General features: G+C 46.0%; 37 protein-coding genes and 1 tRNA gene. 17 read left to right on the top strand and 21 right to left on the bottom strand.

Translation table 11 applies throughout. The features are described from left to right. Positions 1–79: 79 nt before the first annotated feature. Entirely contained in the window at positions 80–1,621 is a 1,542-nt protein-coding gene (locus tag AAAT87_RS07615; RefSeq protein WP_349226095.1) for an oligosaccharide flippase family protein, read from the bottom strand. A 3-nt stretch (positions 1,622–1,624) separates the two neighbouring features. Next, the gene (locus AAAT87_RS07620) at positions 1,625–2,677 is read right to left on the bottom strand and encodes a chain-length determining protein (RefSeq protein WP_349226096.1); all 1,053 of its coding nucleotides are present in this window, start codon (positions 2,675–2,677) and stop codon (positions 1,625–1,627) included. Positions 2,678–2,882: 205 nt separating this feature from the next. Here AAAT87_RS07620 and AAAT87_RS07625 point away from each other — a divergent pair, with 205 nt between their 5' ends. Beyond that, a complete protein-coding gene (locus AAAT87_RS07625) occupies positions 2,883–4,466 on the top strand; it encodes a capsule assembly Wzi family protein (RefSeq protein ID WP_349226097.1) in 1,584 nt (527 codons plus the stop codon). Positions 4,467–4,487: 21 nt separating this feature from the next. Continuing rightward, entirely contained in the window at positions 4,488–4,955 is a 468-nt protein-coding gene (locus AAAT87_RS07630) for a lipocalin-like domain-containing protein (RefSeq protein ID WP_349226098.1), read from the top strand. Between the two features lie 289 nt (positions 4,956–5,244). On the opposite strand, the gene AAAT87_RS07635 is transcribed toward AAAT87_RS07630, so the two are convergent. Then, positions 5,245–5,724 (bottom strand): hypothetical protein, encoded by a 480-nt coding sequence (locus AAAT87_RS07635; protein WP_349226099.1) that lies wholly within the window; start codon positions 5,722–5,724, stop codon positions 5,245–5,247. A gap of 155 nt (positions 5,725–5,879) precedes the next feature. Here AAAT87_RS07635 and AAAT87_RS07640 point away from each other — a divergent pair, with 155 nt between their 5' ends. Continuing rightward, positions 5,880–6,059 carry a hypothetical protein gene (locus AAAT87_RS07640; protein WP_119249099.1) on the top strand — a complete coding sequence of 60 codons (180 nt, stop codon included), beginning with the start codon at positions 5,880–5,882 and terminating at the stop codon, positions 6,057–6,059. A 58-nt stretch (positions 6,060–6,117) separates the two neighbouring features. Further along, positions 6,118–6,255 carry a hypothetical protein gene (locus AAAT87_RS07645; protein ID WP_287593056.1) on the top strand — a complete coding sequence of 46 codons (138 nt, stop codon included), beginning with the start codon at positions 6,118–6,120 and terminating at the stop codon, positions 6,253–6,255. A 91-nt stretch (positions 6,256–6,346) separates the two neighbouring features. Here the strand turns inward: AAAT87_RS07645 and AAAT87_RS07650 are convergent, their stop codons facing one another. The 3 genes from AAAT87_RS07650 to fucO all read right to left on the bottom strand — a co-directional run bounded on the left by AAAT87_RS07650 (position 6,347) and on the right by fucO (position 14,778). Further along, positions 6,347–9,589 (bottom strand): Eco57I restriction-modification methylase domain-containing protein, encoded by a 3,243-nt coding sequence (locus tag AAAT87_RS07650; protein ID WP_349226100.1) that lies wholly within the window; start codon positions 9,587–9,589, stop codon positions 6,347–6,349. A gap of 11 nt (positions 9,590–9,600) precedes the next feature. After that, a complete protein-coding gene (locus AAAT87_RS07655; protein ID WP_349226101.1) occupies positions 9,601–12,987 on the bottom strand; it encodes a helicase-related protein in 3,387 nt (1,128 codons plus the stop codon). Between the two features lie 636 nt (positions 12,988–13,623). After that, complete coding sequence (fucO, locus tag AAAT87_RS07660) at positions 13,624–14,778, bottom strand: lactaldehyde reductase (protein WP_296973231.1); 1,155 nt, start codon at positions 14,776–14,778, stop codon at positions 13,624–13,626. A gap of 268 nt (positions 14,779–15,046) precedes the next feature. Here fucO and AAAT87_RS07665 point away from each other — a divergent pair, with 268 nt between their 5' ends. Together AAAT87_RS07665 and AAAT87_RS07670 are read left to right on the top strand one after the other, a co-directional pair. After that, positions 15,047–18,961 carry a glycoside hydrolase family 2 TIM barrel-domain containing protein gene (locus tag AAAT87_RS07665; protein WP_349226102.1) on the top strand — a complete coding sequence of 1,305 codons (3,915 nt, stop codon included), beginning with the start codon at positions 15,047–15,049 and terminating at the stop codon, positions 18,959–18,961. A gap of 192 nt (positions 18,962–19,153) precedes the next feature. Further along, positions 19,154–19,228, top strand: a tRNA-Arg gene (locus AAAT87_RS07670). 340 nt (positions 19,229–19,568) lie between these two features. Here the strand turns inward: AAAT87_RS07670 and AAAT87_RS07675 are convergent. From AAAT87_RS07675 to dnaN, 6 genes are all read right to left on the bottom strand, one after another. After that, positions 19,569–21,218 (bottom strand): tetratricopeptide repeat protein, encoded by a 1,650-nt coding sequence (locus AAAT87_RS07675; protein ID WP_349226103.1) that lies wholly within the window; start codon positions 21,216–21,218, stop codon positions 19,569–19,571. Beyond that, on the bottom strand, positions 21,215–22,873 hold the full coding sequence (recN, locus tag AAAT87_RS07680) for a DNA repair protein RecN (RefSeq protein WP_349226104.1): 1,659 nt from the start codon (positions 22,871–22,873) through the stop codon (positions 21,215–21,217). The genes AAAT87_RS07675 and recN overlap by 4 nt, the downstream gene beginning before the upstream one ends. Before the next feature lie 107 nt (positions 22,874–22,980). Further along, positions 22,981–23,946: a type IX secretion system protein PorD gene (porD, locus tag AAAT87_RS07685; protein ID WP_487250785.1), complete on the bottom strand. Its 966-nt coding sequence runs from the start codon at positions 23,944–23,946 to the stop codon at positions 22,981–22,983. Continuing rightward, positions 23,882–25,126, bottom strand: a complete 1,245-nt coding sequence (coaBC, locus tag AAAT87_RS07690; protein WP_349226105.1) for a bifunctional phosphopantothenoylcysteine decarboxylase/phosphopantothenate--cysteine ligase CoaBC — start codon at positions 25,124–25,126, stop codon at positions 23,882–23,884. Before coaBC ends, porD begins: the two co-directional genes overlap by 65 nt. A 1-nt stretch (position 25,127) precedes the next feature. Continuing rightward, positions 25,128–25,991 (bottom strand): 3'-5' exonuclease, encoded by an 864-nt coding sequence (locus tag AAAT87_RS07695; RefSeq protein ID WP_293465189.1) that lies wholly within the window; start codon positions 25,989–25,991, stop codon positions 25,128–25,130. A gap of 64 nt (positions 25,992–26,055) precedes the next feature. Continuing rightward, positions 26,056–27,177, bottom strand: a complete 1,122-nt coding sequence (dnaN, locus tag AAAT87_RS07700) for a DNA polymerase III subunit beta (protein ID WP_089542583.1) — start codon at positions 27,175–27,177, stop codon at positions 26,056–26,058. A gap of 376 nt (positions 27,178–27,553) precedes the next feature. On the opposite strand from dnaN, the gene AAAT87_RS07705 reads away from it, so the two are divergent. Next, complete coding sequence (locus tag AAAT87_RS07705) at positions 27,554–27,997, top strand: DUF3127 domain-containing protein (protein ID WP_119249079.1); 444 nt, start codon at positions 27,554–27,556, stop codon at positions 27,995–27,997. Between the two features lie 263 nt (positions 27,998–28,260). Here the strand turns inward: AAAT87_RS07705 and AAAT87_RS07710 are convergent, their stop codons facing one another. From AAAT87_RS07710 to AAAT87_RS07720, 3 genes are all read right to left on the bottom strand, one after another. After that, the gene (locus AAAT87_RS07710) at positions 28,261–29,439 is read right to left on the bottom strand and encodes an MFS transporter (protein WP_349226106.1); all 1,179 of its coding nucleotides are present in this window, start codon (positions 29,437–29,439) and stop codon (positions 28,261–28,263) included. A gap of 80 nt (positions 29,440–29,519) precedes the next feature. Beyond that, positions 29,520–30,296: an NAD(+) diphosphatase gene (gene nudC, locus AAAT87_RS07715; protein ID WP_295023707.1), complete on the bottom strand. Its 777-nt coding sequence runs from the start codon at positions 30,294–30,296 to the stop codon at positions 29,520–29,522. 3 nt (positions 30,297–30,299) lie between these two features. After that, a complete protein-coding gene (locus tag AAAT87_RS07720; protein WP_298530312.1) occupies positions 30,300–32,063 on the bottom strand; it encodes a bifunctional metallophosphatase/5'-nucleotidase in 1,764 nt (587 codons plus the stop codon). A gap of 113 nt (positions 32,064–32,176) precedes the next feature. Here AAAT87_RS07720 and AAAT87_RS07725 point away from each other — a divergent pair, with 113 nt between their 5' ends. Continuing rightward, a complete protein-coding gene (locus tag AAAT87_RS07725) occupies positions 32,177–32,956 on the top strand; it encodes a DnaJ domain-containing protein (RefSeq protein WP_295023695.1) in 780 nt (259 codons plus the stop codon). A gap of 51 nt (positions 32,957–33,007) precedes the next feature. On the opposite strand, the gene AAAT87_RS07730 is transcribed toward AAAT87_RS07725, so the two are convergent. From AAAT87_RS07730 to AAAT87_RS07750, 5 genes are all read right to left on the bottom strand, one after another. Further along, a complete protein-coding gene (locus tag AAAT87_RS07730; protein ID WP_296973247.1) occupies positions 33,008–34,285 on the bottom strand; it encodes a zinc ribbon domain-containing protein in 1,278 nt (425 codons plus the stop codon). Positions 34,286–34,406: 121 nt separating this feature from the next. Further along, positions 34,407–35,093: a glycoside hydrolase family 25 protein gene (locus AAAT87_RS07735; protein WP_349226107.1), complete on the bottom strand. Its 687-nt coding sequence runs from the start codon at positions 35,091–35,093 to the stop codon at positions 34,407–34,409. A 67-nt stretch (positions 35,094–35,160) separates the two neighbouring features. Continuing rightward, complete coding sequence (locus AAAT87_RS07740; protein ID WP_264965525.1) at positions 35,161–35,856, bottom strand: hypothetical protein; 696 nt, start codon at positions 35,854–35,856, stop codon at positions 35,161–35,163. A gap of 48 nt (positions 35,857–35,904) precedes the next feature. Then, on the bottom strand, positions 35,905–37,215 hold the full coding sequence (locus AAAT87_RS07745) for a Na+/H+ antiporter NhaC family protein (RefSeq protein ID WP_295023698.1): 1,311 nt from the start codon (positions 37,213–37,215) through the stop codon (positions 35,905–35,907). Positions 37,216–37,294: 79 nt separating this feature from the next. After that, a complete protein-coding gene (locus tag AAAT87_RS07750; RefSeq protein WP_295023699.1) occupies positions 37,295–38,359 on the bottom strand; it encodes a LacI family DNA-binding transcriptional regulator in 1,065 nt (354 codons plus the stop codon). A gap of 388 nt (positions 38,360–38,747) precedes the next feature. On the opposite strand from AAAT87_RS07750, the gene AAAT87_RS07755 reads away from it, so the two are divergent. Genes AAAT87_RS07755 through AAAT87_RS07775 form a run of 5 tightly spaced genes read left to right on the top strand, consistent with a single transcriptional unit; the run spans position 38,748 to position 45,311 of the window. Continuing rightward, a complete protein-coding gene (locus tag AAAT87_RS07755; RefSeq protein WP_349226108.1) occupies positions 38,748–39,770 on the top strand; it encodes a PfkB family carbohydrate kinase in 1,023 nt (340 codons plus the stop codon). Between the two features lie 22 nt (positions 39,771–39,792). Further along, the gene (locus tag AAAT87_RS07760; protein WP_089542570.1) at positions 39,793–40,464 is read left to right on the top strand and encodes a bifunctional 4-hydroxy-2-oxoglutarate aldolase/2-dehydro-3-deoxy-phosphogluconate aldolase; all 672 of its coding nucleotides are present in this window, start codon (positions 39,793–39,795) and stop codon (positions 40,462–40,464) included. A 5-nt stretch (positions 40,465–40,469) separates the two neighbouring features. Then, the gene (locus AAAT87_RS07765) at positions 40,470–44,000 is read left to right on the top strand and encodes a sensor histidine kinase (RefSeq protein ID WP_349226109.1); all 3,531 of its coding nucleotides are present in this window, start codon (positions 40,470–40,472) and stop codon (positions 43,998–44,000) included. Further along, positions 43,997–44,722 (top strand): DUF5932 domain-containing protein, encoded by a 726-nt coding sequence (locus AAAT87_RS07770; protein ID WP_089542569.1) that lies wholly within the window; start codon positions 43,997–43,999, stop codon positions 44,720–44,722. The genes AAAT87_RS07765 and AAAT87_RS07770 overlap by 4 nt, the downstream gene beginning before the upstream one ends. Next, positions 44,712–45,311, top strand: coding sequence for an AbgT family transporter (locus AAAT87_RS07775; RefSeq protein ID WP_349226110.1), 600 nt, complete (start codon positions 44,712–44,714; stop codon positions 45,309–45,311). Before AAAT87_RS07770 ends, AAAT87_RS07775 begins: the two co-directional genes overlap by 11 nt. Positions 45,312–45,420: 109 nt before the next feature. Here the strand turns inward: AAAT87_RS07775 and AAAT87_RS07780 are convergent, their stop codons facing one another. Beyond that, positions 45,421–46,365 carry a hypothetical protein gene (locus AAAT87_RS07780; protein ID WP_349226111.1) on the bottom strand — a complete coding sequence of 315 codons (945 nt, stop codon included), beginning with the start codon at positions 46,363–46,365 and terminating at the stop codon, positions 45,421–45,423. A 258-nt stretch (positions 46,366–46,623) separates the two neighbouring features. Between AAAT87_RS07780 and AAAT87_RS07785 the strand changes: the two genes are divergently transcribed. From AAAT87_RS07785 to AAAT87_RS07800, 4 genes are all read left to right on the top strand, one after another. After that, a complete protein-coding gene (locus AAAT87_RS07785) occupies positions 46,624–48,066 on the top strand; it encodes an alanine/glycine:cation symporter family protein (RefSeq protein ID WP_153091385.1) in 1,443 nt (480 codons plus the stop codon). Positions 48,067–48,354: 288 nt separating this feature from the next. Beyond that, complete coding sequence (locus tag AAAT87_RS07790; RefSeq protein WP_349226112.1) at positions 48,355–49,452, top strand: efflux RND transporter periplasmic adaptor subunit; 1,098 nt, start codon at positions 48,355–48,357, stop codon at positions 49,450–49,452. 18 nt (positions 49,453–49,470) lie between these two features. Further along, entirely contained in the window at positions 49,471–52,689 is a 3,219-nt protein-coding gene (locus AAAT87_RS07795; protein WP_349226113.1) for an efflux RND transporter permease subunit, read from the top strand. A 799-nt stretch (positions 52,690–53,488) separates the two neighbouring features. Then, a partial coding sequence (locus AAAT87_RS07800; RefSeq protein WP_349226114.1) for a BT4734/BF3469 family protein occupies positions 53,489–53,832 on the top strand: 344 nt, incomplete at its 3' end.

Genomic DNA, 53,832 nt, shown 5'->3' on the forward strand with positions numbered 1-53,832 from the left:
GGAATATGTACAATAAAAGAATTTTGGTCGTTTTACAAGTAAATTCTCACGAAACCCTATAGGTTGCGGATTTGAGGCTTTATAATTTTATTCTTCTATAGACAAACTCTCTAATCAGATTCCTTTCCTTTTTAGAAACACCAAATACATATAATAGGATAGATGTACTTACTGCGGAAACCAGAAACGACAAGATGAGTCTGATCAACTTATTTATATCCAGAAACTCTACCCCATATACCATCAGGACTGTCATTCCTAAGATGATGATACCAGGAAAAGCCAATCTCGCAAGATAAGTCTTAAACGTAAAGGATGGAACGCATGATCTCAACATGAACAATCTGATGATGTGAGCCAAAATGCAGAGACCTATCATGGTGAAAAACAGAAAATAGGGCGGAAAACCCAACAAGAAGAGACACCAGTTGAAGGGTAAGCACAAGATAGTTATGCTTTCTACATACATAGTGTATTTACGGATATTACCGGTTGCCTGTATAATAGTAGTGATAGGATTATGCAATGCCAGAAACAGGGTGTAAACCGCATAGAGTCGGGCATACAAAATCATCGTAGCAGTACAGTTCCCCAACCAGAGAGTAAGTAAAGTCTCAGCCTCAAAGATGAAGGGAATGATAACCATCGCCAGCAAATAGAGTATCGCCTTGCTGTTTGCATAGAATAGCTGATCTAGATATCCATTTTCCTGTGACGAATATGATTTGATCATGGCAGGCCGAAATGCAACCACAATACAATTCGTCAGCGTATTGATAGCATTGTATATTTGATTGGCAATACCAAAGGCTGCATTGATTAACGGACCGAAGAATACGTTAAGGATAACAGAACTACCCTGTGTCATACCTACACCTGCCAATGCACCATAAAAAGACCAGCCCGAAAATGAAAAGAGTTCTTTATAAAGCACTTTTTCCCTTACAATGGCATATTGGCATTCAGCATATTTTCTCCTTGCTATTGTCATATAGATAATCATCACGACAAGTGACTCTATCATCAATGCTGCTCCATAATATACTAGATTATCATTACCGGTTCTCCCCAAGCCATAAGCTATGAGAAGTTTTACGATACAATCGAAGGTTGATACCAAAGCATAATAGCCCATATTTTCATGGGCAAAGATGGCTCCGATGAATGGTATCTGGAGTAGTGTGAATATGAAGGAGAATAAGGAAAACTGCAAGAGTAGCAGTGCAGCTTCCATACGACTCTGTGGAATGGTGAGTAGAGTAGAAACCAGCCATGGTCCCACTATCTCAAAGAGAAGAATGAAGCAGACTGACATCAAGAGGCAGATATTCAGGCTCACCGAGAAAATCTCTTGCAACCGTTCCGTTTCTCTTTTGCCTATGGCATAAGAATAGAAGCGTTGGGTTGACAGTGCAAGAACGCTACTGATACAGGTACTTGCCGTTACAACTCCTGCGATGGCATTGAATATACCATAGTCTTCTGTTCCCAATCCTGCCAATACGAGACGAACAGTATAGAGATTGACAAAGGTGAGCACAAGCATTCTAGCGAATAGAACCAGAGTGTTGGTGGCTATTCGCTTAGAATTGTTGGATATGTCTTTGTGTCTTTCTGACATGATTTATTCCATTTCTCCAAAAATAATCTTTCTTGTTGAATAAATTGAGATAATTAAGAAAACCAAAACGGTCATTCCGAGAACAAACAGCATTCTCTTAGGTCCTGCCGGCTTCAATGGCACAGATGCACTCTGCAGGGTAGTAAAGGCTGGAGTCTGCATCAGAAGTTTTGCCTGAGCCTGCTGCACCTGAGCCTGAAGACTCGTGTATGTGTTGTAAAGCAACTGCATCTCATTCTCCATATCGTTGGCTTTCAGGCGGTAACTTTCCAATACCACATCCTGGTTGGCATCTGAATAACTGCCATATTGCTGTCTGATGCGCTCATATTTTGACTTGGCATCACTGCTCAACTTCTTGTAGTACTCTAAGTCTTTCTTTGCTTTCTTTGTACGATAGTCGGTGATGAAATCCTGAAGCTTCGCCTGAACCGTATCAGCAAGGGTTGCACATATCAGAGGATCCTGATCTTCTACGGAGATAGAAATCACATAGTTCTTCTTATCAATATTACACTTGATATTATCCATCATCAGCTTGACAATCTCATCCTGTTGCTTGGTTAATAGAAAAGGATTTGCCTTCTTGCTCTTTACCACTGTTGTATCTGGTTCAGCAAACCATTTTCTTACAGTTTGAATTCCTGTCATCCACCAAGGATATTTATGATGATTGGCAAGGTAATCATAATAGGTAGTATTGATACTTCCATCCTTAGATTTCACCTTGACATCAAACATACCGACCATAAAGTCGTTGGATTCTATCAGCTCAGGGTAGAGTTCCGGGAAAATGGCATCTCCGTTTGCAGAGTTTCCTCCTATATCGAAGCCGAATGAAGAGGCAATATCACCTAATGAACTCGAACTGAAGCTTGATATTTCCGGAGCCAATTTTGCCGTACTTGTATAATACCTTGGCACACAGAGGATGAGCAGGCAAGAAAGTACGAAGGTGACAGGAAGAGCGATAAGATACTGTTTCTTATGCTTCTTCATCTCCTTGGCTATTGCCAACACATCTATTTGTTTGAGATGTTCTTCTTTATTTTCCATTGTTTATCTTGTTTACAAAAAACTTACTAATCTAATTCTTATATCTTATATAATGTAACGCATGTATTGTAGAATTATTGTATTTTGGCGTATTTTATCTTTCCAAACCAGGTTTATAGCCCGACTTTTCGTAAGGAATGTTAAAGTAACTGCAAAAACTACAATAAAATGAGTGTTTATGCAGTTTTATAGATAAAACATTGATATGAAGAAAGTTTTCTGTTTAGTTTCGCTTTGCCTCCTCACCGTAGCGTGTCCGCAATCAGTGATGGCACAATATTGTTGGCAGGAAGATGCGGAACCTACAAAATTAAGACTCGATAGTGCCCTGGAATACCGAATAGATATGCAGGCTACTTTTTCAAAGGGCAAAACACCACTTTGGCTCAATGCCAATCGGTATGGTTTAAGTTCTCTGAAAGAGGCGAATGCCTATCTGAGAGGTAGTTTGATACGACCTCTATCCACAGATAATCAGCGCAGATGGGGAGTAGGTTATGGTGTAGATTTGGTATTGCCCACTCATTTTACCAGCAGGTTTATTGTGCAGCAGGCTTTTGCGGAAGTAAGATGGCTGCATGGTGTGCTCAGCGTGGGTGCTAAAGAATATCCGATGGAATTGAAGAACCAGACGCTTTCCAGTGGTAGCCAGACGCTGGGCATTAACGCTCGACCTGTACCGCAGGTAAGATTAGCCTTGCCGGAATATTGGACGCTACCTATTCTTAATCATTGGGTTCAACTCAAGGGACATATAGCTTTTGGTAAATTCACCGATGAAAACTGGCAGCATGATTTCACCCAGCGCAAATCCAAGTATTCGGAAGGTGTGCTCTATCATAGCAAGGCTGGCTATCTGCGAATTGGAAACGATGCCGCATTCTGCCCTTTGAGTGTAGAATTGGGCTTGGAAATGGCAGCACAGTTTGGTGGCAAGCCATACACCTATGATGGAAATGGCGGACTCAAATGCAAGGCTACAGAAGGTGGATTAAAGGGAATGTGGCATGCTTTTATTCCTGGCGGACAAGATGATGGTGAAGGTCAGTATGCCAATATTGCCGGCAACCAGTTGGGGTCTTGGCTCATGCGCATCAACTATAATGCTGATACCTGGAAGTTGGGCATTTATGCAGATCATTTCTTCGAGGATGACAGTCAGATGTTTATGCTTGATTATAATGGTTATGGCGAAGGAAAGGAGTGGCAGAGCAAGAAAAGCCATCGCTTCTTTATGTATTCCCTCCAGGACATGATGCTGGGTGCGGAACTGAATATCAAATATGGCAGATGGATTCGTAATATTGTATTGGAGTATATCCATACCAAATATCAGAGTGGACCATATAACCATGATCATACAGTGAATATTCCTGATCATTTGGCTGGAATGGACAATTATTACAATCATAGTAACTATACTGGCTGGCAGCATTGGGGACAGGTAATGGGTAATCCGCTCTATCGTTCGCCAATCTATAATACCGATGGCAAGATTGAGGTGAAGGATAACCGTTTCATCGCCTATCACCTGGGATTCGATGGTCAGCCTTCCGATAAATTCGGCTATCGTGTACTCGCCTCCTATCAGAAGGGATGGGGAACCTATGTCCTGCCATTTACCAAGAAGCATCATAATGTAAGCTTCATGGCAGAAGGCAGCTACCACTTCTTGAGAAGATATACGGTAAAGGCTGCTTACGGAATGGATTTCGGCAGTACAGAGATGTTGGGACACAATAGAGGATTCCAGATTACCCTGACAAGACAAGGTATCGTCAAGTTCTAACTTTATGAAAGAGAAAAGATAATGAAAAGAATAATATATTTGATAGCAGCTATCTGTTTGGTAGTGAATTCCTGTACCATCGAGACGAGCGATAATGGAGATTTTGATGGATTCTGGCATCTGGAACGGGTAGATACGTTGGCTACGGGCAACTATCTCGACCTTTCCAGGGAACGAGTTTTCTGGGGAGTGCAGCATAAGCTGATATCTTGTGCCAGTATTACCGCCACGAATATGTACAGCTTCCGTGGCTATTATTTCCGATTCGAACAGACTGGTGACAGTCTGATCCTGCATTCGCCTTACAAGAACAACTGGCATCAGGATCATGGAGAAAATGGTGGTGATATTCCTGCAACCGTTGTGAATGACAGCATCAGAAGCTACGGCATCAACAATCTGCGAGAAGCTTTCTACAAAGAGAAGCTCAAGGGCGATAAAATGATGCTCCGCTCTAAGATGTTGAGGCTATACTTCACCAAATTCTAAAAACAAATTCGTAATTCAATTCTCCTTTCACACTCATTAATACTTTCTGATTATCAGAAGCTTAATGGTGAAAGGAGTTTTGTCCGATTATACGAGAAAGGAAAAGACTGGATAAGTTGGTGCACAGCAGTTGGTTTTCGCTTGCACAACACGTGTTGTGCAAGCGCATATCAGCTGTTATGCAAGCGCACAACAGCTGTTGTGCGGCTGGAGATATTAACTTTCCCGAAAACAGATATTAATCTTTCCGGCAACTTCTCCTATATGTTCCGACAACTTCCGTTGCTTTTTACGATTGATTATTACGCTTGCTAATGGTACAAGAACCTATTCCTTCTGCATCTTTCGTTAGGTTTGCAAGTGAACTAGAAGTATCTAAAGCTCCAAATACTACTTTGTCAGCTATGTTGATGATATATTTGTTTCTCACTCGTGCACTTTGCTTGGAGTTGCGGGGAAGATGGGAGAGGGAGAGAACGAGGGCTTCGTCGCTGTTGATGGCTGATTGCATTTCGACAGGTAGTTCCTTATACATTTTTCTGGCCAACACAATGATGATAGGGATGTGCCGTTTCAGGAGAAGTTGCAGTACGTCCTTTTCCAGTTTTGTCTGAAATCCGCTGATGATGCAGGAATCTTTAGGCACGCTTGTTGCCCAGTCGAAACTTTTTAGGATGTCTCGGCTTGTGGTCTTGCTGGAACAGAGAAACGCTGTCTTTGGACGTTTCAGCAAGTCTAGGTTTCCTATATGGGATAGTATCTCTGGCATATAAAGATTTTATATCTATAACGATGCAAAAATACGAATAATTCTCTGAAAATCAAAGAAAACAATAACCTTTTTGCAGATTTGTCTGGAAATATTTGGTATTTTGAAAACTTCTGTGTATTTTTGCACAAAATAAATATTTAAAACAGATTGTCATGGAACCAAAATTAGGAGATATGATGAAGGTAAATCCTTCTTTGACAGGTTTGACAGACTGGATTGAGGGCCAGGTTATTGATGTAGAGCACAATCCTTTTATGGGATTGGTTATTTCCATCAAGGATAATTTGGGCAGAATATTCTTTGGACAGTCTAAATATTTTAAGATAGCATAATGTTTGCATTATTGATGTAACTAATAAATAAGTAAATAAGATAAGAAAGGAGTAAATTATGAAGAAAAAGAAATTAAAAGTATTCGTTCTTCCTATTGAGGAGTTTGAAAAGAAATATCCTGTTAGCTATTCGATAGTAGTACCAGGAATTCCTGAGGGACATGTGGCAAAGGTAGTTTCTGTACGCCCTTGCTAGATTTCTATAATTCTGAAGGATAAAACAATTGAATGAAAATTCCCTGTTGCCGATACTTGCCAAGTAGCATCAGCAACAGGGAGTCTTCGTCTTATTCCTCGTCCTTGTTCAGCTCATCGCCCATACGATACTTAATGTCGTAGTTGATGATGAAGTCGAGCTCTTCTTCTGTAAAGCCGTAATGCTTCGCCAGAAGCTTATCGATTTCGTCGATGATGGGTTTGGATTTGCTGATATGATATTCATAAATATCCCCATTTGCCCTGCTATCATATCTCGTTATTCTATTCTCTTTGTATGACACAGATATAATATCTTTTTCAAGGTGTTCAACTTCCTTGATAGACACAGGATACTCATTGATGTGCCAACTTCCAAAGTGCCAACAATCAGATATAGTCGAGTAAAATACATAAAATAGAGATGAATTTAAAATTTGGAAGACTTGATTTGAGTATTTGCATTCACAATAAACCATCTTATATGATTTTACGGGTGTTAAGTATGGGATAAAATTAAAGGGGAAAATCCAATACGTTTCTCCATAATCCTTATAATATAATTGTACCCCATCACTTGATATAACACTATTGATATCTTTTTTCTTTGAATGAAGCTTTTTCCAAATATTTTTATGTAATCCACTTCCTATTTTAGGAATCAAATGCTCTCTGCCCGTATCAATAATAGCTTGTTCAAATTTTAAAGTTTTGAATAGGGTTGCACTATTATTGGTTCTTAAATACTTGGTCGTAAACACATTTGTTTTGTTTGAATTCGAAAAGTGACAAATAGAGACACGTTGTGAAACACCTTCAAACAGCGATCTTGGTCTTATCGCATGATTTGTGATGTATATTGTATTATATTGATTGATAACATACATTCTTAATAATTCATAGTCACGTATTGATGTAAGACTCATTGGCACAATGAGACTACATCTTGAAGCTTGTGCAATTAAATTATAGAATCTTTCAATGCAATATGCATATAAGTTAGAATATCTATTTTTATATCCCTCTAAAGAGTAATAAATCTTTCTTGTTTCCACATATGGTGGATTGCCAATGATAACATCAAAGCCACCATTGCTATGCATGATATGATAATATTCCGCCAGCCAATGGAAAGGCTGGTGGCTGGAGAGCCATTCTTCATACGAAATGCTGGCATCCGATACCATTGAAGAAAAAAGCTTATGATTCAGCAAGTCATTAAGTTCTGAAAGCTTTGCCTTGAGCTGCATTTTAGACTCCTTAAACTCGCTTGCCTCCTCCTGCGAAGTAAGCTGAAGGTCCTTGAACTGTTCGTAGGCACGAGCCACAACCTCCATCTCCAATTCTACCTTGTCCTTGAATTCCTGCTTGGCAAACATGTCGCCATAATTCAAGTCATTATCCAATTCTTTTTCCGTAGCATATCCCACCAAAGTGTTGCCGCAACGAATGTTGAAGTCGATATCCGGTAACGGATCCAGACCGAGATTATCGAGTCTTGGATTTACTTCCACTACCGCCACCATTTTCAGGAACAGGCGGAGCTTGGCAATCTCTACAGCCTCTTCCATGATATCTACGCCATAGAGGTTGCGGAGAATGATACTCTTATAGATAAAGTACTGAATGTTACTGCGATACTTCTTACTAATCTCTTCAAGTTCAGCAACGAATAACTTCTCGTTCTTTTGGTGGAACTCCTCCATGCGGGTGATGCAGATCTCATACAACGGTTCCAGGATATTCATAGCTGCAAACAGGAAGGCGCCACTGCCGCAGGTAGGGTCAAGGATAGAAACGTGCTGCATGGCATGATAGAAATGCTCTACCAAGAGATGATCTTCCGTATGTAACAATAAATCGTATGTAAACTGACGGATATCGAGATTATAGGTGATGAAATCGTTGATTTCGTGAATCTCGCCAACAGTAATCTTCTGCAGCAAATCATCGCAACGCTGGAATCGCTCGATGGTTTCTCGCCATATCTCCGTAGGCAGATTGAATGGCTCTGGAGTGCGCTCGTTCCAATGACTTCTGCGCTCCAGAAGTTGAGGCTGGGTGGTATCCACACCTTCTGCTATCTCGCCCGGGATGAGCGAGAGCCAATCTGCAGTATATCCGTGCTTCACGGCATCATAGATGTATTTGTCGCCGCTCTGCTGCAAGGTTTGCCAGATGTATCCCTTTTCCTTGAAATCCTTCTCAGAGGTGGTCTTCTTTACGCTGTCGAAAAGGAAGGGCAGGATGCAGTTCTTGCCTATGTATTCCGTAATGTCTTCCTTGGTGTAGTAGGCTCCCATCTGGGCACGGTCGTTGATGTATTGCTCAAAAATGTAGCCCAGCACGTCGGGGTTGATGTCTTTTCCCGATGCCGTGATGCGGGTATCCAGATGCCAGCGCCATTTATCGAAGAAATCGAAGAGGTGAAGGAATGCCTCGTCATCGATGTCAATATCCTTAAACATCTTTTCGATGTCGTGAAAATCGAACATGCCTCCGTTCAGATAGGGTATGCGGCCATATTTGCTGAGAAATGCCTCGTTACGCTGGTGCCCATTCAGTCCTTCATGGAAGAGGTGTATCAGGAAACCCTTGTAGAATGACTGAAAGAATTCGTTCTCGCCACGCTCTCGCTGCACCATGCTGAGCTTGTCGCGCAGATAGTTCTCGTTCATATCCAGGAAACCTTTCTTCTGGATAAAATAACAGAACATAAGGCGGTTGAGCATCACGGATGCATACCATTGCTTCTCCTTATTCTTCTTGTCGTCGGCTATCTCGTCGTTGATGCCTGTGATATATTTCACAAACTGGGTATGCTCTTTCTTGAATCCTGCGTAGAAATCCTTGGTTATCTTCTCTGAATTCACCATGAAGGCTCCCTGGATGCGCTGCTTCACATCCATGATGGTGGTGTCTTCGTTAAGATCGAAGCTCAGGTCGGGAATTTTGGTGTAAAGAAACTCTGCCTGGGCAACGCTGGCATACTCGATGGTTACGATGTCGCGCTTTTCCACTTTGTTTACCGGGGCAACCCACTGGTGATGGAAGCCCTGCTGCTCTATGTAGATGCAGATGTAATCGTGGGCTTGCTGGCGTAGCTTGATGTCTATCTTCTTGCAGGTAGAGGCTGTCGGTATCTTCTCTACCAGGCAGGTAAGTATCTGGAAACCATTGCGCTCGGCAATGGCCTCCATCTCGTAGTCTATGTCGTCGATATGGGGCACTAGGATATCGGTCATGCCCTTGGGGTTGTTCCATCCCATTTCTGTGACGAACAGTTCTTGGAAACTGGCTTCCTGTATATATTGATTGAATTCTTTTCTTGTCATGTCTTGAATTATTATGAATGTGATTCACTCCATCTCAAACCCATCGAACAGATGATTTTAGGCTCTTTGTTGGAGTTGGTATCTTCGTCGATGATGCAGAGTTGGTTATTTTTGCGCATGTCGAACACATACTCCACCAGGTCGTCGTTGCTTACGTTGTTCTGTCGCATCATTCTGCCTAGATTAAACTTAGCGGTTTCCTGGAGCGGATAGTTGTAGATGTCGTTGATGGCATATTTCAGCTCTTCCTTGTTCTCATCGGAGAAGAAGAGATCTACAGGCTTTTCGTAATATCGCTCCAATCGCTGGATGATCTTGTAGCGGGTACTGAATCTGCTGCCCAGAATGCCGCCCACATGCGTGTTCTCGTCGCCGATGTTGTCTATGGCTTTCTTTACCAGGTCGTAATGATGGTCGGCTGGTTCCACATTCGGCTCGTCGGCATCGCATTCCATGGCCTGGAGGATGCGCTTCTGCGACTGGCTCACGATTTCGCCTTTGCTGTTGTACCAGGAGAGCACATCGAATCCGCTGCGTGTCTGGGCGTAGGTGATAACGCCATCGTTCAGCCTGTCAGTAGTAGCCTTGGTGGCATTGATCATGTTGCTCAGGTGTGGGATGATACGTTTCAGTTCGGGTTTGGCATCGGTGGCATTCTTCCATATCTGGTATGCCTGTGAAGCCAGATCCACATCGTTGTCGTCCACATCGTCGAGCGAGCCGCTTTTTTCATTATACATATCTCGCAGGTTTTGCTCGTTGCCCTCGAAGAACACCTCGTCGCTTCCCACTACGTTGGCAGCCTCGTTGATGCGGTCGTTCAGGCGCTTGCGCAGCTTGATAACCTGTTCTACACCATCGGCAGGGAAGAAGGAATAACAGACGATGTGGTCGCTCTGCTGTCCGATACGGTCCACACGTCCGGCTCTCTGAATGAGTCGGATAATCGCCCATGGCAGGTCGTAGTTGATGATGATATGCGCATCCTGCAGGTTCTGACCTTCGCTCAATACATCGGTGGCGATGAGGATTCGGCTCTGCTGGTCGGCAGGATAGCTCTTCTCGTTGCTTACTGGTGAGAAATGCTCCACGATGCTGGTGGTGTTCTTGCTGTCGCCCGTAGCGATGTCTATCTGCTCCACATTCTTCTTGCGGAGTTGGCGGCAGAGATACTTGGCGGTGTCGGAATACTGGGTGAAGAGCACGATCTTATCTTTCGGATAGGTCTCTGTTACGAGCTTGTACAGTTCGTTGAGTTTCTGGTCTTCCTTCGTTTTCCATTGTCCGCAGAGCTGAATCATCTTGATGATGCATTGGCAATCCTTCTTGAGATTCTGCTTGAGTGTTCGCTTGAAGTACTTGCTGTTGAGCCAGTTTACATTATTCTTCTGCATCAGCAGTTCATAGTGTTTCTTGGCTTTCTGCTCGTAGTATTCCATTTCGGTAGGGATGATGAGGTCATCGCTGTCCTGGTTATCATCATCCGTATCAAACATTCCGTTGGCATCTTCATCTTCCACGAAATCATCGGGTAGGGAGTTCTCGTCGCCGATGGGCAGATTGAGCTTGTTATCGATGGCATAGAGGAAGATGGCGTTGCGCAGGATGTGGCGCTTCAGAGTGAGCAGGAAGGCGAAACCGCTGCTGTCCATTCGCTTGAAGAAGGTGCTCTTGCTGAATCCCATGATGCGCTGACCTGCTTTCGAGAGGTTCTCGATGAGCTGTTTCTCGGCTCGGGATGCTTCTTCTGCCTTGGCTTCATTCAGATATTTGGTAAGCCCATAGCGTGGCAGCAGCAGTTCTTCCATCATCGCTACCATTTTTTCTGAATAGAGGCGGCTATACTGGTCGCCCTGTTGTGTCTTGAACTTCAGGGCTTTCGGTATGCGGTCGGGGAAGTACGACTTGCTTCCATCCGGGAACTGCAGGTATTTCCGACCATTGCTCTCGTCGGTTAAGGCAAAGTTATCCTTAATGAAGGTGCGGGTGCGGCGAACCAGGAAGAGCTTCATCAGTTCGCTCCAATCATCTGTCTTATCGCTTTGTTCAAACGACTTGATGCTGCGGATGTGGATGTCGCTATGCTTGCGTTGAAACTCTCGTTCGCCGCCCAGACTTTGGATGTAAGCTTCTGGACGGATGCCAAGGTCCTGGTCGTCGCTCAGGAAAAGCTTCAGCTGGTTGGCCAGGTCGGAGAAATCCTTGTTATATGGAGTAGCGGTAAGCAGCAGGGTTTTGCAATCCAGTTTATGAATCAATTCCTGGATGTTGTGATATCGCTTTCCGCTGCTGTTGCGCAAGTTATGGCTTTCGTCTACGATAATCAGTCGGTAGTTCCAGGTGTTCTCCACATCAATGGGTTTCTGCATCGAGACGATGTCTGCTTTGAGATCGTATTTCTGCTTGTATTTTGCCCACATGTCCTGCAGGTTGGCTGGACAGATGATGAGGGTGCTGCTGGCGTAGGTCATCTCGTAGATTTTGGCGATGGCGCAGGCGGTGATGGTCTTTCCCAAACCCACCACATCGCCTATCATGGCTCCGTTTTGCTTGTCGTTGTTAAGATGCTTGGCTGCAATCTTCACCGCATTCTGCTGGAAATCGAAAAGGGTGTTGCGGAATTCGGGCGGAAGCGTAAACTCCTTGATGCCCGAACGTGCTTCCTGACTGAGATGATACACCGTCTTGAGATAAATATAATAAGGTGGAATATCTTCTTCGCCTGCCCAACTGTTGTCGATGGTATCTATCAGTTCGCTGGTGATGTCGATGCAGAACTTGTCGTTCCATCTTGCATCAAACCATTCTGACAGTTTTTCAGCGCTGTCGCTATCGGCAAACTCTGCATTCAGCTCTCCCTGTCGGGTTAATCCGGAGTAGGTGAGGTTACTGCTACCCATGATGGCCTGGATGGGGTTGAAGTTGTCGTCTGGTCGGTATGCGAGATAGAGTTTGGCATGCAAGGGCTCTCGAAGATAGAGCCTGACGCATACTTTCTCTTCCTTCATCTGCGCGGAGATTCGGCGGAGTGTCCATTCATCGTTTTTCGATGGGAGTCCCAGCAGGAGCTGCTTCTTGAAGTCTCGGGCAATGGCTATTCTGCATTTCTGCACATACTCGGAATCGGGCAGTTGTTTCTTACCGGAATAGAGACTTCGGACGAGGTCTTCATCAGGTCGGTGCATGCCTATAAGGAGTCGGCAGGTGCGGAATATGCGGTCATTCTGTTCATATACGAAATCACCGGATAGCTGGTCAACCTCATTGACAATAAGGTTCCAGCCGCGCAGGTTGAAGTAACCTACGCAGAAGTCAACGCGCTTTACGCCCACGTTGGAAATAATGCCCTGGAGCCCATCGGTGAATTTGGTTTCCAGGTTGTCATAGATACGAGCCATGTGATTGCTGTTTATAGGGTACAACAATCTCTAGCAGTTTCAATCTTTAGATTTGTTTGCATAATTGGTAGGAGCTTTAAATCTTGTTACTGAAATCTGTAAATTCTCAAAATGTCTTTTTCTAGGGGAAATAAAAAGAGCGTACCCGTCATCTCGTTGTATTCCTAAACAAGGCTGCTCCTACCACAGATGGCCCAACTACGAAATACAAGAGATGAGGGTACGCCATATCATGGCGCACCGTCTCATACTGTACGTTCGTAGTTTGAATTTTGCTTTGGTAGGAGCTATTCTGTTTAGAACTTCCAGTCGAATCGATACGAATCTAATCGTTAACCCACGAAAATAGAGCAGGTTTGGCATTTGCCTCGCCATACTTGGGCACAAAGGTACAACAAAATCTTGGATTGACAAAAAAATAATCTCATTTTTCTTCCTTTTTCCTCTGCGTTTTCCAAATAAAAGTGTTTTTTTTTCTAATGAAATTTTATTTATGCTATTTAATTGTTAACACGTAGATCATCAGATGAGGGGGTAAATGAATAAAAAAATCGCCCTGAAAGGTGAAGCATTAATTATGCTTGTTCCTTTCAGAGCGATTAAAATATTAAAGTATGATCTTATTTTTAGCCTATATTACAAGATCTTGTGATACAAGGCGATGATATCCTCCTTAGAAACCTCGCGAGGGTTACCTGGAGTACATACATCGGTGAATGCCTGCTCAGCAAGGGCAGGGATATCAGCCTCTGTGATGCCCAATTCGCTGAGATGCTGTGGGATACCTACCAACTTAGACAACTCCTCGATAGCATTGCATGCTGCCTCTGCTGCCTCCTGATCGGTCATACCATCCTTATAAACACCAACAACCTTGGCAATCTGTACATACTTAGGAACACTTACCTCCATATTGAAACGCATCACGGTAGGAAGCAGGATAGCACAAGCTACTCCGTGAGGAACGTCATGAAGGGCACTCATAGGGTGAGCCATACCATGGTCAACGCCCAAACCAACATTAGAGAATGCCATACCGGCAATATACTGAGCTACAGCCATACCGTTGCGTCCCTCTGGATTGGTAGGATCATTCACAGCGATAGGCAGGTACTTATGAATCATCTCGATAGCCTTGAGCTCGAACATATCACTCATCTCCCAAGCAGCCTTGGTAATCAAGCCCTCGATAGCGTGAGTCATCGCATCCATACCAGTAGCTGCAGTGAGACCCTTTGGTAAAGAGTACATCAGCTCTGCATCTACGATAGCAACGGCAGGAATATCGTTAGGATCCACGCATACCATCTTCTGCTGGCGCTTCTCGTCGATAATCACATAGTTGATGGTTGTCTCTGCTGCGGTACCAGCAGTAGTAGGAAGAGCTACGATAGGCAAGCACTTGTTCTTGGTAGGAGCAACACCCTCCAGAGAAACGATGTCGGCAAACTCTGGGTTGGTAACAACCACGCCGATACCCTTTGCTGTATCCATAGAACTGCCACCACCGATAGCGATGATGAAGTCTGCCTCAGCATTCTTGCAAGCCTCAATACCTGCAGTAACATTAGAAACAGTTGGGTTTGGCTTTACGTCATCAAATACCTCGTAAGCGATGTCAGCCCCGTCCAATACGTCGAGTACCATCTTGGCAACGCCAAATTTCATCAAGCCCTTGTCTGTTACAACCAAAGCTTTTTTCCAACCACGACTAGCGATTACTGCAGGAAGCTCCTTGCGGGCACCTGGACCGAAATAGGAAACTTCATTAAGAATGAATCTGTTTACCATAAATGTCTTTGTTTAAGATTGAATTTATTAATTAATAATATATTTAGTATATCTATATTGCCATTAGATTGTTTATATGCGACAAAGATACAGCTTTTCTGTGATTCCGCCAAGTTTTTCGTGCAAAAAATCATCGGGTAGGGCAAAGATTAAAGGCTTATCTCAAAAAATCGGGTATTTTCTCGCTTTTTCTCTTCTACTATTTTGCTCTTTCAAAATAAAAGCGTAACTTTGCAAAGAATATAATTAGAAACTATAACATCAACTTATGAAGAAAACTTATTTATTACTTTTAACCGGACTCATTTGCTCATCAGCATGGGCAGATGGCACTTTAGGAGGCTACTTCTACAATCAGCAGGCTGCGCCTACGGGGTGGGAGTGGCAAAGTCCTGATTCCGTAGCTGTCAACAAGCAGCAGCCACATGCTTGGTTCTTCTCGTTCCGCAATGTCGAAGAGGCGAGAAAGGTTTTACCAGAGAACAGTTCTTACTGGAAATCTCTCGATGGATTATGGAAGTTCCATTGGGCTCCAAATCCTGATAAGCGGCCTAAGGATTTCTACCGTACAGACTATGATGTCTCTCAGTGGGACGATATCAAGGTGCCTATGAACTGGAATTTGGCTGGACTGCAGAAAGATGAAAACAACAAGTATGGAGATCCGCTCTATTCTAACCAGCGTGTCATCTTCCAGCACTCCTGGCAGCCGATGAACGACTGGAAGGGTGGAGTGATGCGTACACCTCCTGCCAACTGGATGACCTATCGCAACCGCAATGAGGTGGGGTCTTATCGCAGAACTTTCTCTGTACCTGCAGATTGGAAAGGTCAGCAGATCTATCTCAACTTCGATGGTGTAGATTCATTCTTCTACCTATATATAAATGGTAAGTATGTGGGATTCTCCAAGAACTCACGCAACCTGGCTGAATTCGACATTACACCTTATCTTAATAAGGAGGGTGAGGAGAATACGGTAGCAGTAGAGGTTTATCGCCATTCAGACGGTTCTTTCCTGGAGAGTCAGGATATGTTCCGCTTGCCTGGTATCTTCCGCACCGTGGCTTTGGTTGCCAAGCCACAGGTTCAGGTAAGAGACATCAAGGCTATTCCTGACTTGGATGAAACCTACAGCCATGCCACCTTGCATATCTCTGCCCAGTTGCAGAACCTTTCCAAGAAGGCCATCAAGGGTTATACCTTGCAGTATTCACTCTATGCCAACCGTCTCTATTCCGACGACAATGATCTGATGGAAGGCGTTACAGCTTCTACTCCTCTCGTAGGAAAACTGAATTCCAAGGGCGAAATTGTTCTGGAAACTACGCTCGATGCTGCCAACAAGGTGAAGCTCTGGAGTGCAGAAGCTCCTTACCGTTATACATTGGTAGGAGAATTGAAGGATGCCAAGGGCAGAACGGTTCAGACCTTCTCTACCATCGTTGGCTTCAGAAAGGTGGAAATCAAGGAGACTCCTGCCGAGAAGGATGAGTTCGGATTGGCTGGAAGATATTACTATCTCAACGGACAGCCTATCAAGCTGAAGGGTGTCAACCGTCATGAAAACAATACGCTGTTAGGTCATACTGCTACCCGTGAGCAGATGGAGAACGAAATCTTCCTGATGAAGCGTGGCAATATCAACCATGTGCGCAACTGCCACTATCCTGATGCACCTTACTGGTATTATCTCTGCGATAAGTATGGTATCTATCTGGAGGATGAAGCTAACCTCGAGAGCCATGAGTACTACTATGGCAAGCAGAGTCTTTCTCATGTACCTGAGTTCCGCAACGCTCATATCGCCAGAAACATGGAGATGGTACACGCTACCGTGAATCATCCTTCTGTAGTAATCTGGAGTTTAGGTAACGAGGCTGGTCCTGGCAAGACTTTCGTAGATTGCTATAATGCCATCAAGGCTTATGATACCAGCCGCCCAGTTCAGTATGAGCGCAACAATGATATCGTGGATATGGGTTCTAACCAGTATCCTTCCATCGCCTGGGTTCAGGGAGCCGTACAGGGCAAGTACAAGCTGAAGTATCCGTTCCACATCTCTGAGTATGCTCACTCTATGGGTAATGCCTGCGGTAACCTGATAGATTACTGGGATGCCATCGAGAGCACCAACTTCTTCATGGGTGGAGCTATTTGGGACTGGGTTGATCAGGCTCTTAACAAGCAGGATCCTGTAACCGGACAGACCTACTGGGCATACGGTGGTGACTTCGGTAAGGACAACAAGCCAAACGATGGTATGTTCTGCATGAATGGTATCCTTCGCCCAGACTTCTCACCTAAGGCTCAGTACTATGAGGTAAAGAAGGTTTATCAGAATGTAGGCGTGAAGGCTGTAGATATGAAGCAGGGACAGATTGAAATCTTTAACAAGAACTACTTCGAGCCTCTCAAGAATTATCAGATTGTATGGTCTCTCTATAAGGATGGCGTCTGCATTTCTAAGAATCAGCCATTGCAAGGTGCCAAGAATATCGTGGGGCCTCGCGAAAAGGGCTTCTATACCTTGCCATACGATTATGCAAGCCTCGATCCAAAGAGCGAGTACTTCGTAACAGTCCAGTTCCTTCTGGGTAAGGATATGCCGTGGGCTGCCAAGGGTTATCCTCAGATGGAAGAGCAGTTGAGAGTGAAGGGCGCTGATGTTGCTGCTCCTTCTATCGCTACTGTTGCCAAGAACGGTAAGGCGATGAAGCTTTCGGTAGATAAGGCGGCTAAGCGTGCCAATATCAATGGTGGCAACTTCCAGGTGGCATTCGACCTGAATACCGGTGCTATCTATAGCCTGAAGTATGGCAGCCAGGATATCATCAAGGATGGCAATGGTCCTAAGCTCGATGCATATCGTGCTCCTACTGACAACGATGCCGGTATCGGATACCACAATGCATGGTTCAAGAATGGTCTGTACGACCTGCAGCATGTAGTGAAAAACTGGAACTATACAGCCAAGAAGGATGGTACTTACCAGCTCGACTTTACTGTAGAGAGTCAGGGTAAGGAGGGATGCGATGTGAATTACAGCAACCGCGACCGTGACCCAGAGTCTTGCTATAACTTCGAGAAGAACAAGCATGCCTTGACAGATACTGACCTGAAGTTCATTTCACGCCAGATTTATACTATCTATAAGGATGGTTCTATCGAGATGCAGAGTGCCATCGGTGCTAACCGTTCCAAGGTCATCTTGCCTCGTATCGGCTATTCCATGGTATTGCCAGGCGAGTTGAACCAGTATGATTATTATGGACGCGGGCCTGTCAATAACTACAACGACCGCAAGACCAGCCAGTTTATCGGTTGGTACCACAGTCCGGTTGCAGAACAGGGCATCATGCTTCCTAAGCCACAGGCACAGGGCAACCGCGAGGAGGTTCGTTGGTGTGCTGTTACCAACGACAGCCAGCAGGGTGTAGTATTCATCTCTGACAGTACTATGTCTGCCTCAGCATTGCCTTGGAGTCAGCAGGAGTTGACTTTGGCAGCACATCCATATCAGTTGCCAAAGAGCAGCGGTACTCACTTGCACCTCGATGCAAAGGTTACAGGATTGGGCGGTGCCAGCTGTGGGCAGGGTGGTCCTTTGACGCCAGATCAGGTACGCAGTACTCCTACCACATTCGGATTCATCATCCGTCCTGCGATGAAGTCAGAGCTTGGAAATATCGTGAAGGTTTCAGCTACCGGTCGTGAGATGGTGAAGGAGATGATGAAGAAGATGCAGCAGAATCAGCAGACATCCGGTCTTCAGATTGCCTTTGCTTCCAGCCAGGAGCCAGACGAGGGTGATGCAGCCTACTTGGTAGATGGCGATCCTTCTACATTCTGGCATACGATGTATTCCATTACATTGGCGAAGTATCCTCACTGGGTTGACTTCGATGCTGGCAAGCAGAAGGTCATCAAGGGCTTTACTTATCTGGCACGCCAGGATGGTTCTCTGAATGGTTGCATCAAGGATTATGAAATCTACGTCAGCAACGACAATAAGACTTGGGGTGAGCCAATCCTGAAGGGTCATTTTGAGAAGACAGCCAAGCTGCAGAAGGTGATGTTGAACAAGCCTGTCAAGGCTCGCTACTTCCGTCTGCGTGCATTGAATGAGCAGAATGGTCAGGATTACGCTTCTGGTTCAGAGTTTACACTGATTACTGAATAATAAGTAGAAGATGATATTCATTCTTTTTGATGCATAAAAGAATGAGGAATACCGAATATTATGCACTTTTCAATTCATAGAAGGTGAAAAGTTGCATAATATTCGGTTTTATTGTAAAAAAGATGCAGGAAAATTTGGTAGTTTCGCAAAAAAGTATTACCTTTGCACTCGCTAATGAAAAATAGCTGTGTTGGTTCCGTAGCTCAGTTGGATTAGAGCAACAGCCTTCTAAGCTGTGGGTCTTGGGTTCGAACCCCAACGGAATCACAAAAGTGGATTAATCGAAAGGTTAATCCACTTTTTGTTTTATATAACAGCCAAATACGCTTGTGGCCTAAGAACGGGCTGAAGGCCCAAAAGCTCATAGCCCAGGGCAACGCCCTGGGTATAGTAGCAGTCAGCAAGGCGCCCTGTAAGGGCAAAAGCTTTGTGTATTGATTGGTACTTGAAAGCTTTTGCCCTTACAGGGCGCAGAGCTAAAACAACAAAAAACCCAGGGTGTTACCCTGGGCTATGAGCTTTTGCCCTTTCAGGGCGTTTGAAAGTGCAATTATTACTACCTTCAATTTTGTTATTTCAATTAATCCGGTTATTTCAATTAATCTGATTATTTCAGTTTCTTGAGATAACCCTCTGCACGGGTATCTCCCAGTTCCTTTGCTTTTTCCAGGTTCTTGCGAGCCTCTTCCTTCTGCTTGTTCTCCATCTGGAGCAAACCGAGGAGGAGATAGCCATCGGCATATTCTGGAGCAATCTCTATGCAATGCTTGGCTGCACTGATGCCTTCTGCATATCGCTTCACACGTAAGTCAAGACTAGCCCATTCTGCAAAATAAGTAGGCTCGTTAGGAGCGAGATAGCAGGTACGGGCAATATCAATCAGCGCTGGCTGCCACATGCGCAACTTGGTCTCAGCCTTGTATCTTGCATAGAAAAATGCAGGATTAACAGGACGGACAATCGAATCATACATATTGTAGTCGGCTATAGCACTGCGATACTCTCCCTGTTCTGCCTGGAAATCACCACGAGCCAGATAGTAAGGACCAGCCATGGTGCCCGAGTTCTTAGCCTCATTGACTGCACTGTCCAGCAAGACCTTGATTTCTGTAGCTGGAGCCTTGAGCTGAATCTTAGCCTGAGCTGCCTCCAGGAAGATTTCCGGATTCTTGACTGAAGTCTTGGTCAGGGCGATGAACATATCGTATGCCTTCTGATAATTACCCTTGGTAAAGATGATGCGTGCTTCCTGATGCTGATATACAGGATTGGCATTGATGGCGTATGCCTTCTGTGCCTCTTCTATCGCCTTGTCGTAAGTCCAGGCTGTATAGGCAGAATCACCCTTATAAATCAGTTTCTGATAGATGACATCAGAATAATTGGAGTGGGCTTCATCCTTGGCTGAAGATTTTTTGATTCCATCTTCCATACATTTGGCTGCCTCGGCAAACTCGTTCTTATCTACAAGAAGAGTTGCTTTTTCCTTATAGCCGAATGCTGAAGCAGGGAACTTTGCCATAAACTCATCTGCATACTTGTCATAGATGTCGCGGGACACTTGAGACTTATTGAGCGTCATCATCGTAATCGCCTCCTGTTCGGTATCAGGAAGAGCAGTACGGATGCCTGTTTGGCGAAGGGCTGCATCCAGTGTAGAAAGACCCGTCACCTTCAACTCCTTGGCATAGTTGGCATCAATGGCAGTTACCTGACCGTTGCTATGCATGATACCAATCACCTGTCCGCTTTTGTTGACGAATGGGCAACCCACTGCATTGTCCGGTACGGTGTTGGAGAAGATGTAGTAATTGTAAGTTTCCTTAAACTTCTCAACGCTTGCGATATCCTCCTGCTGGAAAGGTGACTTCTTGATAGAATAAGGAACGAGCCAAACCTTGCTGCCTGCAGGTGATTCTGCCGTAGCAATGTTGGCAGCCGTGGTATTACCCAATACTCTGAACTTGGCCACATCGTAAAGTTCATCGGCTCCGAGGATGGCATCCACGTCCATCGACTTTCCGCTGACATCCACGATGGTAGCCTTTACAGCACCGATAAACGGTTTGAAGGTACCGATAGCCGTTCCCTTGTTATCAATAAATACACCTTGTGTAGAAGAGATGATGTTACCATCCTTGTTGAAGGTGGTGAGTGTAAATACACTCTTGGCGGCTTTCTGTACAGAGCCTGGCTGAGCGAAGAGGGATGATGCACCCAGCATCAGTCCCATCAGTATCATATTTATTCTTTTCATATTCTCAATAATTCTTTGGCATTGGCAAGAGCTGCCTGCGTGATATCACTGCCACTGAGCATTTGGGCAATTTCCTCAATGCGTTTCTGGCTGTTGAGCTCTTTCATGTGCGAGATGGTTCCGTTCTCGGTTTCCTCCTTCAATACCTTGTAATGATGGCTACCCTTGGCAGCAATCTGTGGCAGATGAGTGATGGAAAGTACCTGTCGGTTCTGGAGTCCCATCTCTTCCATGATATCTGCCATCTTTTCTGCTATCTTTCCGCTTACACCGGTATCAATTTCATCAAAGATGATGGTTGGCAACTTCACGGCTCCACTGATCATTGCCTTCAGCGAGAGCATCACACGGGCAATCTCACCACCCGAAGCAACCTGACTGACAGGCTGTAGCTGGGTACTCTTGTTGGCACTGAAGAGGAAGCTGACCTTATCGGCACCATTTCCTGACAGAGGCTTTTCTGCGAAGGCAATCTCGAATCTCACATTCGGAATGCCCAGCGGGATGAGTCTGCCCTTCATCTCTTTTTCGATGGCCTTTGCTGATTTCTGACGGATAGAAGTGAGTAGGGCAGCTTGCTTTTCAGCCTTGGCAAGGAGAGCAGCAACTTCTTTTTCCTTCTCTTCGATGTCTTCATCGCCATTATCGATATGTGCAAGCTGTTCTGCTATGCGGTCACGGGTAGCGATAAGTTCTGTTACCGTTTCCACATGGAACTTCTGCTGCAGGGTGTAGAGCTTGTCCAGACGGGTATTGATGGCATCCAATCGGTTAGGATCGAATTCCACGTGATCTACACTACTGCTGATTTCCTGCGCGATGTCCTTCAGTTCGATATAGCTGCTCTGCATTCTGCCAGTCACATCAGCCATACTTGGATAGACATCACATATATTTTCCAGTTGATGAGTGGCGTTCTTCAGTTTGTCAAGTATGCTGTCGTTTTCTCCTGAAAGCGCACTGTCTGCCTCGTAGAGAGCGGTCTTGATATCCTCCGAATGGCTCAGGGTCTCTGCTTCCTGCTCCAGCTGTTCCAATTCGCCTTCCTGCAGATTTGCATCATCCAGCTCTTTATACTGGAAGCGCATAAACTCCTCGTTCTCACGGTTCTTGGCAATCTCGGCTTTCAGTTCTTCCAGAAGTTCCTTGGCTTTGCGATAGGCATAATACTCCTTTTGGTAAACCTTGAGCTGGTCGGCATCCTGAGCGATGATATCCACCACATTCAACTGGAAGTCTTCTTTCTGCAGAAGAAGGTTCTGATGCTGCGAATGGATATCCACGAGTTGCTCTCCCAATTCTCTCATACGGGTGAGAGGCACCGGGGTGTCATTGATGAAGGCACGGCTCTTGCCGGCTGCAGTCAACTCTCTTCGGATGATTGTATCATCGGCATCATAGTCGATATCGTGATCATCGAAGAATTTCTGCATACCATATCTAGAGAGATCGAAGTGAGCCTCTATCACACATCGGTCTCTTCCTGCCTTGATCGCCTTGCTGTCGGCACGGTTACCCAGAAGCAGACCGATGGCACCGAGGATGATACTCTTTCCTGCTCCTGTCTCACCCGTGATGACGGAGAAGCCAGGATAGAGAGAGATGTTCAGCTCGTCGATGAGCGTGAAGTTCTTGATATATAATTGCTTGAGCATATTTATTCTACTTTTTAATTAAAGATATAAAGGGAAAGCTGATTCTGATTTTCAGAAGCTTCCGTTCCGGAAGATGATTTTATGAATGATGACTTCTTCCTGAAAGATTATTCCTTGATCTGATCCCAATATTTATTCTGTGAAGGATTGATGGAGAAGAGGAGTTCATAGATGCTCTCCTTTTCCTTTTGGGTTCCCTTGCCGCGATAGATGTTGGCAAGTTCATCCTTCTTGAAATCGGTCCATATCTGTGGCAACAAACTGAGCGGGCGGTTTTCCTTCGCCTTCTTCAGTCCTGTTTCCAGGGCTGCGGTTATCTCTGTACGACCTCTTTCCGCATTATTTGCCATCTCGTCGAGTCCTTTCCGATAGTAGTCATACTGCAACTGTCTGAAGGGTTCCAACGCTCCATCCAGATAGTCTGAGATGATGGCATATCGGTTGCGGTCATCAGAGAAAGCCTTCCATCCGGGATAATCCAGGTTCTGGGCATTGTTTGTCAGATTCATGCAGCGCTGCAGGATGTCTTCACCACCTTTGGGTGCAAAACTATCCAGATCGATGCCGATGATAAGATATGCATAATAGGCAAAGAGAGCTGTAAGCTGATTGTCTATCTGCTGCTCATTGAACTCCAACTGGTCGTATTCAGCAAAACGAAACGTGAAGTTATCGTCCACATTATTATATAAGGTGGAGGTGTATGCCGAATTGAAGACGGGGCGATTGGCCTGTATCAGCGCCTTGCAGGTAAAGAGATTCTGGTCTCTGTCATACTTGGTGACGGTGATATTGAAGTTGCAGATGATGCGTTCGTTCTTCTGAAACTGAAGATGAGTCCATTGGCGATTGTTGACGAATTGCTGCAAGGTCTGTTGCAGATTGTCGAATACGCCTTTTTCCGTACCCGAGATCTGGGCATGGTTGATGGTAATCTTAGCTTGCAGCTCCTGTGCTGAAATCATAAAAGGACTGCAGCACAGGAGGCCACCAGCTAAAGATACCGGACTAAAACAGGAGAGCCAGCTCGTCAATGATGTCGTGAGCCACCTCAGTCTTCGGTTTCTTTTCATATTCTTTCTTTCCCTTTTCAGAGATGATGGTAATCTGATTGTCATCAGTGCCGAAAGTAGTGCCCGGATTACGGGTAGAGTTGAGCACGATGAAGTCGGCGTTTTTCTTCACTCTCTTCTTCTGTGCATTACTCTCTTCATCGTTGGTTTCCAGGGCGAAAGCTACGATTTGCTGATTCTTTTGTTTCATCTGTCCCAAAGCTGCTGCGATGTCATGGGTAGGCACCAGTTTCAACTCCAGGTCATCCTTTTCGCGCTTGATTTTCTTATCCGCTACATTGGCAGGACGGAAGTCTGCTACGGCTGCACAGAGAATGGCTGCATCAGATGAAGCAAAGGCTGCTGTGGCTGCCTGATACATCTCCTCACAGCTCTCCACATTGATGCGGTGGATAGCAGGACTACAGTCTAATGAAACAGGACCTGCTACCAAAGTAACATCCGCACCACGGCGAAGACATTCTTCGGCAAGTGCGAATCCCATCTTTCCTGAAGAATAATTGCCGATGAAGCGCACAGGGTCAATCTTCTCATAGGTTGGTCCCGCTGTAATCATCACCTTCTTACCGCAGAGATCTTTCCCTGCAGTCTTCTGGTTCTCTGATTCTACATCAGCAACCTTATCGGCACTCTCCATCATGTTGAAGTATCTATCCAGGTAATCCACGATGACATCCGGTTCCTCCATGCGTCCCTTTCCCTCTAATCCAGAAGCAAGGAAACCCACTTCCGGTTCGATGATATGGTTACCATAGCCGAGAAGGGTTTTCATGTTAGCCTGGGTAGAAGGATGCTTGTACATATCAAGGTCCATGGCAGGAGCAATGAAGACTGGTGCCTTCATGGAGAGATAGGTGGTGATGAGCATGTTGTCTGCAATACCATGCGCCATCTTGCCCATGGTAGATGCCGTACATGGTGCAATGACCATCGCATCCGCCCAGAGACCGAGATCCACGTGCGAATTCCAGGTACCATCACGCTGTGAGAAGAACTCGCTTACCACAGGCTTGTGGGTCAGCGCCGAGAGGGTGATAGGGGTAATGAACTCTTTACCGGCAGGCGTAATGACCACCTGTACCTCAGCTCCCTTCTTGATGAGTCCACGGATGATAAGACATGACTTGTAGGCTGCAATGGACCCCGTAATGCCCAATACGATTTTCTTTCCTTTTAACATATTATTTTCCCATTCTCTTGTTGAACTCGCGCAGACGGATACGGGTGAGTACCTGCTTGGTATTATTGGTGAAATCGCTTCCCAATACCCAGGTGAAGTAACCAGGATCCTTGGTCAGGATCTCTGCCACATCCCATCCTTTGTACTTGCCGAAGTTGAATACCTCGTGCTTGCGAGGCTCTCCCTTTTCGTCGAGTATCACATTGCCGTCGGCATCCTTCAACTCCTGCCAAACGATGCGTCCGGCAAAATCTACATTGTCGTTGCGCTTGGAGAACTCAGCAAGCTCGTCCATGTCATTATTGAGTACACGGTCGGCTTCCTCCTGAACACCTGGGGCATAACGGTCCAGCTCGCCTTTCAGTACGCAATAGGTAGCCTCGGTATCCTGGTCGGCACGGTGTGCCTCGAAGTCTTCCTCCATCTTTCTGCCGCAATAGAACTTGTAGGCAGCAGCCAGGTTACGACGCTCCATCTTCATAAAGATGTTCTGGGCATCAATGAGGCGACACTTAGAGAAATCGAAATCGATGCCTGCACGCAGAAATTCCTCTGCAAGCATAGGTACATCGAAATGATTGGAGTTATAGCCAGCAAAATCACAACCGGAGAACTCCTGGTTGAAGGTAGCCGCCAACTGCTTGAAGGTTGGTGCATCCTTCACATCATCATTGCTGATACCTGTAAGAGCAACCACCTCTTCAGGGATTGGCTTCTCTGGATTGACAAACTGGTTTTTACGAACCTCTGTTCCATCTGGATACACCTTGATATAGGAGATCTGGATGATTCTGTCTTTTACCATGTCAAGACCGGTAGTCTCTAGGTCGAACACGATCAGAGGCTTAGTAAGATTTAATTTCATTACTTCTAGTATTTATTACTATATATTACTGATAGGGAAGGGGTGTTTAGATGAACCAAGCTCCTTATTCGTTAAGGAGCATTGGCATGATGAGCATGAGGATGTCCTCGTCTTCTGGCTGCTCAGCTGGTACAATAATACCAGCACGGCTAGGATCAGCCAAGTGGAAGACAACCTGATCGCTGTTCAGATTACCCAGGATTTCCATCAAGCTGCTACCTTTGAAACCGATGCTGATGCTGGAACCGCTATATTCGCAAGCCAAAACTTCCTTGGCAGAAGTAGAGAAGTCGATGTCTTCTGAAGAAACCTCGAAACGGCCGCTCTCGATATGGAAACGGATCAGCTGGCTGCTCTCGCTGGCAAATGGCAAAACACGGCGCAATGCACTCTGCAAGCCCTTGCGATCTACGGTTATCTCACATGGGTTGTTGGCTGGAATCACTGAGTTGTAATTAGGATAGCGACCATCAATGAGGCGGCATTTCAATACGCCATCGCTAAACTGAATCTCAGCTCTGCGTGCATCAAACTTGATGGTTGCCTCATCATCCTTGCTCAGAATGTTCTTCAGCAATGATGCTGGCTTCTTTGGCAGGTTGAATGAAGAAGGAGTCTCACTCTTGACAGTGAAGTTCTTGCTTCTTACCAACTTATGGCCATCACTTGCAACGATGGCAAGCGATTCGGGAGTAAGGTCGAAATAGATACCATTCATTACTGGGCGCAGCTCATCGCTGGCTGTTGCAAAGAGAGAACGGTTGATATTGTCGATCAGCACCTGTGCTGGCAAGACGAGGGTAGTGCAGGCATCACCCATATCCTGTGTTGGAGGATAGTCTTCAGCATTCAAGCCTGTGAAATTATAGAGACCATTCTGATATACAATCTTAATGGCATAACTATCTGTATCTACATCGAAGCTGAGAGGCTGCTCAGGCAACTCCTTCAATGCATCCAGGATGACGCGGTTGGCAACGCAGAACTCGCCTTCGCCATCGCAGTCAGTGAGAGCGATGGTACTCTTGATGATGTTGTCACTGTCGCTTGCGGTGATAGTCATCTCGCCGTTGGCAACTTGAAACAGGAAATTGTCAAGGATAGGCAGAGAATTCTTGCTGCCAATCACCTTAGCAAGCATATTGAGCTTGCTGTTCAATGCTGAACTTGAAACTGTAAATCTCATGAGTCGTTATTTTATATTATTAATTTTCTATATTACTTATCTCATTTTCATTGCTGATGCTCCTTAATGAGTCGTTATTTTATATTATTAATTTTCTATATTACTTATCTCATTTTCATTGCTGATGCTCCTTAACTTGATGGGTAAATTGGAGCATTTGCGCAATTATGAGCACAAAAATACAAAAAATATTGGGGATAGACAAAAATAATCGAAGAAATGTTTTTGTTTTAAAACTATTTTTAGTAATTTCGCAGTCAGAAAGAAAAATAGTAGATAGATTTACTCGTTTTTGAGCCTCTTCATACATCCTTTGATTCTCGATGGAAATGGGGCTCGGCAGGCGAAGGATAGAAACAATTTTTAAAATAATAATATGGAATTACAAGGAAAGGTAATTGCCGTTTTACCAGAAAAAAGCGGCGTTTCAGCAAGAGGTGAGTGGAAGGCTCAGTCTTATGTCATTGAAACTCATGAGCAGTATCCAAAGAAGCTTTGCTTCGATGTTTTCGGTGCAGACCGTATTGCTCAGTTCAACATCCAGAGTGGTGAGGAACTTTTGGTTTCTTTTGATTTGGATGCACACGAATATAATGGTCGTTGGTTCAACAGTGTCCGCGCTTGGAATGTGCAGCGTGTAGATCCTAATGCTGTTGCTGCCATGCAGGGTGGCATGCAGCCTGTTGGTTCTCCATTCCCTCCAGTAAGTGCGGCTCCTCAGGCAGCTCCAGCTCCTGCTCAGGGTGCAACTGCTCCATTCCCTCCAGCTCAGCCAGCAGCTCCAGCAGCAGGTGGCAGCGCAGACGATCTCCCATTCTAAGAGAGAAAGCATGTAAGAAAATTGCAAAGAGCATTCGAAAGGGTTTGTTTCCACAATCCTTACGAATGCTCTTTTTCTTTAATTGGACTTCTATACCGGTTTAACCAGCTGAAACATTACCCTTAAGGAAAAAAAGATTTATCCTTAAGGAAAAATATTATTTCCCTTAAGGGAAAATATTTCTAGCCTTAAGGGTAAAAGTTTAGCACTTGATGGAAGCTAAACTTTAACCTGGGAAAAACTTATACTTTTTTATTCCTTTGCTAATCGTTTCGTCTTCTTTTTTCAAAGAATGCCCAGGATGCAGCAAAGAACAATACCACTGCGGCAGCATTTTCGACCGCTACCATCCAGAAGGCACCACTATAACCGAAATGCTCGGCTACAACACCACCCAGAAGACAACCGATTCCAAATCCCAGGTCCCAACCGGTCAGGATACTGCTGTTAGCCGTTCCACGCTGGTTGTGGCGGGCTACATTGATAAACATATTCAGGAAGGCTGGATACAGGTGACCATTTCCCAATCCTATAAATGCAGCTGAAAGATAGTAGGCTATCGGATGCTTGATGGCTACGAATATCGTAAAACCAACGAGCGATATCAGCATTCCTTCGGCAGCATTCTGGGTCAGCTTCCCCTGACTCAAAGCCTTTCTGCCTTGCAATCTACTCAGGAACAATCCCATAGAGAGAATGGCGAAATAGGTACCCGTTCCTCCGGTAATGCCTAATTCCTCCTTACTGTAAATGGCGAGATAGTTGCTCAATACACCCCAGCAGAAACCAAACATGCAGATGTTGATGGCCAACAGCCAGGCGCGGGTCAGGAAGAAGCGGTCGAGCGAGAGCTTCTCCTTGTTTTTGATGATTTCCTTCTCTGGGAGTTTCACCGTTCCAGCTATCACTACAGAAGCAATGGCTACCACAAAGGCTATCCAGAAAAGTACCATATAGCTACCCACCAGATTGTGCAGATAGATACCTATAGAAGGGGCTATCGCCATGGCGAAGTTGTTGCTCAATCCATAAAGACCGATACCCTCATTGCGTCTGCTCGCTGGCAAGACATCGATGGCACAGGTACTGTTGGCAACAGTTACCGCTCCGAAAGGTCCACCATGCAGGGTTCGGCAGATGGCAAACATCAGGATGGTACTGGCTGCTATGTATCCTGCAAAGAAGATGGCAAAAGCCGTCAGACATACCATCAGCACTTTCTTACGGGAAAATCCATCCACCACATATCCGCTAAACGGACGGATGATGAGTGCCGCTACCGTATATCCGCTCAGAACAATGCCTATCACATCCTTCGTAGCCCCGAAGGTCTCACTCAGATAGAGTGGGAGGAGTGGGGTGAGGAGATAGAAGGCAAAGTAGAGCAGAAAGTTGGTGGTCATCACCTTGATGTAATTCGCATTCCAAAGTTTTTCTTTCATCTCTTCTGTATTTCTTAATTTCAAGATTCTACCCTATACTTATCTTTAGTCCAGAGCGAGTATAGTCTGCTTGCGAAAGTTTATATTCTATTCTCTAGCCAAGCATCAATGAGTTTGCGGGCAATCGACAATTTCTCCGGCAGAACAGGGAGATTGTCCTTGCTGAACCATTTGCCGCGGGAAAGCTCTTCCTTCTGAAGATGAATCTCGCCATCTACATATTCGGCTGTATATCCTACCATCAAGCCACATGGGAACGGCCATGGCTGGGAACCGAAATACTTGAGGTTCTTGATGGTCAGACCAGTTTCTTCCATCACCTCACGATGAACAGCTTCCTCCAGACTTTCACCGGTTTCCACAAAACCGGCTACCAAGGAATCGAAGTTACCCTTGAAGTTGCGGGCATGAACAAGCAGCACCTGATCGCCCTTCTTGATAAGAACGATGATGGCTGTAGCGAGAGAGGGCCAGACAGACTTGCCACACTCGGTACACTTCTTACTGATATCTGTTGACATCTTCATAGGTGAACCGCATACACCGCAAAACTGGGTGTTCATATCCCAATAGTTCAGTTCCTGACATTTTCCCGCTTTCTGATACAACTCTGGGGAGAGCTTGTAAAAGCTAGGACGCAAACCGCACATCTCATATTTCGGATTGTCGGTTACGGGCTCTGGAATGGTAAAAGTCTTCACTTCCGTACCGTCATTCATCGGTGTGATGTTGAGGATATGGGTCCAAGGCTTGGTTGCTATCGGACTTTCCTCACTACATGGAATCGTATAGGTTCCATCTTCTCTCTTCTCGAGCAAGATATCTGTCTTGCAAAATATAAACCAATACTTCATAATCTATTATTTTTTCTTTCCGAAAAGCAACTCATAGTCACGCTGGGCAGCAGGCTTGGTCCATGCTTCCGGCACAAACTTCCAGTTGTTGTTTGGCTTGGCATCTACGGTTCCCATCTTTTCGATGGCCTCCATCAGATAGTAACGCTGGTCGCGCTCACTGCGATAGATGATTCTGCTATCCAGACTATCCTTTGGAATACCGGCACCACGGGTGAGGAGCTCTCCGCCGCCATTGCCGCGATAACTGTTCACTGCCACCTTATACCATTTCTTTTCATCGAAAGGCTGACCATTGCTCATACGCAGAATCTTCACCTTCTCGCCGTCTGGCTTGGTAACATCTACCTCATAATCGATGCCGGCAGCACTATCGAAGTTGAAGGAGAGGTTCTTGAAGCCCAGACGCTGCTGATCACCCTTGGTCTGGGTATCGAGCAGGAGCAGATGGTCTTCAGGACTCTTCATCGTATTCACCCAGAGATCATAGCTCATCTCCAGATGCTTACGGATCTCCTCACCGGTAAGGCGCATCACATAGAGCTGGTTCTCATATTTATAGAGATTGAACATGTCACCAACGTAGATAGGTCCCGCCTTGATGGTAGAATTAAACTGGAGGGGCGCATTGAAGGCAATATCAGCATTCGTGATCTGAAGCTGCAGGTTGAGGATGAAGTCATTGAAGGCGCAGCTGCCGAAGAAAGACTCGCGGCTGTGAATGGTATTCTTGAAAGTTCCGATCTGCTTGCTGACAAACTTGTTGATTTCTGCAATCTGAGGCTCGAATGCCTTCATGAAATCCTCATCAATAGGACATTTTGTCACATCTGGCAGACTGCCAACTATCTTCTTGTCTGTCACAACATACTGTTTTTTGCCATTCACCTTCTTCTTGTTCAGGGTAATGGTCACCTCGGCATCTGCCACATTCAGTGCATTATTGGCAGGGTCAAGACACACCACAGGCTTACCTTCCACATTCAGGATCGTCTCATTGTAGCGGGTATGGTCATGTCCGAAGAGTACCATGTCGAAGCCTGGCACCTCCTTTGCTACCCGCAGGGAGGCATCCTCCTCATATTCGGGAGTGACAATACCGCCATCCTTACCGCTGTGGAAGACACCAATGACAACGTCCGGCTTCTCCTTCTCCTGGATAATCTTCATCCATTTACGGGCACTGGTCACCATATTCTCAAACTTCATTCCGCTCCAGAGATTCTCTGTCAGCCAGTTGGGAATAGCTGGAGTCAACATACCGAGAACGGCTATCTTCACACCCTCACGGTTCAGGATGATATAAGGCTTCACATAAGGCTTACCGGTCTTGGTATCAATGATATTGGCACCCAGCACCGGACAATCTAACTCCCTGATCCACTTGTCATAAACCGCATGTCCGGTCTCTACATCGTGATTACCGAAAGCCTGGGCATCATACTTCATATAGTTGACGACATCAGCTGCTACATTACGAGCCTGGGTGTTGATATAATTATAGAAGTAGCAGGTAGGTTGTCCCTGAAGAATATCGCCATTCTCCAGGAGGATGACATTGTCCTTATAGGTCTTGCGCAGATCGTTTACATAAGAAGATACGCGTGCCAGGGTTCCTGCCTTCGGTTTGCTATTGATGAAATCGTATGGAAAGAAAGAACCATGGACATCACTCGTCTGAATCACTCTGAGTTTGACGGTGCGCGACTGAGCCATTGCCTGCGAATTAAAAGTGAGCGCCAACAAGAGCGCAGCGAATAACTGTTTCATACTTTTTTCTCGAATTTATTTGTTTCAACTGCAAAATTACAAAAAAGTTGGCAATTACGGCATACTTTTTGTTGGATTCTTATAAAAATCATAAAAATAGGAGGTATTATACTATGGCATTTGTAGATTATTACAAGATTCTCGGTGTAGATAAGAACATCCCGCAGAAGGATGTGCGCGCTGCATATCGCAAGCGTGCTAAACAGTTTCATCCGGATTTGCATCCTAACGACCCAAAGGCAAAGGCTAAGTTCCAGGCGCTGAACGAGGCGTATGAGGTGATTTCGGATCCGGAAAAGCGTGCTAAGTACGACCAGTACGGCGAGCAGTGGAAGAATGTAGGAGGCTTCGGTGGTGGAGGCTATGATGGTGCTGCCGGCGGAGGTGCCGGCGGTGGAAATCCATTCGAAGGCTTCGACTTCAGCAGCTTCGGTGGTGGAGGAGGTGGTTTCTCCAGCTTCTTCGAAAATCTCTTCGGCGGAGGTCGTGCCCGTGGTTCACAAGGTGCCGGTTTCGGTGGCTTTGGCGGATTCGGCGGAGCAGGTGCTGGTTTCGGTGCCGGTGCAGAATATGGTACAGGCGGATGTAACGGCGGATGCGGTGGCCGTAGCGCCAGAACGAATACGGGCGAGATGAACATGAATGTGAATATTGACATGTACACCGCACTGCTCGGTGGTGAGGGTATCATCACATTGAGCAATGGTTCGAAGATTAAACTGAAAATCAAACCGGAAACCCAGAATGGTACCAAGGTACGTGTTCGCGGCAAGGGTTATGACAGAGGTGATGGAACCTTTGGTGATCTGATGATTACCTATAACGTGAAGTTGCCTACTGGTCTGAATGAAAAACAGAAAGAATTGCTCCGGCAGATGAAGGAAGCAAAGTAAAAGGAAAAAAGAAAGCTCCGATGGAATCAACAAACCATCGGAGCTTTCTTTTTAATCAGAAACCTTGTTCATATTGAAGGCAGAAACCTTGCCGTCAGGTGAAACAACTGCAGAAATCTTAAAGAGTTGTTCCTTCTTGGTGCCATCTGTCAAATCTACGTCCTGACGGGCTGAGAACTGTACCTGATACTCATATTCCTCATCGCCAACCTCGCGCTTCTTGATCTGGTAGTCGTTGTTGATGTGCCAGTTCATATTGGCTACATTATCTTTATAGAGCTTGTCCATAAAGGTAACGACATCAGCCTTGGTAGCCGAGTTCTTACCAAGCAGGGAAGAGAGTATATCCTCGCAGGTAGCTGTCAATCCATCTGCATTATGGGAATTGATGCTCTGGAAGAACTGACGGAACAATCCGCTCACCATCTGCTTTTCTTCTGGCTGGAGGTCACGGCTCTTCACCTTCTTCAGGGCATTTTCTGCCTCTTCGATATGAGCACCATCTGTATGAGCATTCAGGTATGCCTGATAGGCATCAGCTGTATCTGCAGCCTTAGCTACATTCCAGTCGAGGGAATCTATTTTAAGCAAAGCTTCCTGTTTGTGCAAACTGTTAGGATACTTCTGGAGATATGCTTCCAAAGCTTCTTTCGATCCGCTCACTATCGCATTGGTCCAATCCTGGTCGTTCTGCTTCAACTGGTCAAGATGAGCCATGATGGAATCGCGATGTGCTTCATCTGCATCCTTGTAGGTATCGAGATAACTCTGCAGTACCATCGGGTCACTGCTTTGCATCGCATACTCATAAGCTTCCAACTCCTTGTTGCGATTGGCACTGTCGTAGAAGTAATACATAATGCCACATGCCAAGACTGCAAAGATGAATGAGATGATGAAGATAGAGCGGGGGTTCTTTTTCTTCTGTGGTTCCTGAGGAGTATTGCCCTCTCCGCCATCATTTCCGCTCGCAGTAACACCAGGACGACGTACAGGAGGTACTGGTGGGACAGGAGGGGTTGGAGGGACAGTCTGAGAAGTAGAAGATACGACTTGAGAAGTCGAAGGAATCTCTGGAGCTGGAGAAGATACCGGAGACGGAGATGCAACCGGTGTTGGATCTTTTACAGCTGCAGATGATGCAACAGGATGCGTAACACCCACTGCTATCTCATGGCAGTTTGGGCACATCTCCTGACTGCTGAAATAAACCTCACCGCAATGAGGGCATTTAGTGATTTTTCCAGCTATCTCAACGCCACAACTAGGACAGGTTGGAGCCTTGTCACTGATCTGGCGGCCACATTCTGGACATTTAATAATTGCCATAGTTTTATTTAAAGTTTATGTTTTACTTAAATTATTCATGTTTCTATGCTTCAGACCTGTTCACTCTTTACCTTGAAACTAATCATAAAGTTCAATGCTCCAAGTTCAAAGTTACAAAGCCTTATCTGTGTCTGAATCTAATCTCTCTCAATCGATGCCTGCCCATGAATCTGCTCTTATCCACGTAGCCATTGATACCGTTCAGTTTTCCCTTACCGGTATATTGCCACATTTCAAAGTCTCTTCCATCCTTGAGCACTGGTTCTCGCTTGGTATATTGTGCTATCATCAGTTTGTAGCTGTCGAGCTTTCCCAAGAGATAATGGTCATAGAAGTTGGCACCCGTATAGATGAGCGGCTTCTGTCTGTATGCCTTTTCCACGAGCTGCAGGAACTTGAAGAGAGAGTCGCAAAATTCTTCTGTTTCCAAACCACTCTTGGTCTCTACGTCGATCATCGGCAAGAGATCCTGGTTGTCTGGACGGCACTGTGCCATGAAATTCTTCAACTGGGTTTGCTGAGGAATACGGGCACGATAAAAGTGGTATGAACCCACCTTGAGTCCATATCTATGAGCCAGATCAATATTCTGCTTATATTTGCTATCTACATTGGTTCCACCTTCGGTAGCCTTCAGATAGACATACGCCATCTTGGAGTTATCGCCCACCGTTTCCCAGAACACATTGCCCTGATAGTGGCTGAGGTCTATGCCATGCACATGACTGCAGGTATCCTCGCATTGCACCTGCGCACTTGCGCATAGTGCTATAATAGATGATATTATTGTTATACAAAATCGTTTCATAGATGCAAAGGTACGAAAATAGCTTGAAATTCGTCACAGAGTATGCTTATTTTTTATATATTTTATATTATTCTTCGATTTCTGAGAGCGAGCGGTAGAAGTTATTGCAGAAATTGCTGATAGTTTCTATGGGCGCATATTCCAGATACCGCATACTGCGGCGCAGGTTTTTGCGCATCGTGCCACCGGTGGTGCGAACGAATCCAGCCTGAGTCTGCTCGAATAAAATTTCCTGCTGATCGAGACTGTTATAATAAAGCGAACGGAGGGTCAGCTTGTAGGCACCACGTTCTATACGGCGCACGAAAGGTATCTCATCCTGTTCAAATTCGAAGAAAAGGATAAGTACACTGCCCTGCAACTGCGCCATACGCTGGATGCGGAGCTTGCGCAGCCATTTTTCCAGTTTTACGAAATCTACCTTGTCGCCCTTGGTGCGCAGATAGTTTCCCATCTCAATGATGCCGCCAAGATTAACGCCATTGGCTAATATTCCATTGATATTGGATACGATGATGCGAAGTAAATGAATGGTCTCAATAGAGGTGTCGATGGCATGACGCTCGTTTTCCTGTATGCTGGCTAAACGTCGGTTCAGGAAACCATTGTTCATGCGTACTTCACCCGCAGGCACATCGCTGAGGTTTTTCATCATCTGGGCTATCTTCTTCTGTTTGAAGGTAGTCATCGGTTCCATCTCCTCCTTCGTATGAAAGTGATCGGAACGCAGCTTGACAAAAAGGTTTCTCTGTAAAAAATCCATCGTGTATTTATTTAAAAGTTAAACAATTGACAATAAGCTACTTCCATTCTAGCTGTATCGCTTCGGGTAACGAAATAGTATCGAAAACAGCGCAGCTATACCGATAGCCAGAGGATAATAGAGGTATGGAAGGATATCCATCGGACTCAGATTGGCAAGACCTGCTGCCAGAAGCATCTGTACTCCGTAGGGTATCAAGCCCTGAACCGTACAGGAGAAAGTATCGAGGATACTGGCTGCCTTGCGGTTGTCAACTCCAAACTTATCACCGATTTTCTTGGCTATATTGCCTACCGTGAGGATGGCAACCGTATTGTTGGCAGTACATACATTAACCATAGAAACCAGTGCTGCAATAGACAGTTCGGCTCCTCGCTTGTTACTGACGTGTGCCGTAATCTTGTCGATGATATAATTGATACCGCCATTCTCACGGATGATTTCGAGCATGCCACCCGCCATCATTGCGATGATGACCAGTTCGCCCATACCGATGATTCCATTACCCATGGCTGAGAACCAGCCAAAGAGACCGTAACCTCCGGTAGCACCCAGAAGCTGACAACTTACACCAATCACACCACAGAGCAATGTTCCCATCGTAAGAACCGCCATCACATTCATACCCGCCACAGCTGTGACAAGTACTACCAGATAAGGGAGCACCTTGACATATTCAACCTCCGGAATATCAGTAGGTGCCTGCAGACCGATACCCATCACGGCATAAATAGCCAGTACAATAACGGCGGCAGGTACTACGATAAGAGAATTGACACGGAACTTATCGCTCATCTTGCAATTCTGAGTCTGGGAAGCAACTACCGTGGTATCAGAGATAAAGGAGAGATTATCTCCAAAATAAGCTCCACCAACGATGATAGCTGTCATCATACCTGTATTAACGTCCATGGAGTGGGCGAGTCCTGCAGCTATAGGAACAAGTGCCACAACGGTACCTACACTTGTTCCGATGGATACGGAGATAAAGCAGGCTGCCAGAAACAGTCCCGGCAGAATCATGCTGGCGGGAAGAATGCTGAGTGCAAGATTGACTGTTGCATCGACAGCTCCCATCGCCTTAGCCGAAGCTGCGAAGGAACCTGCCAATACATATATCCACAACATGAGCATCAGATTGTTGGCGCCGGCACCCTTGCTATAGGTATCTACACGACTCTTGATGGGCATACCACCAGAAATCGCAATGGCATAGATACTGGAGATCATAAATGCCACGGTGAGCGACAAATTGGTATCCTTATGACTGGCATCTACCGAATAGACGGTGAATGCCACGATGAGGACAATCAACAAAAACAATGGCGACAACGCCAACAATCCTTTCTTATTACTCATGTTTCTTTTTAAGTTATTACAATGTTACTCCATTCTTGAAAATGGAAATCTCACGATAGCCGTTGTACTCGTTGCGAGCTTAGATCTGCGTTCTGCGGTAGAAATCGATATTCTCCTTCATCAGCAGCTCAATAGGCATGTAATTCACCGGATTCACCTTCTTCTTGAGAACGATGGCACGGAAGAGGGTATCCACGCAATAGTAGCCCTGCATATAGGCATGCTGTGCGATGAGGAACGAGATACTGCCTTCGCGAAGACATTTCGCATTCTTGTCCACCATATCATAACCCATGATCTGTACATCACGGCGATTGGACTTAAGCAGATAATCTCCCACGATATGCGCCTTCGATGTCATTGTTATACAATGATGTGTAGCAGGATGTTCGTCAAAGTACTGACCCAGCATCTTCTGGTACTCGTTGCGGGTTCCATTGAGCGGAAGATCAAGCACATTGATGACAATCTGTGGGAAATGATCGTGCATATAATGACGGAATCCCACCTCACGGTTATCCTGCTGCTTGCTGACCACATGGCCATCCTTGGTCTGTCTCATCAGCATCACCTCTTTCTCATTGCCCGCAAGCATCATCAGCATCTTGGCTGCAAAATAGCCAGAGCAGAACGAATCCTGTCCATAGAAGGAGAGAGGGCGCAAGTCTGGCATATAAGAATCGAGAAGGATAAATGGAATACCCTTTTGATGCAACTGGTCTGTAAAACCACGTGTCACTTCCAAAGATGATGGTACTATGATAACACCTTCCGGATTGGCATCAAGAATCTCTTGTGAAACAGCCTTGAAAGAATCCTCATTGGAACGCTCAAAGAATCGAATCTCAACATCAATATGGAAATCCCGGCGCTGGTCTTCGCACTTTCTTGCACCTTCTTCTATCTCTTCCCAATAGGCTTCCGACTCATGCTTCGGTATCAGAAGATAAAAAGTATAAGCCTTGTTGTATGCCAATGCACTGGCATACATATTAGGTTGATAATTCATTTCCTTGAGCGCTTGTTCCACCTTCTCACGAGCCGGCTTCGACACGTTCGGGCGGTCGTGGAGCACACGGTCCACTGTTCCTACAGATACGCCTGCTCTTTCGGCGATATCCTTGATTCTGATTCTTTCGGCCATTGTTTTTAAGTTTATGGTTTGAGCACATCGCACGTACATTATTATATGATAACTGTGCGCACAAACTGTGCTTTTTTACTATGTTTTGTTGAACTGCTGGTTTGTGTACGGTCACACCATCAGCATTCTGGCGCAAATATACAACATTTTTTTGAATTGTGCGAATGCACAGCTCTTTTTTTGCACAAAAAACGAAAAAAAAGGAGAAAAAAAGGGGAAAAGTGAGAAAAATACGAAAAAACAGGGCGATAAATGAAAAAAAACTGCGATTAAATTTTGGTATTCGAGAAATTATAGCTATTTTTGCCAACGGTTACGGACAACTACAATAAAAAATTGTCTATTAGTAAACAAACAATAAAAACAAAGAAATTAAAACTATCAAACAATGGCAAAGATTGTAACATTAGGCGAGATTATGCTTCGTTTGTCACCAGAAGGCAACGATCGTTTCATCCAGAGTGAGTCACTTCGCATCATCCCTGGTGGTGGTGAGGCTAACGTTGCTGTTAGCCTTGCTAACTATGGTCACGATGCATATTTCGTATCAAAGTTGCCAAAGCACGAGATTGGCCAGATTGCAGTAAATGGTCTTCGTCGTTATGGCGTCAATACTGAGTTTATCGCCCGCGGTGGTGAAAGAGTAGGTCTCTACTATGCTGAGACAGGTGCTTCTATGCGCCCATCTAAGGTTATCTACGACCGTGCTCACAGCGCTATCGCAGAGGCTGATCCTTCTGATTTCGACTTTGACAAGATCATGGAGGGTGCTCAGTGGTTCCACTGGAGCGGAATTACTCCTGCTATCAGCGACAAGGCTGCAGAATTGACCAAGTTGGCTTGTGAGGCAGCTAAGCGTCATGGCGTAACAGTATCTGTTGACCTCAACTTCCGCAAGAAGCTCTGGACACCAGAGAAGGCTATCTCTGTTATGCGCCCATTGATGCAGTATGTAGATGTTTGCATCGGTAACGAGGAAGATGCTCAGCTTTGCCTGGGCTTCAAGCCTGATGCAGACGTAGAAGGCGGCAAGACTGATGCTGAGGGTTACTATGGCATCTTCAAGGGTATGATGGAAGAGTTCGGCTTCAAGTATGTCGTTTCTACGCTCCGTGAGTCTCTTTCTGCTACTCATAATGGCTGGAAGGCTCTTATCTATGATGGTAAGGAGTTCTATCAGAGCAAGCACTACGACATCAACCCTATCATCGACCGCGTGGGTGGTGGTGACTCTTTCTCTGGTGGTTTGATCCATGGTCTCCTGACTAAGGAGACTCAGGGCGAGGCACTTGAGTTCGCTGTTGCTGCTTCTGCCTTGAAGCACACTATCCCTGGCGACTTCAACTTGGTTTCTGTTGACGAGGTTGAGAGCCTTGCTGGCGGTAACGCTAATGGTCGTGTACAGCGATAACATTTAACATTAAAACACAAAGATGGCAAAGTTTAGCAAAATGCAGGTCATGGCAGCTATGAAAGAGACTGGTATGGTTCCTGTATTCTTCAATAAAGATATCGAAATCTGCAAGAACGTGATCAAGGCATGCTACGAGGGTGGCGTTCGCGTATTTGAATTCACCAACCGTGGCGATTTCGCTCACGAGATTTTCGGAGAGTTGGTAAAGTGGGCTGATAAGGAGTGCCCTGAGATGATCTTGGGTGCTGGTACAGTGGTTGACGCTGGTACTGCTTCCTTGTATCTCCAGTTGGGTGCAAACTTCATCGTTGGCCCTAACTTCAATCCTGACATTGCTCCTGTATGTAACCGTCGTTTGGTGCCTTATTCACCAGGTTGTGGTTCTGTAACAGAGATCAACAATGCTCAGGCAGCAGGTTGCGATGTAACCAAGGTATTCCCTGCAGGTAATGTAGGTGGTCCTTCATTCGTTAAGAATGTAATGGCACCATTGCGTTGGAGCAACATCATGGTAACAGGTGCAGTAGAGCCAACAGAGGAGAACCTTACTCCTTGGATCAAGGCGGGTGTTTTCTGTGTAGGTATGGGATCTAAACTCTTCCCTAAGGAGACTGTTGCTGCAGCAGATTGGGCTGCCATCACAGCCAAGTGTCAGGAAGCTTTGGGCTACATTGCTAAGGCACGTGCATAATCAGGATGCATAAAAGATTTCATCATATTTATGGCATCGCCATCATCTGTATGATGGTGGCGATGTTTGTTTTTTCAGCTTGTTCGCCATCGCATAAGGGCGAAGTAGATGAGCTGAATCATCTTTCTTATGCGCTTCACTATCGTAACCTGGACTCTACTAAAGTATTGGCAGAGAAGGCTTTAGCTCTTTCTGAAGACTATCCTGCCGGATATGCGGAGGCTTGCAACAACCTGGCTTTTGTGGCTATTGCCAAGATGGATTACCATACTGCCAAGCGATGGCTTGACAAGGTAAACGAACGCAGTGACAACCAGATAGAACTCCTTATTGCCGACGTTCAGAATATGCGACTCTGTCAGCGTGAGGCCCGCAACAAGGATTTCTATAGCTTCAGGGAAAAAGCCATCCGTAAACTGCGAAGAATCGGTGAGGAAATAGATAACCTTCCTCTTCGGGAGCGTCATCGCGCCATTTATGCGAAGAGTGAGTTTGATATCGTAGCTGCCACCTATTTTTATTATGTACAGCTAGACAAGCCGATGCTCAATGCGCTGGCAGATCTTGACCCGGATGAACTGGAACAGGATACGGCACAGTATCTCAACTATCTTTATAATATGGGAGCTGGTGGCGCCATCACTCATGGCACCCCACAGGAAATCTGTCAGGCGGAATTTGATATGCTCATTCGCCTCTACTTTTTGGCAAGTGGCAGCAATCCTTATCCATACTGGCAGGCAAACGCACTGCAATCTATCAGCGAACATATTCAGGATCCGGAACAGCGCGATTTCCTGGTAAAGAACAATCTGCCGGCTTTCCAGTATCTCAATGTAGAACAGATGCCTTTGGAACTTCTGGCAGGAAACTTTGCGCAACGCGCACTCAATATCTTTTCTGAATATGGAGACGTTTACCAGACGGCAGGAGCATACCGCACACTGGCAGAATGCTACTGGCAGATCAAGGATTATAAATCGGCAGGCGATTGTCTGAATAGGGCACTCAACCAGAACAGGGCTATCCAGCAGGCACCCGACCTGGTGGCTTCTATCCGGGAAAGACTCAGCCTGGTTTATTCCGCCATCGATGATAAGCCGGAAAGCGATTACAACCGCAATATTTACCTCGACTTGCAGGAGCAGAGCCGACAAGACAGGCAGTTGGAAGCGCGTGCCACTCAGTTGGACAACAATGCCGTCCAGCTGAACACGATGATTGCTGCGGTAATCTTTATGATAGTCTTGGTCGTGGTCTTGCTCTATGTATTCGACAGAATGAAGCGCCGCAATACCAAGGAAAGTTCTGTAGAATCCCTGCTGATACCTTTACATGAATGGGAAGAACAGAACATGCAGCATATCAATTTGTTATCAGAGAAGCATGAAGAATTGGAAGAAGCCAAGAATATGGTCCAGCTTCATATATCTGACAATAAGCGCCGCAACCTGGAACAGCGTGCCAAGCTTTCTCTGGTCAATAGCATCACCCCATTTATCGACCGTATGATCCATGAGGTAGATAGGCTGAAGAAGGGAGATGATCCAGAAGAAGTGAAACAGGAGCGATATACCTATATCTCAGAGTTGACTGATAAAATCAATCAATATAATTCGATTCTCACCGATTGGATACAGATGCGCCAGGGAGCCATCAATCTCCGTATTGAGAGCTTCCCGCTCCAGCCACTTTTCGATATTGTAGCCAAAGGAAAAATGAGTTTTCAAATGCGTGGGGTTAAACTGACCGTACAGCCTACAGATGCCACGGTAAAGGCAGATCGTACGCTGACACTATTCATGATTAACACCATCGCCGACAACGCCAGGAAGTTTACACCTGCAGGAGGTGAGGTCGTGGTTAGTGCCAAGAGCCATCAGGCATTTGTGGAAATATCCGTAGAAGATACAGGAAAAGGTATGGATGAAGAAACACTGCAACACATCTTCGACCGCACCTATACCGGCGGACATGGATTCGGTTTACTCAACTGTAAGGGCATTATCGATAAGTACAAGAAAATCAGTTCGCTCTTCTCTCCTTGTAATATTCAGGCAGAGAGTGAGTTGGGGAAAGGTAGTAAGTTCACTTTCCGACTGCCTTGCGGTATTCGGAAAATGCAAATGATACTGATGCTTGCCTTGATGCTGATAGGTTGTAATATCCCATCTGCCGTACAGGGAAGCACCCGGAATAATGTCTCTATGCACAGAACTGACAAGCACAGAACTGACAGGCACTGGGGCAATAAGCAGACATCGCGATTGCTGCAAACAGCAGCATCCTATGCCGACAGTGCCTATTTCAGTAATATCAATGGTACCTACGAGCGGACCCTGGCTATGGCAGATTCGTCTCGCAGCTATCTCAACCGATACTATCTGACATTGAATCCTGATGGGAAATATCTGATGGTGGCACATCCCATGAAAGGAACCGCTGCCGAAATCCATTGGCTGCACGACAGTTTGCCAACCAACTACGAGGTCATACTCGATATCCGCAATGAGAGTGCCGTGGCAGCGCTGGCGCTCCACAAATGGGAACTATACGATAGTAACAACAAGGTATATACACAACTCTTCCGTGAACGGAGTGCGGATAATTCGCTCGATAACTACGTAAGAACCATGCAGACTTCAGAAAACTCGAAGGCTGTAGCCATCGTCTTGCTGATTATCCTGCTGTTACAATTGCCACTGGCATATTATCTGCTATACTATCGCCACATCCTCCGTTATCGCTATGCCGTAGAAAAGATCAATGCTATTAACAAGGTGTTGCTCAGTGGTGATTCCAACACGGATAAGCTGAAACAGATTACCGGAATCTGGACTCCATCCGGCAGCAATAACATACGTAACGTTCAGCTTTTCCCTCAGCTCAACGAGGTGGTGAAACGTATCTCGCAGGCACTGAAGCAAAGCATTGATATGCAGCAGAATGAGGCTACGAATATAGAAATGGCAGAAGATGAGCTGCATCGTGCAGAGTATGAAAACGGAAAGTTGCACATTGCCAATTCCGTACTCGACAACTGTCTCTCTACGCTCAAGCACGAAACAATGTATTACCCATCGCGAATCAGACAGCTTATCGACAGTACCCCGGAGGATGTTACTTCCCTGCAGGAGTTGGTGGATTACTACAAGGCAATATACACGATGCTCAGCGCACAGGCAATGGAGCAGGTGGAAGGAACCGTGAAATGCGACGCAGACTTGCTGGCATATCTCAGGAAGCTTATCACTGGCGGAGTGAAGAACTTCACTTATCAGGAAACAACCTCATCATCCACCTATGTAACCTGCCAGTATATCCTTCACGATATCCCATTTGACGCAACCCGGCATCCACATCTCTTCACACCGCTCACCAGCGATATGAAGTATCTGGTGGCCCGCCAGATTGTGAGAGAAATAGGGGAGGCAACCAACCTGCGTGGCTGTGGCATTCTTGCCAAGCCGTCATCTGATGGCAAACTCATGATAGAAATCGTTTTACCTGAAAAAATAATAAAGACAAAGACATGAATAAATTTAAGGTTATTATAGTAGAAGATGTGCCTCTGGAATTGAAAGGCACAGAAGGAATCTTCAAGAACGACATACCCGAAGCTGAAATCATCGGCACTGCGGATAGTGAAATCGCTTATTGGAAACTCATCAAACAGCAAAAGCCAGACCTTGTACTGCTTGACCTTGGCTTGGGTGGCTCCACCACTGTTGGAGTAGAAATTTGCCGTAGTACAAAAGAACAGTATCCTGATGTGAAGGTCCTGATCTTTACCGGTGAGATTCTCAACGAGAAGTTATGGGTAGATGTGCTCGATGCAGGATGTGAAGGCATCATCCTCAAGAGCGGAGAATTGCTTACCCGTGGTGACGTGGCTTCCTGCATGAGTGGAAAGAAGCTGGTTTTCAACCAGCCGATTCTCCAGAAAATCGTTGATAGATTCAAGCAGAGCGTAGGAAGCCAGCTGATGCATCAGGAGGCGATGATCAATTACGAGATTGATGAGTACGACGAGCGATTCCTCCGCCATCTCGCCCTGGGTTATACCAAGGAGCAGATCACGAACCTGCGAGGTATGCCATTCGGTGTAAAGAGTCTGGAAAAACGGCAGAATGAACTCGTACAGAAGCTCTTCCCTGATGGAAATAACGGAATGAGCGTGAATGCGACCCGACTCGTGGTACGGGCATGCGAGTTACGCATCATCGATATTGATAATTTGCAGGCTGATGAAGAATAGTCATACATTCAGCAGGATATGTGGCTATTCCATGTTCCTGCTGATACTGGCACAGATAGTACTGGTGCTGGCTTCATGGCTCATCACTGCCGCTATGCCCGATGTTTTTCCCCGGTCATTGCTCAGCCCGGAAGGTATCCGATGGTTCTTCGGCACTTTCACCGCCAACCTGCAGTCACCTTGGCTGGTATGGCTGTTGCTGATCAGCATTGCCTGGGGTACGCTACGGGCAAGCGGCTTGTTAAAATACGATCATAAGGTTTACCGACAGCGCAATGCCTTGCGGTTGGTTTGCCTGGAATTCGTCCTGTTTATCGGTGTGATGCTGTTGCTCACGCTCATCCCTCATGCCATCCTGCTCAATGTGATGGGAGGATATGCCTCCAGCAGTTTTTCCAGAAGCATCTTGCCCTATATCTGTTTTATGGTCATTGTCATGGCACAGTCTTTCGGCGTAGTCAGCCAAAGACTGAACAGTATTGAGGCAATGGGAGAGGCAATGGCGGATGGAGTTCGCCTGTCTGCTCCTCTCTTTATCATCTATATACTTGTCATTCAATTATATAGTTCTGTAGATTATCTTTTTTGATGATCTTTGATAGTATATCAATTCATCATACTAAAAAAGCAAAGGGGCATCCCAATCACTTGGAATGTCCCTTCTTTTGGTATATATTTGGTTTGATAAATTGGTCTAACTATCTTCTGCCACCGAATGAACTGCCGCCATTATGGCTCTTGCTACGGGAAGAACCACCTCCAAAGGAACTGCGGGCACCATTGCTGCCTCCGCCAAAGGAACGGCTTCCACTGCTGAATGAACGGCTGTTATTCAACGAATTGCCGCCACGGTGACCACCGAAAGAACCATTGCTTGGAGTGCTGGAACGTGGAGTGAAACCATTATTAAACGAACGGCTGTTGTTGGTAGAACCACTGCCGAATCCGCTTCGGTTATAGCCCCCAAAAGAACCACCGCCTCGGACACCACTTCCAAAGGTAGCATTATTTTGGCGACTGTTGCCAAAAGAATGATCACGTGTAACCGTAGTTCTTGTACTGCTCTGACGATTGAGATTGCCGAAGGTCTTGCCACGACCATAATCGCCACGATTGAATCCATCGCGCATACCGAATCTTGGTTCCTGACCTCGAACACCGATAGGGCGCGGACCGCCGAATTCACGTCCGTAATACCAGCTTCTGCCACCATTCATTCTCCAGCTGTGTCCACCACGATATACAGCATAGAAATGAGGTCTTCCGAAGAAGAAGTAATCTCTGCGTGGGTAGCGTGCATAGATGCCGAAGTGGAAGAATCCACCATACCAGTAAAGAGGACGGTAGAAATAGCTTGCGGCACAGAATGAGCGATACTGCCAATCCAGAAGGATGTAGCTCAAGTCGAGATTACGCTGACGCCAATAGATGCCGTAGAGATCGTCGTAAGTATTCACGCCCATCAGATAGTCGAGGTTGACCTCATAGGCTGCCTCATACTGATCATCTGTCAGATTCAGCTCGTAAGCCATTTTGTCTGTCAGAAACAGAGCCTGCTGGCGAGCCTGTTCATAACTCATTGCTGATGCAGAACTGAATGTCATCATGAACATTGCTACTAGTGCTATGATAAACTTCTTCATAATCTTATCTTATTATATGTTAAACTTCCATTTTCCAGGAAACCATCAGATTCCAGAATCATCGTCAATTCAGTCATCTTTCTGATTTCTGCTGCAAAGATAAGGCGATTTATGGAGGTATAGTAAGGATTTTCCCTAAACCGATAGAGGAAATTCCCTAAACGATGCTTTTTTTCGAAAAAAAACTGTAATTTTGCAGTCGGAATGAACATTTAGAGTGATTCAAATAGATAACTTAGAGTGATTTAAATAAATAAAATGATAGATTCAATACAGAATATTTTAGTTCAGGTTAGCGATTTTCTTTGGTCGTATATCATCATCACCATCTTGATATGCTGTGCCGTGTTTTTTACTTGGCGTACCCGTTTCGTGCAGTTTCGTCTCATCCGCGAGATGGTCAGGCTCCTGCTGCATCCCGATAAGGTTCAACCAGAGGAGATTGGCCAGGAAGAACTGTCTATGGATGTAAAGGTGGATGGTGAGATGAAGCACATCTCTTCCTTCCAGGCTTTCGTGGTGGCATTGGCCAGTAGAATTGGTACAGGTAATCTTGCAGGAGTAGCTACAGCCATCAGCATCGGCGGTCCGGGAGCTGTCTTCTGGATGTGGATGCTCGCTTTGCTGGGTTCTGCTTCAGCCTTCATCGAATCAACGCTTGCCCAACTCTATAAGCGCAAAGGTAAGACTTCCTTCTATGGTGGACCTGCCTATTATATGAAATATGGATTGGGAAAGGGCTGGATGGGTATCCTCTTTGCCGTTCTCATGATCATCACCTTTGGTTTTGCCTACAATTCCGTTCAGAGTAACACCATCTGTCTGGCATGGCAGAAGGCTTTTGGTATCGAGCCTGCCACCATGGGCATCATACTCACGGCGCTTACATTGCTCATCATCTTTGGTGGTATTCAGAGAGTAGCAAAGTTCTCTTCTACGGTAGTTCCTGTCATGGCAGTTGTCTATCTCCTGATAGCCGTTGGCGTAGTGATTTGGAATATCACCAGTTTGCCTAAGGTTTTATTAATCATTATTGAAAATGCCTTCGGATTCAATCAGGCTGCAGGTGGAGTACTGGGCGTCACAGTGATTCAGGGCATCAAGCGAGGCTTGTTCAGCAATGAGGCCGGCGAGGGTAGTGCTCCTAATGCTGCTGCGGTGGCTACGGTGAGCCATCCGGTAAAACAGGGATTGATTCAGGCGCTGGGTGTCTTCACGGATACCTTGGTAGTATGTTCCTGCACAGCATTCATCATCCTTATGAGCGGGGTAGATGTCACTGCATCCAATGGTATCCAACTGACTCAGGATGCCTTGACCCACGAAATCGGAAGCATCGGAAATCCTTTTGTAGCAGTCATGATATGGCTCTTTGCCTTTAGCAGTATCATCGGCAATTATTATTATGGTGAGACCAACGTGAGATATATCAAGGATTCCAGACTGGGCGTATTTATCTATCGCCTTGCCGTGGCAGCGATGGTGATGATTGGAGCCATCGTGTCACTTGATTTTGCCTGGAGCTTTGCAGACATCACAATGGCACTTCTTACCCTTTGTAATCTTGCTGCCATTGTTTTACTTTCTCGCCAGGCAGTCTTCCTGTTGCAGGATTACCGCCAGCAGAAGAAGGAAGGCAAGAATCCTGTATTCAACAAGGAAAAGATGCCTGAGATAGCAGATAAACTGGAGGCATGGTAATTCACCATGCCACCAGTTTACCCGTTCTACTTATTACTAAGTTTGATATTACCATAAGCGCTATTTATCATAACGTCCCTTAAAAGTAAAATAGTAGGGGCTCTCTTCATACTTAGAAAGAGAGCCCAACCTATAGCTTATTTCAATACAAACACCTTGGTTTCGTGAGCTTTCAGGTACATATTTTTTCTAAAAAAACGTTAGTCCTTAAACATATTTAATACTTTGTGCCCCTTACATTCGCCATAATTTCATACCTTTGCAAAAAAATAACAAAAAGAAGAAGATATGAAAAAGAAAGATGGTATGACAGGATGGCTAATGAAATGCAGTAGCAGCTGTCTGATATTCATGGGATGCAGTCTGATGATTACGGGATTCAGCCTGCTGTTGACAGGATGTACGGAAAAAGCCAGGAAGATCGAAAAGAAGAATATCAAGGTGGAAACAATCTCTGTAGGAAATACAAACCTGGGGGGAACGAAAGACTATGTGGGTACCATCGAGGAAAAGATGGGGTCAACACTCAGTTTCGAAATCGCCGGAAATATTACTTCCATCCGTGTAGATGAGGGTGACAGAGTCAGCAAAGGTCAGTTGCTCGCCACCATCAACCCTACTACCGTGAAGGAGGCTCACCGGGCTACCCTCACCACCTTGAAGCAGGCAGAAGATGCCTACAGGAGATTCCTGCCCCTGCACCAGTCGGGAACCATCTCGGATATGAAATGGGTGGAGATAGAAAGTAAACTGGAACAGGCGAAGGCAGCCGAAAGCATCGCCCGTCAGCAACTCTCCCACTCTACACTCACCGCTCCATTTTCAGGCGTCATTGCTGCCAAGAATGTGGATATGGGAACCTACGTGCTTCCTGGTCAGCCCGTGCTGAAACTCGCCAATGTGGCTCAGGTCAATGCCAAGGTTTCCGTACCCGAAGCTGAAATCTCGCTTCTCCACGTAGGCGACAAGGTGAAACTGACGGTTACCGCTCTTTCCGGAGCCGTCTTCTATGGGACCATCTCAGAAAAAGGCATCGATGCCAATCCTATCTCGCATACCTACGACATCAAGGTGGGTATCACCAATCCGCAGGGTCGTCTGCTCCCGGGTATGGTCTGCAATGCCCAGATTCAGGGCAGCGCAGCAGCACCGGCTCATATCATCGTTCCGCCGCAAAGCGTTGAATTGGATGTAGATAACTCCCGATTCGTTTGGACCGTAGTAAACGGCAAGGCGCACCAGCAACCTGTAACCATAGGCGATTTCGAGGGAGATGGCATCATCATTCTCTCGGGACTTCATACTGGCGACCAGGTCATCATCAATGGTCAGCAGAAGGTATCAGAAGGTATGAAGGTTGATACCGGAAAGAGTAACAACCGATAAAATGTGGAGGGAAAAGATATGAATCAAGACACAAATCAAGAGATAAACAAGCCGAGGATTCCGCAGAAGGACACCGCCCTTCACGACCATATCAAGGCTCGCATTACGAGAAAACCCAACCGCATCATCAAGCGTTCGTTCATCGAATCGGCGATGTGCAACCATAATATCGTGATGCTCCTCATGGGTATGCTCGTTTTCGTGGGCATTCTGGGCATCTGCATCATGCCTAAGCAGGAAATGCCGCAATTCACCATCCGCCAGGGTGCCTGCGTTGCCGTATATCCCGGTGCCACATCCGATGAGGTGGAAGAACGGGTGGCGAAACCCCTGGAGAATTTCATCTTCGGATACAAGGAAGTAAACAAGAAGAAGACCTACACCCAGAGCAAGGACGGCATGCTGATCGTATTCCTGGAACTCAACGATGATGTAGAAGACAGGGATGCCTTCTGGAGCAAGTTCAAGCACGGACTGCAGGCCTTCAAGGCATCACTCCCATCAGGCGTTCTCGCCCTGCAGGCAGTGGACGACATCGCCGATACCTCTGCCCTGCTCATCACGATGGAAAGCAAGCAGAAAACCTATAGGGAACTGAACACCTACATCGACCGGCTGAAGGACCGCCTGCGCCGCATCGATGCCATTTCCAACCTCCGCACCTACGGACTGGAGAACGAACAGATCAGTATCTATCTGGATCAGAACAAGCTGGCTAAATACGGAATCGGTTCCTACAAGGTACTCAACCAGCTCGCCCTACAGGGCTTCACCACCATGAGTGGAAACCTGGAGCTGGGCAACCTCAACCTGCCCATCCACATCACCGACTCCTACAACAACGAGCGCGATGTGGCAGAGCAGATTGTCTATTCCGACCCCAAGGGCAACATCGTGCGCCTGAAGGATATTGCCCAGATCAGGAGAGAATACCCCAAATTGAGCAAATACATCAAGAGCAATGGCAACAAATGCGTGCTCCTCTCCATCGAGATGCGACCGGGCAATGATATCGTGAAGATGGGAAAAGACGTTCACCAGGCGATGGATGAGTTTGAGCAGACCCTGCCCGATGATGTGCATATCAATACCATCACCGACCAGAGCAAGGTGGTGAGCGAATCGGTGCTCAACTTCCTCCGAGAACTGCTCATCTCGGTCATCTCCGTCATCATCGTGGTCATCCTGCTTATGCCACGCCGCGTGGCAGAGGTATCCGCCCTCAGCATCCCGATCACCATCTTCTCTTCGCTGGGCATCTTCTATATTTTCGGTATGGAACTGAACACCGTCACCCTGGCTGCCCTCATCGTAACCCTGGGTATGGTGGTGGATGATTCCGTTGTCATTATCGACAACTATATGGAGAAGCTGGGCCACGGCATGTCGCGCTGGCACGCAGCCATCGCTGCCCCACGCGAGTTTTTCATGTCGGTACTCTCCGCCACGCTCAGCATCTCGCTCACCTTCTTCCCGTTCCTCTTTACCATGCATGGTGACATGGGCGATTTCGTCAAGTCGTTCCCTTGGGCGATGTTCATCATCCTGAGCATCTCGCTTACGGTTTCGCTGCTGCTTACACCTTATTTACAATATAGGGTGATTCATAAGGGCATCAGCAGTCAGCCTACCCCCAACGCCCGGAAGAAACCGCTCGATTATCTGCAGATGGGTTACACCTGGCTGTTAAAGCACTGTTTCGCCAGTCCTCGCATCACCCTCATCGTGGGCGTGGTGCTGGTAAGCATCGGTGCCGTCATCTTCGTGAATCTTCCGCAGCGAATGATGCCTATCGCCGAGAGAAACCAGTTTGCCGTGGAGTTCTATCTTCCTAACGGAACCACAGCCGATAGAACTGCACAGGTGGCAGATTCGATGGCTCACATCCTGCAGCGCGACTCGCAGGTAACGGCGGTAACCACGTTTATCGGACAGGGTTCGCCCCGTTTCCATACCACCTATGCTCCGCAGATTGGCGGTTCCAATTTTGCCCAGTTCATCGTGAATACAGTAGATAACGGTGCCACCGAAGAGGTACTCGACCGATATGCCGACCGCTACTCCAACTACTTTCCGGATTGCTACATCCGCTTCAAGCAGATGGATTACAACAATGCCAGCTACCCTATCGAAGTAAGAGTGAGCGGCGACAGCATCAGCGATCTGAAGGCTGCCGCCAGGAAGATAGCCGCCTGCATGCATCAGATAGAAGGTATCAATCTGATCCGTTCCAATTTCGAGGAGCCGTTGCCGGGCATCCGGGTTACGCCGGATGCTACCGAGGCCAACCGTCTGGGTGTGAACAAGACGCTGCTCTCTGCCGATCTTGCCATTCATTTTGGTGATGGCATTCCGATGTCCACCCTTTGGGAAGGCGATTATCCGGTGAAGATGGTACTGAAGTCGGAGAACGACAGCGACCTTGCCAACGAATACATCCCTGTGATGGGCGGAACATCGAGTGTGCCGCTCCGTCAGCTGGCTAAGATTTCTCCCGACTGGCACGATGGCTGCATCGTCCGACGCAATGGCATACGCACCATTTCCATCATCGGTGAACCGTTGAGAGGTTATAATGCCAACCAGTTGTCCAACAAGCTGAAAGAGAGAATATCGAAACTCCCGCTCGGTACCGATCTGGATTGGGAGATTGGCGGTATGGCAGAAAAGGATGGCGAAACCATGCCACAGGTGATATCGGGTGTGATGATAGCGGTATTGATCATCTTCTTCATTCTGCTCTTCCATTTCAAGCGCATCAGCCTGGCTCTGGTGAATCTCTCCTCCATGTCGCTCTGCATCTTCGGTGCTGCGATAGGACTCCTGATTACCGGCTTCGATGTCAGCATCACCTGCATTCTGGGTGTCGTGAGTCTGATGGGTATTCTGGTAAGAAACGGTATCATCATGCTCGACTATGCCGAGGAACTTCGCCGCGACAAGGGCCTTTCGGTAAGAGATGCCGCCTTCCAGGCTGGTGAGCGCCGTATGCGTCCTATCTTCCTCACCTCAGCAGCAGCCTCGGTAGGCGTATTGCCGATGATGATAGAGAACAATACATTGTGGTCTCCGATGGGAGCCGTCATCTTCTTCGGAACCCTCATCTCGATGGTACTCATTGCCACCATCCTTCCTGTGCTCTATTGGATTGTATTCGATAAGCACGGAAAGTATAGCTTGAGGAAAAAAACATCAACACCCGGCAGAAAGGCAAGTTCTACAGAAAATAAAGTTTAAAGACACACAAGAAAAAAGCACGAGAAAAGGCTGGCAGGAAAAATTCCTACCAGCCTTTTGTTTTAAACTCCCACAGAATTTAAAAGTCACGCAGATTTGGAGACCTATGCGGTCTATGAAAGGTCCCACAGATTTCACCTACCGCTAGGCGTCCCGGCGGATTTGCAATCCGCCGTAGAAAAAGGTTCGACCTATTAAAAACCGGGGGATTTGCAATCCCCCAACAAAAGGAAAAGCATACTTCTTTGCTGCGGATTGCAAATCCGCAGAGCCTAAATAGGTAAGGACATTTTTTGACGCCGGATTTCAAATCCGGCGGAACGCCTAGCGGGCTTGCGTTCTTTTATTTTATACCTCATCCCCAAACGATGCACGGATAAGTTTATCTCTAATATCCGGATAATCCTTCTCCGGAATCCAGCCCTCAAGCCCATTAACAATTCTCACATAAATGCTGTGATGATAATCAGCCTGACCTCCTCAGACTGCGGAAATGTACTCCTTGCTCACACCAGTGGTATGATACAAACTAGAATAAGTAATATGATACTTATTCATTACTTCAACCAAAATTTTGCCAAATTGACTCATGTCAACGTGATAATTTGATTTGATCATATTAAAAAAAATTAAAAAATAAATGTATTTAAACTGTTAGTTCCCACTACGGGAACCGCCATTTCTATTCTTTTTTGTAACTTTGCGATATGAAACCAGCGAGATACTGCCTATCCCCAACTCCTTTCACAACATCATGTAAACGGAACAATCCGCTTTACCAACAATAGAAGATGATAAAATGAAGAAAAAAGTATCACAATTCGCAAACATGACCAGCAAGACTCCCATACAGGGAGACCTCGAAAGCCTGGTTTCATTCATGAAAACCGATGAGAAACTCAAGTTCCTCACCCAGTCGTACCGTCTTACAGGCAAGAAAACCTTCAAGGCGGATGCACCCCTCTTTGCCCCAGCCTGCTACCTCGAAGGAGGCAAGGGTCAGGACAACATCCGGGAACTCACCCACCTATCTCTCGTAGATTTCGATGAGCTCTTCACCGAGATACCTCCCGATATCACGGCTCTCAACGCCCTGAAGCAGAAACTCTGCGACGATCCGCATACCCTGCTCTGCTACATCAC

The organism is Segatella sinensis (genome assembly GCF_040095255.1).
Taxonomy (GTDB): domain Bacteria; phylum Bacteroidota; class Bacteroidia; order Bacteroidales; family Bacteroidaceae; genus Prevotella; species Prevotella sinensis.

Excerpts from the sequence above, each read along its gene's own strand:
- AAAT87_RS07615 (WP_349226095.1), bottom strand. The coding sequence starts at position 1,621 with ATGTCAGAAAGACACAAAGACATATCCAACAATTCTAAGCGAATAGCC.
- AAAT87_RS07620 (WP_349226096.1), bottom strand. The coding sequence starts at position 2,677 with ATGGAAAATAAAGAAGAACATCTCAAACAAATAGATGTGTTGGCAATA.
- AAAT87_RS07625 (WP_349226097.1), top strand. The coding sequence starts at position 2,883 with ATGAAGAAAGTTTTCTGTTTAGTTTCGCTTTGCCTCCTCACCGTAGCG.
- AAAT87_RS07630 (WP_349226098.1), top strand. The coding sequence starts at position 4,488 with ATGAAAAGAATAATATATTTGATAGCAGCTATCTGTTTGGTAGTGAAT.
- AAAT87_RS07635 (WP_349226099.1), bottom strand. The coding sequence starts at position 5,724 with ATGCCAGAGATACTATCCCATATAGGAAACCTAGACTTGCTGAAACGT.
- AAAT87_RS07640 (WP_119249099.1), top strand. The coding sequence starts at position 5,880 with ATGGAACCAAAATTAGGAGATATGATGAAGGTAAATCCTTCTTTGACA.
- AAAT87_RS07645 (WP_287593056.1), top strand. The coding sequence starts at position 6,118 with ATGAAGAAAAAGAAATTAAAAGTATTCGTTCTTCCTATTGAGGAGTTT.
- AAAT87_RS07650 (WP_349226100.1), bottom strand. The coding sequence starts at position 9,589 with ATGACAAGAAAAGAATTCAATCAATATATACAGGAAGCCAGTTTCCAA.
- AAAT87_RS07655 (WP_349226101.1), bottom strand. The coding sequence starts at position 12,987 with ATGGCTCGTATCTATGACAACCTGGAAACCAAATTCACCGATGGGCTC.
- fucO (WP_296973231.1), bottom strand. The coding sequence starts at position 14,778 with ATGGTAAACAGATTCATTCTTAATGAAGTTTCCTATTTCGGTCCAGGT.
- AAAT87_RS07665 (WP_349226102.1), top strand. The coding sequence starts at position 15,047 with ATGAAGAAAACTTATTTATTACTTTTAACCGGACTCATTTGCTCATCA.
- AAAT87_RS07675 (WP_349226103.1), bottom strand. The coding sequence starts at position 21,218 with ATGAAAAGAATAAATATGATACTGATGGGACTGATGCTGGGTGCATCA.
- recN (WP_349226104.1), bottom strand. The coding sequence starts at position 22,873 with ATGCTCAAGCAATTATATATCAAGAACTTCACGCTCATCGACGAGCTG.
- porD (WP_487250785.1), bottom strand. The coding sequence starts at position 23,946 with ATGAAAAGAAACCGAAGACTGAGGTGGCTCACGACATCATTGACGAGC.
- coaBC (WP_349226105.1), bottom strand. The coding sequence starts at position 25,126 with ATGTTAAAAGGAAAGAAAATCGTATTGGGCATTACGGGGTCCATTGCA.
- AAAT87_RS07695 (WP_293465189.1), bottom strand. The coding sequence starts at position 25,991 with ATGAAATTAAATCTTACTAAGCCTCTGATCGTGTTCGACCTAGAGACT.
- dnaN (WP_089542583.1), bottom strand. The coding sequence starts at position 27,177 with ATGAGATTTACAGTTTCAAGTTCAGCATTGAACAGCAAGCTCAATATG.
- AAAT87_RS07705 (WP_119249079.1), top strand. The coding sequence starts at position 27,554 with ATGGAATTACAAGGAAAGGTAATTGCCGTTTTACCAGAAAAAAGCGGC.
- AAAT87_RS07710 (WP_349226106.1), bottom strand. The coding sequence starts at position 29,439 with ATGAAAGAAAAACTTTGGAATGCGAATTACATCAAGGTGATGACCACC.
- AAAT87_RS07720 (WP_298530312.1), bottom strand. The coding sequence starts at position 32,063 with ATGAAACAGTTATTCGCTGCGCTCTTGTTGGCGCTCACTTTTAATTCG.
- AAAT87_RS07725 (WP_295023695.1), top strand. The coding sequence starts at position 32,177 with ATGGCATTTGTAGATTATTACAAGATTCTCGGTGTAGATAAGAACATC.
- AAAT87_RS07730 (WP_296973247.1), bottom strand. The coding sequence starts at position 34,285 with ATGGCAATTATTAAATGTCCAGAATGTGGCCGCCAGATCAGTGACAAG.
- AAAT87_RS07735 (WP_349226107.1), bottom strand. The coding sequence starts at position 35,093 with ATGAAACGATTTTGTATAACAATAATATCATCTATTATAGCACTATGC.
- AAAT87_RS07740 (WP_264965525.1), bottom strand. The coding sequence starts at position 35,856 with ATGGATTTTTTACAGAGAAACCTTTTTGTCAAGCTGCGTTCCGATCAC.
- AAAT87_RS07745 (WP_295023698.1), bottom strand. The coding sequence starts at position 37,215 with ATGAGTAATAAGAAAGGATTGTTGGCGTTGTCGCCATTGTTTTTGTTG.
- AAAT87_RS07750 (WP_295023699.1), bottom strand. The coding sequence starts at position 38,359 with ATGGCCGAAAGAATCAGAATCAAGGATATCGCCGAAAGAGCAGGCGTA.
- AAAT87_RS07755 (WP_349226108.1), top strand. The coding sequence starts at position 38,748 with ATGGCAAAGATTGTAACATTAGGCGAGATTATGCTTCGTTTGTCACCA.
- AAAT87_RS07760 (WP_089542570.1), top strand. The coding sequence starts at position 39,793 with ATGGCAAAGTTTAGCAAAATGCAGGTCATGGCAGCTATGAAAGAGACT.
- AAAT87_RS07765 (WP_349226109.1), top strand. The coding sequence starts at position 40,470 with ATGCATAAAAGATTTCATCATATTTATGGCATCGCCATCATCTGTATG.
- AAAT87_RS07770 (WP_089542569.1), top strand. The coding sequence starts at position 43,997 with ATGAATAAATTTAAGGTTATTATAGTAGAAGATGTGCCTCTGGAATTG.
- AAAT87_RS07775 (WP_349226110.1), top strand. The coding sequence starts at position 44,712 with ATGAAGAATAGTCATACATTCAGCAGGATATGTGGCTATTCCATGTTC.
- AAAT87_RS07780 (WP_349226111.1), bottom strand. The coding sequence starts at position 46,365 with ATGAAGAAGTTTATCATAGCACTAGTAGCAATGTTCATGATGACATTC.
- AAAT87_RS07785 (WP_153091385.1), top strand. The coding sequence starts at position 46,624 with ATGATAGATTCAATACAGAATATTTTAGTTCAGGTTAGCGATTTTCTT.
- AAAT87_RS07790 (WP_349226112.1), top strand. The coding sequence starts at position 48,355 with ATGAAAAAGAAAGATGGTATGACAGGATGGCTAATGAAATGCAGTAGC.
- AAAT87_RS07795 (WP_349226113.1), top strand. The coding sequence starts at position 49,471 with ATGAATCAAGACACAAATCAAGAGATAAACAAGCCGAGGATTCCGCAG.